Source organism: Sphingobacteriales bacterium (assembly GCA_016700115.1).
In the GTDB taxonomy this organism is placed as follows: domain Bacteria; phylum Bacteroidota; class Bacteroidia; order Chitinophagales; family UBA2359; genus UBA2359.
In genome coordinates this window covers 865071-922741 of the sequence record CP064999.1, presented here as the reverse complement: position 1 = coordinate 922741, position 57671 = coordinate 865071, and the positions used below count along the sequence as shown (strand labels likewise).

Here is a 57671-nt window from a genome sequence, read left to right as displayed (position 1 = left end):
CTGATTCCCGGTCTGAGGTGCCAATTTATACGACCTGAATAAGTAATCTTCTGCATTTTTAAAATCTCCCAAATCGGTATAATTAACACCAGCACTGTGAAGAATGTAGGCCATAGCTGAGACATCTTTGTTTTGGTCTTTTTCAACCAACTTTAAGGCCTCCAAATCAAAATATAATGCCTGATCCCATTTGCCCATACTGCCATAAGTAGTGCCAATCGCAGAAAGGGTAGTGAGTACCCATTGAGGATTGTCAATTTTTTTCCAGACTTCGAGCGCTTTCTTATAATAATCAAGCGCCTGACTATAGAGTTTTTGTTCAAAAAAAACAGAGCCAAGTCCGTAGTAAGACTTAGCTATTTCTTTTTCATCTTTAAGCGTTTCTCGGATTTCGAGAGATTTTAACTGGTAGGAAAGCGCTTGGTTATAGTCGCCCAAAGCAAGGTAGGTATCTGCAAGACCGCTGTAAATCTGCGCTTTTTTGGATTGGGGTATATTATTTCCACCCACATCGAGCGCATGGTGAAAATAGTCAAGAGATTCCTTATGCGCACTCAACAAATAGCTAATCTGCCCTAAATAGGTCAGTAAACCGAGCGTTTGTTCATAATCGTTGAGTTCAACTGCTAATTTGAGTGCTTCAGCAAAAAAACCGAAGGCATTTTCATATTCGCCGTTCCGGTAAAACTCCTTGCCTTGGTCGCTAAGTTGTAATAGTGCTTTGCGGGGAGAAACGGCAACTTTTCTAATGCTGTCAGTTGATGCTTGAATAAGAACGGTCTTACTTTCGGTTTCATTAGCAAACACAAAGCCATTTGCTGAGAAGAACAGCGAAATTAAAACAACGGTCCCGAAAAAACAAGTTTGTCGTTTTGTAGCTGACATCAGAGGGAGGTTTTCGCAGCCTAAGCTTTGGTTGTGTAAGTAAGGGGTAGGGGTAAAAGTAAGCCCCAAAGGAACATATCTGTTAAATAGATGTAACCTTTGGGGCTTGCACAACAAAAGCAGTTGAGAAACTGCAAACTCCTAATCGTCTATATCTGGTACAGGAGGAGGAGGTTTGCGTCCGTCACCACCTTTAATTACACCTAACTGCTTATCAGTTAGCACATTTAATGCCAACTTTTCCACCAAGGTGTCCACACTTTTATTGAGTGTTTTCATAATAGTAGAGGTTTGGGATTAGTAATGGACCTGAAACTTAATGATACTTGGGCAGAAGCAGTAGGTATCTCATACTTACGCCATTTGTAAATTTAACGATGCCCAATCATTTTTGCAAACTTTTTTTACTTTTTTATGACATTATTTTCGATTTATTTTTTCGCTTGTGCATAGTTTTAATGCCTTTCAGCGTTTAAAAACAAAGTTGTCATAATCAAGAATGTATGCAAGGTTTATGTTTGCAGAAATTCCATCCATTTTTCTGTTGAAGGCGGCTGATAACTGTCTAATTTTGTAAACAGCGACTGTACTTCAGTATCGGTTATAATCATATTGCGGTTAGCAGCGCTCAAAAATTTATGTTCTACCGCCAGATCCAAAAAGGCTAAAAGGTGATGATAATACCCTCCTGAGTTGAGAATCGCGAAAGGCTTATTGTGCAATCCAAGTTGTGCCCAGGTAAAAATTTCAAAGAACTCTTCCATCGTTCCAATCCCGCCCGGCAAGACGATAAATGCGTCTGAGAGTTCTGCCATCTTCTGTTTGCGCTCATGCATAGTTTGCACAATTATTTGCACATTTAATCCGGTATGTCCCACTTCTTTGCGCATCAGAAAATCAGGAATTACTCCGACAACCTGACCGTTCAACCCGAGAACAGTATCGGCAAGTATGCCCATTAACCCCACATTTCCCCCGCCATAGATTAGTTTTAGATTCCGTTGTGCGATAATTTTCCCTAACTCTTCAGTCTGCTGCTTATATTCTTTTAAAATCCCGGTATTCGAGCCGCAAAAAACACAGATGTTTTTCAACATAATTGCCACATTTAGATGGTTAACTGTTCAATCAAGCCGATACCACTCTGTTTACGAGTATCCGTGATATCTTCGGGTTAATATACGGTTTATTTTGATTTCAGAAATAATGATTGCAAAACGCAAACCGTACTGCTTTTTCAGTAAATGATTTAATTGCAAACCTATGGACGTTATTCCTTTAACTTAACATAACTTCGTGCCTGACTTTATAGGGTGTTTGTTAGGTCAAACTCAATCCATGTTTGAAGCATTCACCTTCTAAAGAGCTTCCCTTCAGGGGGATTTGTTGGTTTTTAAATTATCCGGTACAATTTATTAATGTAGCCCATGACAGACAAGAATAAGAGACAGTTAGGGTTTTTTCTGATAGCAGCGTTGGTAATTATATTTTTTCAGGTAATCATCGGAGGAGTAACACGGTTAACAGGTTCCGGATTGTCTATAACCGAATGGAAACCGGTAACAGGAACATTTCCACCACTAACTGCCGAAAGCTGGCAGTCTGAATTTGATAAATACCGCGAAACACCGCAATACCACAAACTCAACAAAGGCATGACTCTGTCCGAGTTTAAGTTTATTTATTTTTGGGAATGGCTTCACCGGCTTTGGGGGCGCATTGGATTTTTGTTCATTTTAGCCATTTTTGCAGTGATGCTGTACCGGAAACAGTTAGACCGGCCTGCCATCCGCCACTTTTTAGTGTTTCTGTTTCTTTATTTGTGTCAGGGGCTATTGGGCTGGATCATGGTCAAAAGCGGGTTGGTTGACATGCCTTGGGTAAGTCATTACCGCCTGACTGCACATTTGTTGTTGGCTGTTGCGTTGTTTTCTTATGTTTTATGGTTCATTTCGGATTTACTCATCCCTGAAGATCAAAGACCGGTCAATTCTTCTCTGAAAAAATTTACCTTTTTACTGATTACATTGCTGATCTTACAGGTTTCATACGGGGGCTTTATGTCAGGATTAAGGGCGGCAATGTATTACCCCTCATTCCCCGACATGAACGGACAGTTTGTGCCGGATACTATCTTTTCAATGAACCCATTTCTGCTCAATTTTACCGAAAATATCGCTACTATTCAGTTCGTTCACCGAAGTTTGGCCTATCTGCTTTTTATACTGATCATGATATTTTGGTGGAAAGCAAGAAAAATATCAACAGGTCAATCCGTTTTCATAACCACCGTCAACTTTCTGCCGGTTTTGCTCTTTATACAGTTTGCCTTGGGTATAACGGTATTATTGCTTTCTAAATATGGGATTCCGGTTGGTTTTGGCGTAGCACATCAGGCAGTAGGTCTGTTGTTGCTTAGCACAGTATTATTGGTTTCTTTCCAGTTAAAAAAAACAAATGGGCACCAATCAGGGTAAATCGGTAGTCGGTCAAAATTTTTTTGCCGGCTATTTTCATACACAGAATATCTTTACTTTTTTATGTTCGGATTTGTGATGTTTTTCTCACCACCTCTTTTTTTACGGCAATGCTATATAAAACATCCCGAAACGTCAGAACTATGGCAATCATATACCGAAGGGTACTTTTCTCATACTTTTCATTTCCTTTTTAATATTTGGTCGTCTTTTAAAACTGGTTGTTAAAAAAAAGTTGAAACAAATGAAATCAAGTTGTCAATTTTAACTCAAAAAACAAGTTGCAACAGAAATTAAAATTCTTTTTCCCGGGAAAATGTTAAAAAAAATCATATCTGCATCGGTTGTCTATACGATGCTTTCTTTTTTTCAACCACTCTTGTCTTTATTGTTACAGCCGATTTATCTAAATTGGTTTAGCAATGAAGATTACGCCTTATTTTCTCTGATGAACAGCTATTCCTCATTTGTTACTTTAATTAGTGCATTGGGTATAGGTGGCGGTGTTTTTACCTTTTATTACGACTATCACCACAACAAAGAAGAGCTTGACCGGTACATCGGAAACGTACTTACTTTTTGTATCTGGACTATTGGAATCTTTTCTTTACTGATTTTTCCTTTCGGTAATTTTCTTTTTTCGATTCTTTTTACCAATAACGATTCCATTTTATTTTATCCTTACGGGGCTATTGCAACTATTGGGGGTATTTCGGCAGCTATTGTTACTCCTTTTATCGTTTTTTTGCGAAATGGAAACAATCTTTTTGCCTATGTTACCCTGATTTTGATAACTGCCTTGGGTGGTTTTATAGGGCAGCTTGTCTTTATTGTTTTGTTTAAAGCGGGCATAACAGGCGCTTTATGGGGTAAAACGATAGGATCTGTATTTGGAGCTACCCTGGTTATCGTGAAAAACAGAAAGCAGCTTTTCTGGAAGCCCGATTGGAGCTATCTGAAAAATACGCTGGAATTTATGAAATTCTCAACACCTGCTTCCGTGTTTGCATGGATGTATATGTATGTGGACCGGTTTTTAATTGAAAGGATGTTGAACATGTTATTGTTGAGTGTTTACAGCTTGTTGCATGTCCTTACTTCCACGATTGAGCTGGCTTCTTATGCTGTTAAAAATGCAATAACGCCTTTTGTGTTTGCTAAACTAAAGGAATCTGAAACTGAAGGAACACCGGTTAATAACATTTCTATATATCGTTTCTATTATTTATTTATTGTGCTATTTGCTTCAACGGTTGTTGTAGTGGTAACAAACATTCATTGGTTAACATCTAACATTTATTATCACAGCATAGCCACCTATGTTTTTCTATATGCATCCGGTTATATTATCGGAAGTTTGATTGAAATTGGGAATATATATATTTATTATGAAAAAAAATCTCCTAAACTCTTGATGTATGGATTGTTTTCTATTAGTTTGAATGTAGGGCTTAATATCTTCTTGGTTCCTGTTTATCAACTTTGGGGGGTGGTTTTAGCCTCCTTTTTTGCCCGCTTTTTTACTTTTTTCGCCTATTTTATCCCACACCGAAAATTATTACGGATATTTTTTACGCGCAGAGAATTAGCCTTGTTTTTATTGGTTTTTATGGTTTTTGCCATAGCACATTGGGCAACAGTTTTTCAATTTATTTCAATCGGCAATGTCGGAATAATTCAATTTTTTATAGTTGCAATAATCATAATATCTCTGAACAGATCTATCCCTGTTCAGGTGTACAGGTTTTTAAATTCCATGATTAATTTTAGAATGCAATAACCTAAACCCTCTGTTTAGTACAACATCAAAAAAAAAACAACTCGCGATTTTGCCAAAGTCCAAAAAGGGAATTGCAATTTTTAGGAAGTTTTGCAAATACGGAAAACTTATGAATTAACGGCCCATGTGTATAAGCAAGACCGAAATATCAGAAGGAGAAACCCCGCTAATTCTGCTTGCTTGTCCTAATGTAAGCGGTTTTATTTTGCTGAGTTTTTCACGGGCTTCAGATGATAAGGCTACTAAAGTGCTGTAATCGAAATCAGAAAACAGCTTAATCGCTTCAAGCCGGCTCATTTTTTCGGCCATTTCCTGTTCTTTGTTGATATAACTTTCATATTTGGCATTGATTTCTGCCTGTTCAACTGCTTCTGCGTCATACTCATTTAACAAATCAAGCACCTTGGGAACCTTAACAAGATCAGACATTCCTATCTGAGGGCGTAACAACAGGCTCATCAATTTTACCTTGTTTTTTATAGCCGGAGTGTCTTTTTCTTCCAATATTTGATTAACTTCTTCAGGGGATATAGACGATTCTAAAAATTCTTTTATAATGGACTCAGATTGATTTTTCTTCAGTAACATTCTATCATAGCGTTCCTGACTTGCCAATCCTAATTTATAACCCAGGGGGGTCAGTCGAATATCGGCATTATCTTGTCTTAAGAGGATGCGGTATTCGGCGCGGGAGGTAAACATCCGGTACGGTTCTTCGGTGCCTTTATTGATCAGGTCGTCTATCAACACACCGATATATGCTTCAGAACGACTAAGAACAACAGGTTCAAGCTCATGCACTTTTTGGTGCGCATTGATACCGGCCATCAATCCCTGACATGCAGCTTCTTCGTAACCGGTGGTGCCATTAATTTGACCGGCAAAAAACAGGTTACTCACTAATTTTGTTTCGAGGGTATGATTTAACTGAACCGGAGGGAAATAATCGTATTCTATGGCATACCCCGGACGAAACATACGGACATTTTCAAATCCCGGAATTTTAAGCATAGCCTTATACTGCACATCTTCGGGCAATGAGGTAGAGAAGCCGTTTACATAGATTTCTATTGTTTTCCACCCTTCCGGTTCTACAAAAATTTGATGTCTTTCTCTCTCAGAAAATCTTTCAATTTTGTCTTCAATTGAAGGGCAATATCTGGGTCCGATGCCTTTAATACGACCGCTAAACATAGGGGATTGGTCGAAACCTGTATGCAGGATATTGTGAACTTCTTTGTTGGTATAGGTAATCCAGCAACACCGTTGTTCGGCGAGTTTTGGAGTTTCTGTAAATGAGAATTTTCCCGGAGGATAATCACCCTCCTGAACTTCCATTTTACTGTAATCCAAACTTCTGCCGTCCACTCTTGGCGGTGTTCCGGTTTTCATTCTGCCGGATTCGAATCCAAGGCTATTCAAACATGCCGTCAATCCGGTTGCAGAGCGCTCTCCTGCCCTTCCTCCACCAAAATTTTTTTCGCCGATATGTATCAGACCATTTAAAAAAGTCCCGTTGGTTAATACTACTGATTTAGCCGTGATTTCAATTCCTAAACTCGTTTTTACTCCTGAAACCACCTTATCTTTGACTAAGATTTCTGTAACCATATCTTGCCAGAAATCCAGGTTTGGCGTTTCTTCCAACATGTGTCTCCATTCTGCGGCAAATAACATTCTGTCGTTTTGTGCTCTTGGGCTCCACATAGCCGGACCTTTTGACAAATTCAACATTCGAAATTGAATCATCGTTTTGTCAGTAACGATTCCTGAATATCCACCAAGTGCATCTATTTCTCTGACTATTTGACCTTTAGCAACTCCTCCCATTGCCGGATTGCAAGACATTTGTCCGATTACCTGCATATTCATGGTAATCAGTAAAACGCTTGAACCCAAATTTGCAGCAGCAGCGGCAGCTTCACATCCGGCATGACCGCCTCCAACTACAATAACATCATACTCTTTAAACATTATACTATCTATTTTAACGACACAAAGTTAGCCACATTTTACACAAAATTCTACTTATCGCGGAATCCCTACTTTTTGTCAGTTTACAATTACCGTCTAAAATGTTTCACGTGAAACATTTGGCAGGCAGAATTGTGTAGGTGAAAAAGTTGTTCAAAAATTTTTCATCTGCTTTTTGGTGTACTTAGAGAAGAAGCATTTAAATGTTTCACATGAAACATCAATAAAGACAAGCATAGTCTTCCATTTCAGCTAAGGATTCGGTGATAAGTTTTGTCCAAAATGCCTGTTTGCCGGATTTAAGGCCGTGCAAGGTTTCCTGATCATACAAACTATGCGCTTTTTCCATTTCGTTGTAGAGATTGTCTATAATAGATTTTACCTGGCTTTTTGGTAAACTGCAAGGGTTCTGTAATTTAGAAAAGGTTTTTCGAAGTTTGCGGGCATATAGTTCTGTGAGGTCAAAATGCAATTGCTCGTGATGTAACAGGTTTTCGGATTTTTTGTCGGTACTCCAGGATTGTGTTTTCACAAATACAGTACGTACTGAGTAGGTAAAACGATTCCGATAATCACATCGGTGCTTTTCCTGAAGATATGTTGCTGAAATTGCACTATACCGGCTATATTTGTCTGGTTTTCCCCAAAAATCATCCCAGGAAATATAGCGTTGATGACACCATTCAATTTCGGTCGAAGTGTTTGAAGGAGCAGAAAAAACAAAAACAACGAAAAAAAATAGTATATTCAACGTGAAACGGTTCATTTACCTGCTAATTAAACGAAAATAAAACAAACGGAAAACAATATTTTCTTGAATGGTGACAGATTAAATTTCTTGCGGACTTAAAAGTAAATATAATTGCCCGAAATTTGATAAAAACAGAGAACTATAAAAGCATGACACAACAACGAAAACAGATAGGGTTGCTGTTTGGTTCTTTCAACCCTATTCATACCGGTCATCTGATTATTGCCGAAACATTGGCTTATTCAGATGGCATTGATGGAGTTTGGATCGTAGTTTCACCTCATAACCCTTTGAAAGACAAAAAAACGTTGCTTAATCAACATGACAGGTTACATTTAGCCAACCTTGCCACCGAAAACAATCCCCGAGTTAAAACGACCAATATTGAATTTTTCTTGCCCCAACCTTCCTATACCATCAATACTTTAACCTATTTGCAGGAAAAATATCCGGACTATACTTTCAGTATCATCTTAGGAGAAGACAATATGGAGCATTTTCACAAATGGCATAACTATGAGTCGATACTTAAATACTATAGCCTGATTGTTTACCCAAGGTTTAATCATCCACCCAAAACATTTCTTGACCTGCCTAATGTGAAAAGATTAAGCGTGCCGATTATCGAGATTTCATCCACACATATCAGACAGTTGCTGAAAAGCAGGAAGTCTATTCGGTATTTAGTTCCGGATCAGGTGTATGAATGTATAATGGCATCAAATTGGTGGAGAAAGTGAAAAGGCTTGTGAATATTGAAAGAACTGTGTTTATATTTAAGGGTTTTTAAGCAGTATCTTTTAGTTTGGTTTTTGAATTTTTGGATGTAGAATAGTACTCAATTAACCCTCAACAGCCGGCTTTTACTTTCAGATTATTTAATTGCTTTGAAATAACAGGAATCCCCTAACTTTTTAAACTTCAAATTATGATCACAGTTTACATTTTGATTGGTGTTGCCCTTGTTCTTGCAGTTACAGGTTTGCGAATCGCTCAGGAATATGAGCGAGCCTTAGTTTTTCGGCTTGGACGGTTTGTGGGCATCAGAGGCCCCGGACTTTTTATCATAATCCCATTTATTGAACGTTCCCAACTTGTGGATATCAGAACCCGAACAGTTGATCTGGAACAACAGGAAACGATCACCAAAGACAGTGTTACGATAAAAGTAAATGCCGTGTTATGGTTTAGAGTCGTTGATCCCAAACAGGCAATTTTGCATGTAGCCAACTATACACAAGCGGTTTATCAGTTTTCGGTAACAACTCTGCGAAACATTATTGGGCAGCACCAATTGGATGAAGTACTGAAAGAGCGGGAAGAAATCAATGCCTTACTTCAAAAAATTGTTGATGATACCACCGAGCTCTGGGGGATAAAAATAGAAATGGTGGAGATGAAAGATGTAGAGATACCGGTATCTATGCAAAGGGCAATGGCCCGCGAAGCAGAAGCAGTCAGAGAAAAACGCGCAAGAATTATTAAAGCCGAAGCCGAACTGGAATCCTCGCTCAAACTGACTCAAGGTGCAAAACACATGAGCGAAACCCCGATTGCTTTAGAGCTTAGACGACTGCAAATGATTTCGGAAATTGGGATAGACAATAATACAGCGACTATCATTATGTTGCCTTCCGAGTTTGTCAATGCAGCTAAGGGGTTGGCAGATTTGGCAAACAAGCAAAGCTAAACTAAGATTTAGCGGATTAGAGCGATTCAGATTTTATTTTTAACCCCTAACTCTCATTTTATTTTACGGAATACATATTAAGTTTGGTTAGCATTTTTTTAGTTTGCTTTAGAATTGGTTCCTCCACCCAATTATCTCCTAAAAAGACTTTGCGATGCTCTTTGAGTTCTGTAACGAAATGGGCGACCGAATACTTTGACAATAACTCATGTTCTACGAGTAGTGCATAGATGATGTAGTACCATTGTAAGGCAATATGATTAACAAACATCCATCCATTGAGGGTATCTTCATTTTGCATAAAACTCACGTCGGCTTTGAGTACCGTTTTCACACCGTCAAACATGACCTCTATGGCGTTTCTGCTTTTGTATTTGGCATACAATTGTGGTGGTGATATGTCTTTAAGGTTGGAGAGTAGGGCAAAAGTGCCAAAGCGTGGTAGTCGGTCATTGAATTTTTCTCTTGTATAGCCATCTGTGTTGGCATCTATGCGTTGGAGATAGTCTTTTTGCTCCTGTGTTTTTAGGCGGTCGTCTTTGAACAGTCTTACCCTGAATCCATCTTTCTCATATTCGTTAGTCCAAATGATCCGGTCTTCATACTTGAAGTAATCGTTGGACGACTCACTAAGTTTGGAATAGTCAATCAAGGTGTTGTCGCGTTTAAGTGGTAGGATGTAGTGCAGTCCATTTTGGTCTAATAAATCCATGTTGGCTTTGCTGAAAAACCCCTTGTCGGCTATAATGATCGCGTCTTTGAGCCCACTTTCAAGCAGGGTGTTCTTAAATCCGACCACTTCCCGACTGTTGCCACTAAGGATTTTGTAAAACAGTGGTTGGTGGCTTGAAGGAGAATAAATATACATCAGGTTCACTTGCGCATCAAATACCATTTCGCTGTTGTAGCCTTGCTTGGTATAGTACATGGTGGTAGAACTGTTGAACATATTGGTCATATCAATCAGCAAATGTTCGCCTGCTTTGATGAAACTCTGCATATATGCCACACAGGTTGCCCTGTCCTGTCCAATCTCGGCGAGTGTCGTGCTTAACTTTTGGGGGTATATTTTTTCTTTCTCGCCCACACTTAACATGGATTTACTTATCAGCAACGGCATTCGGTTGATGGGGCTGTTGTGTACAAAACGGGCATAAGCCATGTAAATAATCAGTTTGTGGTGTTTGGGGAAAAACTCCTTAAGTTTTTGCTCAATTTCCTTTCCATAGACCTCTAAGAAGTTGGTAAACCCACATTCCTTAATGGCAATCTTGCTAAAGTCAATTCCTTTGGCAGCAATTGTTTCCACTTTGGCTGCTCGTGAGGCGACAAAGCCGTTATTTTCGGTGATTTTGCCTAACAAGACACCGGTTTTCTTGCGCCCTTTTTTTACGCACAGGGTCATAAAAAGAACTTACTGCATATAGGTAGTAATGACCATTGATAAACCTAAGCTCTGTTCCGGGCTTGCGATGCGAGATGACCCAATCGGGATAGTTGTGTTTCATAAGTATTACGTATCTTACGTAATACAAAGAAACGACGAAAACCCCATAAAACAAAGAACTTTTAAGCCTATTCCGTAAAAATTTTAAGAGTTAGGGTTTAACAGCCTAATCGGGTTCTTCTTCTTTTTCAATAGCCGAAGCTCGTTTTAGCCGATCATTGATGGCGCGTCCTAAGTTTTGGTCCGGAACGGGTTCGGTCAGAATAGTTGTTACCGGCAAACTATCTAAAAAACGCAACCCGTCAAACAGATTTCTGGCTGCTTCTTTTAGGTTGCCGTCAGGGGATAGGATTACCTGATAAGGGTAATTGTAGTTTTTGCAAAAAGACAATACTCCGGTTGTTTCGGGCGGATACTGCTGAATAAGCGTTTCGAGATTGCCAAGAATCACGGTCTTATTAGGGGCATAATGGCTTTTCAACATTCCTGCCGATTTTGGATTGGATGAAGAGTGCAACTGCACATTTACTTTACCAATAACAGTTTCTATTTGTTCAATACTTGTTCCGCCTAACCGGTAAACAGTAGGCAGGTCAGTATCAAACCCTACGATGGTCGATTCGATGCCAATTTCGCAAGGTCCTCCATCTAAGATATAAGGTATTTTGTCGCCCAATTGTGCTTCGACATGTTGCGCCGTAGTGGGGCTGACATATCCAAATGGATTAGCGCTTGGTGCTGCTAACGGAAAATCAAGACAGTTAAGCAGTTCTAATGACGTGGAATGAGAAGGCATTCTAATTGCCACATAGGGCAATCCGCTGGTAACCAAATCGGATATAAGATGATTTTTCGGCAGAAGCAGGGTTAATGGACCGGGCATAAATGTAGTAGCCAGAAGTTTAGCTTTTGAAGGAAAACTTATTACATATTTTTTAATTTCTTCAATAGTTCTGAAATGGACGATTAAAGGGTCAAAAGTGGGGCGGTTTTTAGTGATAAATATTTTTAATATAGCATCATCATTTAATGCGTTTGCGGCTAATCCATAGACAGTTTCGGTTGGAATTGCGACCAATTCGTTGTTTTTCAACAGTTTTGCAGCATATTGAATATCTGTTCCTATCATTTCGGGAAAAGAGATTTGGGGTTAATAGCCGAGGTCAGACAAATTCCATGTTTTTTCCCAAACGGGTTTGCCGTGTTTATTACAAATAAAAACCGTACAACGGCGATTGCCGGCAGTTCCGGAAATCGTGAATTTGGCAAAATTGGCTCTTTTCAAACGTGTTTTTGGCACAGCAAGTTGAGTGCCCTTGCTCGTACTTAATAAGATTCCGGTAGTCAGGCTGCTAAGCGGGGAGGTTGTAACTTCATAGAGGTCGTAACTTTCGGGGCGGGGGAGGCGGTAAAGCTCTGAAAAATGCCGGTCGCCACTGATTAGAATCACGCCTTTAATATCGTTTTGTTGCAGCAAATCCAAAAATGCGGTGCGCTCTGCCGGAAATTCTTTTAACCCTTCTGCCGGGGAATTTTCGATGAGCATTTGAACCCCGCAAACCACAAACTTAAATGTAGCCTTTGATTGAAGCAGTTTTTGCTTCAGCCAATCCCACTGATAACTTCCCAAGAGAGTCCCGTCATCGCCCTGATTGTTCTGCAGGCGTTTATAATACCGGTCATCGAGTAGAAAAAACTCGGCATCCTGATACTCAAAGGAGAAAAACACTCCGGGATGATTGGGATGACCATAAGCCGGATTTGCCCAAAAAAGCTTAAACAACTGCAAAGCCCAGTCTTTGGAAGGGATGGAACTATTGGCATTGTCGTAACCAAAATCATGATCATCCCATATTGCATATTGCGGCATGGATTCGAGCAGAAAATTGAGGGGTGGGAGGGAGCGCATTTTAACATAACGAGCAAACATGGACTCATAACTTTTCCAGTCTCCGTTTCTGAAATACAGGTTATCTCCCAGCCAAATCATAAAATCAGCACCGGTTTTGGCGGCGCTTAAATAGGTTTTTGCCGTTACTCCGGGTTGCACATCTTCCAATGCCGTTTCGGGTAAAAGTGCGCAAGAACCGGCCACAAAACTAAAATCAGAGGTACCGGGAGGCTTTAAGGTTCTTATTTGACCGGTTTTTACCTCTTTTCTGTTCAAAAACAGGCGATACCAATAGGTTGTATTTGCCGTCAGATGTTTGAAATGAAATTGGGCAGGGAAGTAACCAAATCTGACTTTTGAAGTATCTGAAGCAAGGGTTTGTTGAGCGACCGCTTCACTGTCTTTTTGTTGGTGGAGAGAAATGCCAACAGTTTCCGCATGTTGTGTTAGTATCCAAATCAATATTTCAGAATCAGTGGTATGCCCCTGCATCGGCCCGCTAATAATTTTTGGCAGGGTTTGTGCTTTCAGTAAGATGTTGTGAAACACCAACGGCAGCAAAAGATACCATAAAAGCATATATACCATCTTGTTCATAGAAACAGGGCTATTTTTTACTTTTAAGAACCGGCAAAGGTAAGGAATGTATGGGGCAATTGGCTTTTATCTGTTTAAACTTGCACCGACCTGCTTTTTACGACTCTTGTTGTATCAAAATAAAGCATATAAATAGAATTAACCCCTTTAAGGTGTCCGGTTTTTGCCTCTTACTCGATAAAAAGAACCTGAGGAAGGGGCATATTTGAGGTTGATTTTGCATTTTTGCCCCTTCACAAAGCCCTTAAGCCACCCTGCAAAGGTTTATTGCACCTTTGCAATGACTTAAAGTGCCTGTGTTTTAACTTAATGTACCCCTGCAAAGGCTTAAAGTCTCCCTGCAAAGGGTTATTGCACCTTCGCTAAGGATTAATGTGCCTGTGCATTAATGTAAAGTCCCCCTGCAAAGGCTTAATGCAACCCTGCAAAGACTTAATGTACCTGTGCAAAAGCCTATTGCGCCTCTGCAATGACTTAAAGTACCCCTGCAAAGGCTTAATGTGCCTGCGCAATGGTCTTATGTGCCCCTTTTTTGAGACACAAAATCCTGTTTTTTTATAATAGATGGCGAGTGGGTGAAAGTTGCTTTTTAAAGTGAGGCGGGTGTTTTTTGTTCTTTGGCAGTCTAATTTTCGAAGAAAGGTTGGCAGTTTTGAGAGGTAAGGCGGGCGATCTCTCATGCAAATACGTGCTTGAGGGGCAGATTAATTTATTGAGTTTAATTAGTATAAGTACTCTAAACAAACCAACAAAGGATGCCGTAAATCAGGTATACTTAAGTAGCTGGTTTTGGTAAATCTCTCAAAAGTTACAGAAGACCCAAAAAGATTTTTTATCAATCATTGCTTTTTTGATATAAAAACAATACCTTTGAATAATGTTATAATTTTTTCTACTAAAAAATCGTGATTTTATGAAAAAACTACTAACTTTGATGAGTCCGACACACCGACACACCGACACACCGACACACCGACACACCGACACACCGACACACCGACACACCTAAAGTATTTGATACAAAGAAGTTGCGGTCAAAATTTAGTTTTTTAACTGAATTTGTGCCGCATAAACGGTTAAGTAGCTTATTATTTGCAATTTTAGTAATTTGCTCAACCTTTAAATCACATCCTGTTTTTGCAAAACCGCCTGTAGTAACCTTTCAATTATTTATTGATGCCGATCCTGCTGATGCCAGTGTATTTCATTTGTATGTGCAGCCTCAAACCGGTGCATCCTTACACAATGGTTGCGTTGTAAATATTGATGTCGTATTCACTTTTTTAGATGAAAGCAACAATGCCATAGAAACCCAAGAACTAAACATGTCATTTTTTGGTACAGATGCCTTCCCTGCTTTTTCTGTGATGATGCCAACCAATATGATGCAATACTATGCCACCAGCTCTTGCAGCAATGCAGTTTCTGTAGATATACTTACAGATTTTTATTATACAAATGGAGCGTCTTGTGGTGATGATCCAAGTGTCTATAACCTAACTCTTTACATAAACGGACAAAATATGTTAGATGAGAGTGCTTCATATCAATTTACAAACATACCCGGTTCATATACTTTCTATGGAAATCTTTCTATTACAAATCCTACATTTGAGCTACCGCTAAATGTTAATTTATATTCAAGCACCTATGTGTGTGATGCCGGTCAACTGTTATATGCAACACCTTACGGAGGATGCCCCCCTTATAATATGTCTTGGGAAGACCCCTCAGAAAATCCTGTTGATTGGTTTGACGCTCCAGAAGACTTGTGGAATTCTGGATTAGAAACAACCCCTCCATTTGAAGATATTATTGAGTCAGTCATTGCTGCCAACCAATTAGGTTTATATACTGTTACAATAACCGATGCCAACAGCAACACATTAATTGCCGGTTATGAAATTTTAGAATTGCAGGAAGAAAGTAGCTTTCAATATGATATTCAGTATAATAATTGTGGTGCGATTCTTACCATAAGCCCAACGCCCGATGTAGAACAAATTACAGGATCTTCTCTAAGAGTTAGTAAAGATAATTCTTTTGACATAATTCTACCAAGTTGTACATGGCCCTGTACGCTAACCAAAACGCTTACCCAACCAGGCATATATTATATTACTCTGATTAAGAATAATAGTAGAGAAATATATTGCTTCCAATCGGTTAGTGTTAACATAGATTTACTCCAAATCAATTTTGCCGAACCTATACAGACTGTTTGTGCAGAAGAACTACCTATTAACTCACAATCCATAGTTGCCGGCGGAACAGAACCTTATACCTACACTTGGGAAAACGGTATTCAACCCGAATTGATTACCACCTCCGGTACTTACTCTGTAACTGTTACCGATACAAACGATTGCACTGCTACTAACAGCATTACAGTAATTATAAATCCGCTACCTACTGCACCCAACATTACAGGTAATATAGTTATATGCGAAGGTGAATCCACTACCCTCACCGCTTCTAGCGGTAGTAGCTATTTATGGCAAACCGGACAAATATCATCATCAATTACTGTTAACCCTACAGCCAATACCACTTACTCGGTAACCGTTACAGATAACAACGGTTGCTCTGCTGCTAACAGCACTACAGTAACGGTAAATCCGTTGCCTACTATCAGTATTACAGGCGATTTAATTTTATGTGAAGGCGAATCTACCACCCTTACTGCTTCCGGCGGAGGTAGCTACCAATGGAGTAGTGGTGAAACAACTCAATCAATTAATGTTAGCCCAACATCCAATACCTCTTACACCGTTAACGTTACTGATACCAACGGTTGCGCTGCTGCTACCAGCATTATAGTAACTGTAAATCCATTCCCTACTCCCAGCATTACAGATAATTTATTTTTATGTGAAGGCGAATCTACTTACCTCACTGCTTCTGGAGGAAGTAGTTACTTATGGAGTAGTGGCGAAACATCTGAAACAGTTACCGTTAGCCCATCTGCAACTACCACCTACTCAGTAACCATTACCGACATCGGTTGCTCTGCTTCTGCTTCTGTCACTGTATCTGTTTTAAGCAATCCGCAAGTTAACATTGTAATTGACGAAGGAAACGATTACTGCACCGCTATACTAACAGCCAATGTCACAGGTGGCGGACCCTTTACTTATACATGGTTGCATTCTGGAGAAACGACTCCTATAATCACCGTTAATGCCCTTGGTACCTATTCAGTTGAAGTTTCCGATTTCGGCAGCTGTACAGCCTCAGCAGAGCAAATCGTCACACCTGCAGATTTAGAAAATATTTTTGACTTTGAAGGAGCGTATTTAGTAGGCACTACCCCGCCATTGACCGACGATGACGGAGATGATTTAAACAACATTGAATTGTGGGAAAACAAAACCTTTAGAATTGCAGGCACAATTACAATACCCTCCGGAAAAACCCTAACCATTGATAACACAAATTTGTATATGGCAGGAAAAAACACCAAATTTGATGTAAAAAAAGGCGGCATCCTTCGAATTGTTAACAGTGCTTCCTTACAAGGCGACAATTGTGCTGAAAACTATTGGCATGGCATTCGGGTTGAAGCCGATGCAGCCGTTAACCACCCGAGCACGGAAAACATCGAAACCGTCGGCAGCCCCGATCATGGTGTGGTGTATGTATCGGGCAGTACCATAAAAGATGCCTTGATAGCTATTGAAGACGACGACCCCGTACATCCCCCAAACGAATTATATCAAATCAAAGGCGGCGGGGTTATTATTATTGAAAACAACTGTGTTTTTGAAAATAACCTGACGAGTGTAAAAATGAACCTGTATCGCCCTGTTTTAGGTTTAGAGAGATACCGGCAACGGAGCCGAATTGTAAACAGCAATTTTAGAAATTTACAACCCTTTGTCGGCACAGCCATTCTCGACTACAAATCTCAAATTGATATTAATTCAGTAAACAATGTGCCCATAGGAAATAACTTATTCTATGCCAATTCAGCCATTTTGAGCTTTGAAGCTAAAGGTACCGGTATCAGAACAACTAACAGCGGTATTAACATTGGCACTATTATTATAAATGGAGAAATCTCAGCTGCGCCTAATATCTTTGAATACCTTTACCAAGGGATTGATGTCTATAACACCCTGACCGCCGTTTCGGTAACCAATATTGAAAACAATATTTTCCACGAAGTGACCAAATCTCTCACTCTTAACTCTGTGCCATTTGCAGTCGTGCGAAACAATACTTTTTTGGTGCCAACCGGCAGTTCTGGTGACCACGACTCTTACGCCATTTACACCCTCAATTCCTTTGGCTTCAAAATGACCAATAACTCAATTAACACCTTTTCTGCTGCAAACAGTGATACCCACGCAGCAGTTGTTGACAATGCCTATTTTTCCGACCCTGCCATTGCCAATATCAGACAGAACACGTTTACCGGCGGCTTTACGGATGCCACACATTTTAAAAATGACTGCCGAAGCCTCCAACTCAACTGCAACGTCTATCAAAACGAACCCCAATGCGACTGGTACATCAAAGAAGGTGCCGAACTGGATGCTCAAGGAAAATGCGTAGGACCAAACCCCGAACTCTCCTTCCACCAACACTGGCACACCGGGATGCCAGGTAATACGGGATACCATGTGTACAACGCCAACGACGACTTCACCCTCATACTAAACCACGACGACTATCAATATTCGGTGCCGACAGAAAATGGCGGTGATGGTTCGGTTGTAAATAATGAATGTTTTACAGGTACAGATCCGGTTTTAAATTTAGCCTGCATTGTTCCTGTTCCACCATACGGTGAAGGCAATGAAGGTTGTGAGTATAGCGGGGAAGAACTGAGTCTGAAAATACAGGATTGGCAAATAGCCGGCGAGGGCGACAGCATCATTGCCCTGTTGCATTGTGTAGCCGCAGATTGGGCATACAAAATATTGGTAGGCACCTATATAGACCGCCGCATGTATCCCGAAGCCCTTGCCATTTTAGACAGCATACCCGATACGCCGCAGAGCAATGCCGACTTCAAAGCCATCTATTACGCCTACATACAACTACTCACAGGCGGCAGCGGTAAAAATTCGGATGCTGCTTTTGTCTTGCACCAAGCCGAACAAAACAGATTTGATGCCCGACAGACCTTGGCCGAGAGTATGCTTGCGATGCTGCAAGGCAACAGCTACGTACGCAGCGTGGAGGATAATTCAAGCAATCGGCCTAACAAAGCAAAGAAACATAAACACTTTGCACTTTTCCCTAATCCTGCCAATCATTTAGTAACCGTTCAGTTCTACCAACCCCCGGCCGCCGGCGAATACCTGTATCTGTACGATATGACGGGACGGTTGTTCAAAAACATGGCTGCCGGCGGAACGGAAAAGGTACAATTCGACACCGGTAATCTGCATAACGGCATTTACTATCTGCGTTTGGGCACAAGTACGCAAGTAGAGAAATTGGTCGTCATCCATTAATTGTTTACCCCAAGCCGGAAATGCGTTTTCGCTGTTTCCGGCTTTTTAAATTTCCCAACCATAACATGAGGAATATAACATTCTTTTTCATATTTGCTTCCATGTTTTTATCTGCCCAGACAACCAACTTCACCTACTTTAACAAAGTATATGAGGCAGATACGATGAACATGCTGTCGCAGGCAGTACGCCCTGTTGAAGACGGGTATTTGGTTTTGGGGGTGTACAGCAGTTATGCCGGCCGTGCCTTGTACTTACTGAAAATAGACTTGGCGGGTAACCCGGAATGGTTTAAGCATATTGATGACGATCCCGAAGTAAAAGGCATAGAAGACGGAAAATTCGTATTACAGGTTGATAGCAACTCTTATATTGTTGTATATGCAAGAGAAAAACCCGACGGATGGAACGAAACCCATTTGGTAAAATTCACTTCTATTGGAGAGATACTGTGGCATAAAGTTCATACCACAACCAACGGTTCTCAAACTATGCGCCACATAGTAAGTACTTCGGATGGCGGAATCGTAATGGCCGGCGCACAATATATTGAAGGAGACACAACCCGCTACTATGTTCTGAAAACCGATGCTGCCGGCAACTTCGAATGGGACAAGACCTATATGTTGGATAACAGTTCGGTAGCCTTTTCCGTTCAGGAAACCCCCTGGGACGGCGGGTTTATCATTGGCGGGTATGCCGTAAATGCCGCAAGCGGCACCCTAAACTACGATGCATGGGTCATCAAAACCGACCACCTCGGCGATACCCTTTGGACACGCACCTACGGAGGGGAAGGTAACGACTGTGCCGCTTATGTCATTCCGCTTACTACACATCAAGAGTACTTTTTTGAGGGCAAACCCATAGAATATCTGCTGACCGGCTGTACTACCGTAAGCGGTGTAAACCATCTGTATCTTGCTAAAACAGACGAATCGGGAGATATTATTTGGGAAAAGAAATACAACAGCTTAGGCGGTGTTAACCCTGAGCTTATCTTAACTTACCCGATTATCATTCGCAGCAGCAACCCTCTGGAAAACAGGAATATCATCGGAGTTTGTCCGCCTAATTTATACGGCACTAAAAGCGGGTCTATGATAACCAAGTTTTACTTTAACGGCAATATTGCCTGGTATAAAAAAATAACGTGCAATCCTGAAGCAGATGTGTATATTCAAGACATGCAGCCCACTTCCGACGGAGGCTATGTGCTGGCAGGCTATCAATATACGCCACCCCAAAAAGGTTGGGTGCTCAAAATAGATGCCCAAGGCAATACCTGTTTTCCGGTAGGCTGCGACAGCACGATGGTAGTTTCGGCGGCTGAGTTACCCGTCAAAACTCCCGTGTCGTTGGTACAGATATATCCCAACCCCGTGCAGAATGGCGGCATGCTTACCCTTTCCCACAGTCTTCCTGCAGAGTTTCCGGTAGCGCGGTTTACCCTCTACAACCAAATTGGCAAGATTGTTTGGAAGGAGGAGTTTAATACATGGAATAGAACAAAAATCTTGCAGTTGCCGCCCGGTTTGCCTGCGGGTTTGTATCTTTGGCAAGTGTCTTATATGGGCGATGTTGCGGGGAGCGGGAAGATTTTTATAAGTGAAAAGTGAAAAACTAAAAGTGAAAAGTGGTTTGCCTTTTTCAACCCTGTTGGCGTTGTCAACGCCAACAGGGTTTGCAGTTATCGTCGAATATTACCTATCTTTCGGTTGGAAAAATGATAAATCGAGTTAATCCCAAAATCCCGTAAATCATGGTTCAGACAATATTGCCTGCTTTTGCGTTGACGGGGCCAAATCCTGCCAAACTGCTGGCCGCTACCTACGAAAGCGAGATGAAAACAGACAGTGCATGGATATATCTGCAACAAATACCGGACGATAATGCCGAAAACTCGGCATTTAAAGAACTTTACACCCAGCTTTTGCAAGGCATTCAGCCCCCGCAGGCAGCGGTAAAGCCATGAGCGCACAAGAATTATATCTGCATCAAACTGCTTTGCAGGAACAGACGACTTATGCGCCAATTGCCCAAACCATTAATGCGGGCTACTTCGGAGAGGTGTATTACAAAAACGTGAAACCGGCAGCTACAAGGCAGATAATTAATGCTTTTGAGGAACAACCCTTGTTGTCGGTGTATCCAAATCCTGCCAAGAATTATGTACACTTTGTAATGCCCGCAGATGAAAAGCAATACCGCATAATCATAACAAACATGTATGGCAAACAAGTAGCGGTTCATCTGTTAGTAAACGGCAAGTTAGCTTGGAATACTGATAACATAAGTTCGGGTATGTACTTCTGTGCATTGGTAAAACAAAACGGCGAAGTAGCGGAAACCCATAAGTTAGTTATTGCCCATTAATTTCTCAACACCAAAAGCGCGTACTACTCCAAGTGAATAGTATGCGCTTTTTAAGTTAAATAATTACAAAATGAAAACCATACTTTTCTTTTGTTGTTGTTGCTTTGTTTCAACATTTGCCCAAAATCAATCCTTTGTTTTTAATAAATACTGTTTGCCCGATACCAGCATTAAAACTTCAATGGCAGTAAAATCAATTGTAGGGGGCTACCTTATGGTAGGGGATATTGATGCCGCCAACGGGTATTCAGGAACCTATCTGGATAAATTTGATTTGAAGGGAGACTTGGTGAGTTCTCATATATTGTTTGGAGAGACATGTTACAGCGCCATCTATTTTGGTGCGAGCTTACAAGAAACATCGGACGGCAATTATGTAGTTATATTTAACAAAGGAACTCAATATGCCGATATGAATTTTGTGTTGGTAAAGTTTCAGGAAGATGGTGAAGTCATTTGGACAAAAGAATACATTAGACCTGATAAACAAAATGGGGCAAATTTGGTAAAATGCTCAGACGGAGGCTATCTGATAACGGGCACAAGCCAACATTACTTCACACCTACCAGCGTAGGTCCGGCACGGTTACATGTTATTAAAACCGACAGTCATGGCGAAGAAGAATGGGAATACATTTATCCGGCCAACAATGTAGGTCCGCTTTACGCCTCGCAAACCCAAGATGGCGGTTTCATCATATCGGGCTACCAATACAACAGCGCGACCGGCTACGACATGTATGTGCTTAAAATAGATTCGCAGGGCGGCATGGAGTGGGAGAAAACTTACGGAACTCCTGTTGACGACGGGGGTTGTTGGGTAAAAAGCTACCCGTTGGGCGGATACTACCTGGTGGGTTTAAAATGGGGGGGCGGGGTTACAAAACAAATCTATAATGCTTGGTTAGACGATGCCGGCAATGTACTTTATGCTAAATCATTAAGTAAAAATGAGACGTATGTTGTTGATAGTGCTCCAATTTTTACGGCCGATGGCGGCTATAAAGCGGTTACATTCAGTTACGGACCTCCTCCAATATGGGAGGTGGCGTTTACCTCCTTCAACAACACGGGCGACATGGTATCGGAAATTCCCATCAGCAGCGGCTTGCCGGGCGAAGATTACATACGCGACCTCGAACCTGCCCCCGACGGCGGGTATATCATGGTAGGGTTTAATTTCACCGCACCACAAAGCAGTTGGGTGGTCAAGTTGGGTCCGAACGGGGAATATTGCGGCACAGCCCCTTGTCTTGATAGTTTGTTTGTTACCAATGTTTCTTCTCCCGTTTCCGGCGGGCAAGGTAGCAATCCGGTTGTTCAAGCACAGGTATATCCCAACCCCGCCAAAGGCAGCACAACAATCACCTATTCCCTCCCCCCGCAGTTGCCCTTTGGCGTGGTAGAATTGTATAATTTACAAGGGCAAAAGGTGTGGTATCAGGTGTTGCCGGCGGGTGGCTCACCTTTTACACAGACACTCGATTTATCGGGGCTGCCTTCGGGCATGTATGTATGGCGGTTGGCATTTCCGGGCGGGTATGAGCGGTATGAGGTGGGTGGGAAGATTTTGGTAAGTGAAAAGTGAAAAACTAAAAGTGAAAAGCTGAAAGTGAAAAACTAAAAGTGAAAAGTGGCTGGCTTTAACCGATAGAAACTGCCTTGTTTTCAACCTTGTTGGCGTTGGCAACGTCAACAGGGTTTGCTGTTAATGTAAAATATTACTTATCTTGTGGTTGGAAAAGTGAAAACCGAGTTCATCTTTAAATACTATAAATCATGTTTCGGACGATTTTGCTTGCTAATGTGGGGATATTTTTGTAAATATTTATGCACGCTGTTCAATAAGCAGCTTCTCACATAAGCAATCTCTTTGTAAACTTAGTTAGACGTATTTTTAAAGATTTTATCTGCGGGAATCTGAGTAATCTGCGGGAAAAAATTCAGCTTCTAACATAAGCAAACTCTTTGTAAACTTAGTTAGACCTGTTTTTAAAGATTTTATCTGCGGGGATCTGAGTAATCTGCGGGAAAAAATTCAGCTTCTCACATAAGCAAACTCTTTGTAAACTTAGTTAGACCTGTTTTTAAAGATTTTATCTGCGGGGATCTGAGTAATCTGCGGGGAAAATTCAGCTTATAACATAAGCAAACTCTTTGTAAACTTCGCTAGACGTATTTTTAAAGATTTTATCTGCGGGAATCTGAGTAATCTGCGGGAAAATAATGATTGACAAGTGCTGACAGGAATTTCCGTATTATTGCTACTTAATCAGAAACTAACAAGATAGCTCGCCCATCATGCTCATCAACCAACAACAAAGCCGTACAATATGGCTGAATCCGTACAATCAACAGGAAGTTCAGATAATTGACCAACGCTTTTTACCGCATATCGTGTCAATAAAAACGCTTACCTGTTGGCAGGAATGTGCGGTTGCCATCAAAGACATGTGGGTAAGAGGAGCACCGTTAATTGGGGTAACTGCTGCTTATGGTTTGTATTTGGCGGCATTACAAATGCCGGAAGCTGAGGATTTGGGTCGAGCTTTTTTAAGAGAGGCTGCCGAAGGTTTGCTCAAAACACGTCCTACTGCGGTCAACCTTTGTTGGGCGGTTGAAAAACAATTGTCGGCAATGGGTGCGATATACGGCAAGGCAGATAAAGTGGCAATTGCTCTGAAAACTGCCGTTTCGATAGCCGAGGAAGATGTAGAGACCTGCCGGTTAATAGGTGAACATGGGTTATCTTTGCTAAAGGCTATTGCTCAGAGTAAGCAAGCAAATAGTCCGGTAAACATTATGACCCATTGCAATGCCGGTTGGCTGGCAACAGTAGATTGGGGAACAGCCACTTCACCCATTTATCAGGCTGCCATGTCGGGGGTGCCGGTACATGTTTGGGTGAGCGAAACCCGTCCCCGAAATCAGGGGGCTAACCTGACCGCTTGGGAATTGTCGGAAAACAAGATTCCCCATACCGTAGTGGTGGACAACTGCTGCGGTCATCTGCTTCAAAAAGGTTTGGTGGACATTTGTATTGTCGGAACTGACCGAACTGCCCGGAATGGTGATGTTGCCAACAAAACAGGCACCTATCTCAAAGCTCTTGCGGCTTATGACAATCAGGTTCCGTTTTATGTGGCACTGCCCTCCAGTACCATTGATTGGAATATGGCGGATGGGATAGCTGAAATGCCGATTGAACAACGTTCACAAGACGAGGTCAGGTATGTTTCGGGGTGGTGTGAAGGCAAAATAAAAGAGGTGCTAATTACGCCACAAAACAGCAAAGCGGAAAATTATGCTTTTGATGTTACACCTGCACGATTGATTACCGGGTTAATTACCGAAAGAGGGATATGTCTGCCATCAGAACAGGGATTATTGGGGTTGTTTTCTGAAAAAAAGGTTGGTTGAGGGTTATCTGGAGCAGTTGTGGACAGAAACGGTCGCAAGTGTAACGATTCGACTTAAACCAATCGGTAAGAACTTCAAAACACAGAAAACAGCAATTAAAAAGGTTTTTTTCAAGGAGATGTCAAGTAATGTTATCAATCCAAAAATAATGCTGATATTTCATGCTCAAAAGACTGGATTAACATTATTTAATCTCAACACAATCAAACTATGAAATGGAAAGACCTTAACCGCACCAAACCAATTAACCGGGTTTTGGAGGAATATCATGCCGGATTAGGAGATGCTGTTGACGGGCAGGGTGTAATGAAACGGCACTTAACGCTGCGCGACCTCACTGCCTTTGGCATTGCAGCCATTATTGGTGCCGGGATTTTTGCAGGAGTTGGGAAGGCCTCTTTTAATGGAGGGCCGGCTGTTTCGTTGCTCTATATTTTTACTGCGCTTGCCTGTGCTTTTTCGGCTTTATCTTATGCTGAGTTTGCTTCCCGCGTGCCGGTAGCAGGAAGTGCCTATACGTATGCCTATACTTCATTTGGTGAACTGGTTGCCTGGATCATAGGCTGGGATTTGTTGTTGGAGTATGGCATTGGAAATATAGCGGTTGCCATATCGTGGTCTGACTACTTTACCACCCTGATGAAAGGTTTTAACCTGCATATTCCCGAGTATCTGACGTTGGATGCACTATCAGCCTGGCGGGCTTTTACGGCCGGAGATACAGCTTCGGAAGCCTACACGGCCTGGGTAAACGCCCCAAGAGTAGCCGGTATTCCGATTATTGCCGATTTGCCGGCTTTGATGATTGTATTCTTAATCACCATCCTTTGCTATATAGGCATTCGGGAGTCGAGAACAGCCAGCAACCTCATGGTAGTACTTAAACTTGGGGTAATTATAATGGTGATTGCCATCGGCTTGTTTTATGTAAACCCCGCCAATTGGTCACCTTTTGCGCCAAACGGATTTAGTGGGGTGATGAAAGGCGTGGCAGCCGTGTTTTTTGCCTATATCGGCTTTGATGCTATTTCTACCACCGCCGAAGAATGTAAAGACCCGCAACGAGACCTTCCTAAGAGCATGATATATTCCCTCATTATTTGCACGGTCTTATACGTCCTCATCGCTTTTGTGTTAACCGGTATGGTAAGCTATACTGAGTTGAATGTCGGTGACCCGTTGGCACATGTTTTTTCAAAATTGGGTATGGACTGGATTAGCGGCATTATTGCTTTTAGTGCCATTATTGCTACGGCAAGCGTATTGTTAGTGTTTCAGCTTGGTCAGCCCCGAATTTGGATGAACATGAGCAGGGACGGACTTCTTCCGCCGGTTTTCTCACGCATTCATCCACGCTTCGGCACGCCGTCTTTTTCAACCATCGTTACCGGTTTTTTGGTGGCCATTCCCGCCCTGTTCATGAACCTGACAGAGGTAACCGACCTGACAAGTATTGGTACTTTATTCGCATTTGTTTTGGTTAACGGTGGAGTGTTGGTGTTGCAGGGTAAAGGGTATCATTACGGCAAGTTTAAAGTGCCATTCATAAACGGCAAATACATTCTGCCTGCCATTACCGCATCGCTGTTTTTGGGTTTGGGTTTCTTTTTCCCTCAGGTGGTCAAGGGTCTGATTACCGATTCTTTATCCGGTTGGGAAAAACTTAAACATCTGCTGCCTTATTGGTTGTTTGTGGTGGTCGCCATTGCTTTAGCGATACAAGCCTATCGTCATAATTTGTCGTTATTGCCTTCTTTGGGGCTGCTTACCTGTTTTTATCTCATGACCGAATTGGGATGGACCAATTGGATGCGCTTTATTATTTGGCTCTGCATTGGATTGGTCATTTATTTCGGGTATAGTTATAGAAACAGCAAACTGCAAAAGCAAGCGTAGTTTTTCCGAACGCAAAACGATTTTAACAAGGGTTAAGGCTTGTTTTATTCGCTATGATGACTTGATGACTTTGTGTCAAATGGTGAAAAAACACATGCCTTCTCATTTGGCTGTCTTAGCCGATGTGTTCTGAGGCTTCAGCCTTGAACTATCCGGGATAAGAGGGAAGAATAAGCCTCGGCAGCATTGTCGCCAAAAGCAATCAACCCTTCGGGATGTCCTGCCATGACCACAACCTTAATTTCGGGTAGATTGGTTTGCCGGAATAGCCTTAATAGTTCTTTTGCCATATCGGGAGTTCCGTAGGGTATTTGCACTTTAGTGGTGGGGAGTTTGTGAAGCCAATATTCCCATGTCGGGAGATGATGAACATGGATAACCGCATGGCATCCGGCATCTGCTTCGTAAATAGCAGCATGTGTAAGTGCTTCGGAAGAGGCTTTCACCTCTCCAAAGCAATAAACATGGTTTCCGGAAATGTTGTAATTTGTAACTGTAGCGTAATGGTGGGCTGTCAGTACAGGATGCTGCCCTGTCTGAGTGCCGCTAATGATAAACTTGCAGTTTGCAACCGGTTTTTCAGGCTTTGTACTGATATTGCCATACCCTGTTCTGTTGCTATCAACTCCGATGAGTTGCAATTGCCAAAGTTCGCTTCTAATGTCGTTGATTTCTGCAATTAGCTCCTTATCGGGCGGTAAACCGTGCAAATGGAAACATTGATACTTGATATACCCTTCGTCGGATAAGTGGAGCATATTGTCTTATATTAATACCATTACATCGTCAAAAACACCCCACCCAATTTAAAGACTTTAACCGGTCATGCGTGGTGCAAAATTGAAACATAGTTGGTATATGGTAAATTCGGGGAACACAATTACCCTGTTGTTGCTTCAATTCAAACTTAATGGGGTATCAGTTAATTATTTCTGAACTTAAAAGGCTTCGAAGCACCCAAATATTTAGAACGAAGGCGAAACATAAAACTTGATGCCGAACTTCGTGATGTCGGAGTAATCCCTTTGGGTTAACCGCCACATAAAATAGACCCTGAACATCTTGAAGATGTTTTCCACACCGGTACCTACTTCGACATAAGCCCCATTGAGTTCCCGAAGCCCTCCTGCATAGTTGAGGTAGTATTCATTATCTGCGCTCAACCTTCCGGCAACTGCTTTGGCAAATACCATGTTTCGGAGTTTCATTTTTCGCAACAGCGGGATGGCATTAAAAAACAAACCTTCGAAATTGTGGGTCAGCCAAACCGATACCCATTCGTCGTTGACAAACTCAAAATCGTTCATCAGGTTGTAAGAATGTCGCCGGTACAAAAAGGTGGAGTTTCCGCCATGAACTTTCAACAAGGGATGCGGAACTTTACCGAAGATTTTTCCCGCATTGATACGATACTCAGTTCGACCTATTCCGGTAGTTACCCGTTGAGTGAGGTTAATGCCAAGCGTGTGGTATTCATAATCGCTGCCCAGTACGTTTTTAGGAGCAAATGTATAATTGACATCTAAAACAGGGGCTGCAAAAGAAACGGCAGTACGTTCAAAACTGCTGACAAAAAAGCGTTGACCGATACCCCATTGGGTATTCAGGCTTAACTCGATGGTTTCAAAATGATCTTCTGCACCCTCAAAAGGTTGTTGGTTGGACAAATCAAAATTTGACCCCTCCCAAGAATAAATGGACTTATGCGTGATAGACAATTTGTTGGTAAATCCCTGGAACCACTCTTTCTCATAAAACGCATTGCCCTGCCGAATTAAAAACAGGTTTGTTTGTGGGTTTTTTCGCAGCAATGAAATTACCATATTGTCGTGCGAAAGATGGGAGCGGGTAAAGTTAAAATCCGACCAGTCGAATCCGTAAGAAAGCCCTGCCATGTGCCAGCGGTTGTTGGTGCGGGGCAAGTGCATTTTGAATGTGCCGTTGTATTTAAACAGCTTGTCTTTATCACCATAAGCCAGATAGCCTTCGAGGTAAAACTTGTCGCGATATTTCTTTTGGTTGTTTCGTAGTGCCAGTCTGAACCGGTTTCCTTCTAATCCATTGAAACTATACATCTGCATCACCTTGCCCACTTCCACTTCGCCGAAACGCATATAGCCGGTTGCACCGATGTTGCCAAACCAGAGCAATGTTTTGTAGGTTCGGGTATTTTGTATCCGGTCAACCATTTCATACACCCTGCTTTCGGTTTTTGTCAGTTGGGTATGTCGCGAGGTGTCCCAGTATTCAATCGGCCGTTTATAGGCTTCGGGTTGAATTTGAAGCGGATCGCCGCTTAGCAGGTTTTCGTCAATAGGTTGGTTAATCACAATGTCCTGACGGCTGATGGTGCGAACCATCCGCATACTGAGTTTTCGGCGGTTTTGGGTCAAATTGAGGTTGACTTTCAGCTTTTCGGTGTCTTTAAACCAGTATTTCCCTTCAATTTGTGAAAAACCCTGCTCGATAATAAAGTCTGCAATATAGTTGAGGTTGGTTTGGTCTAACAGGTAGAGTTTGACCGATTTGACCGCAGCGGTAGTATCGTGAATCCACGCATAACCCGTAAAACAAAGGTCTTGTTTCCGGCGGGGGGTAAACTCCAATTTTTTGCACCATTGATTGTCAATAAAAGCACTGTCGGTCAGAAAATATTTATAGCTCACAGGTGCTAATTTTGCAAAGGGACTAATAAAGGCTTTGTCACCAATGCGAATAATTCCCTGATAAACATCTACTTCGGTAATCACCCCATCCACCATGCCCGAAGCGTTCATGTTTTCAAATCCCGAAAACTGATCGGCTTTCAACACCTCTTTGCGCTTGTTGGGAGATTTTCGATAATACACCTCACTCAGGCGTTCTTTGATAAGTGCCGGTAAATAGGCAACTTTTTGCTCGGTGGTGTCCATGTTTTCAAAAACGAACCGGAAGGGTTTGAAAATCCTGCGCTTAATGAATTTCTCTTTCAGATTGTAAATATCGAACTCCGTTTTATTGTACTCCTCAAAACGGTAATAATCGTATTGTTCGGGGCTGTTCTGAGGCTTAGAATCGATGACCCGCTTGTATAGTGCAACGGCAGCCGTATCTTTTTTGACTTTTCTGCTCGACTTTATCAATACCTCCTGAAGTTGCGCTTCATTGTTGTTGAGCGAAACAATCAGGTCTTGAGGAACGCCCTGTTTTACAGATACCGTTTTGGGTTTATAACTGAGATGCGATATGGTAATGCTTTTTACCGAAACCCCCTCTCCGGACGAAAGGTTAAATCTGCCGTCTATATCGGTGGTGGTTCCGATAGCAGTTCCGGTAAACACAACGGTTGCAAAGGGAACACCTTCGTTGTTGTCAGAATCAATAACAGATCCGTGAATGGATGTGGATGTTTGCGACCAAAGACTCATGGAAACAAACAGAAGCAACAGGGTTAGTGTGGTGCGCATAAATGCGGGTTATAGTGGAAGGTTTGTTGTGTGAAGGAGAAAATTAATAACAACGGGGTAATAGACTATTAACGGTAATACCCGTTTAATCGTTGATGGTTAAAATGTCAGGACGATTTTACAGATAAATCATTCAGAAATCGGAAGGAATAAATCGGGATATACCAAGAACTTTTTATAAACAACTCAAATCCCTAATAACAAGAAACTACCATGTTTTGTTTGATGAATGATGGTAAAAATCCCTTTAAGCTGAATAAAACAACAAACCGACTTATCTTACACAATTCTTTTTTTAGGCGTAAGGCAATTCGCAATAAGCAATAGGCAATAGGCAATAGGCAATAGGCAATTGACAAATGGCAATAGGCAATAGGCAATAGGCAATAGGCAATAATCATAAACAATGCCCGTACATCAATAAATAAATGTTTCATGCAAAGACTTTAAGACGCAAAGTTTTTTATTCCCTTGCTCTTCACCATTCACAATTGACAATTCACCATTCACAAAAAACACCATTAATAAACCCATGTTCCATTTAAAACCCCCTCTCCCGTTTCTCGCAATATTGTTGTTGTTTACCATCGCTGCTTGTAAGGACGACAACCCCGATGCAAGTTGCGATGTCCTCACCTTAGAAGCAGACCCGCCCGGACAATGGTTTTTAGGCGATTTTCATGTCCATGCATCCGGAGCAAGCAATGATACCGGAGGGGATTCGTCTCCCGAAGCCATTCAGCAGCGTGCCGTTGAAATGGGGTTGCATTTTTTGGTGCTGACCGACCATAGCAACAGCACCGGCAGTGATGTTACTACCACTGACGAAGATCCATTGCTGTTTAATCAGGGGCCCGAATTTCCTTATTGGGATCTTGCAGCACAACTCACGATACCCGGTCAATTTTTAATGATTGACGGAAACGAAATCAGCCCTGTTTCTGAATCCAACTCACAACCGACCGGGCATATCGGATGTATTCCCGAAGACCTGAACACCTTTAACCATTCCGGCGCATTTACCGATCGCCCCAAAGGAACCGTTACCGGAGGCAATGCCCTGCAACAGGCTAATGACCGTGGTTGTTTTACCATCATCAACCACCCATACGCCATTACTCCCTGGATTGTGTATGACTGGACAAGCTACAACTACGATGCCATAGAAATATGGAACGGCACTATAGGTTATGACCCATGGGATATTAGAGGAAGAGATATTTGGCGATGCGACCTGCTCAACGGAAAAACCACAATAGCCGTTGGCGGAAGCGATAACCATCGCATTTTTACCGACCCTCCCGGAAGTGGGTTAGACCCCGCTCTTGGATATCCCACCACCGCTGTTTTTGCCTCCCAACTCACTTGGCCAAGTATTATGGAAGGACTGAAAGCCGGAAAAACAGCCATTTTTGAAGGCGACAGCCGCTTGTTTATTGACGGTTATAATGACAAAGGTTGTAGGGAAGAAAACAACAATACCCGCATTATCCGACTCAGAGGAACCGTTGACAGCCATTTGGACTCTACTCAAGTCTTACTAACTCGTGCTTCAGGCTGTAACGACCCCCGTCCCGACCATCTCATCATCCCCCAAATATTGGAAGATACCCTTCTCTTTCAAACCGTTTATGGTGGAGATGATTTTGACTTAAAAGTAAATATCAACGGGCAATCCGGCGTATATAGTGCGGTCTTGCTTCCTAACGAACAGGCACATTATGCCGCTTTGACACGGGCAATTGTGATACAGTAATTTTTTGTTCGTTTGCTGCCGTTTGTAAACTGAATAGAGTTTGAGTTGTAGGCAATTTCAAATATTAGTCAATCCTTTTTTAAAAAAGTGTGCCGGATGTAGCCTCCAACTGCAAATACTATTTGTCAAACCTCATAGTTTTGCCGAAACTATGAGGTTTTTAAACACCCTACCGCTACCTTCCCGTGTACACCACAACTCCTCTGGCAAATGTGCTATTTCACTCAATTCCGTAGGTTTCACATACGGCTATTCATATTTAAACCTTTCAGGTTTTTTCACTTTTAGTTTCTCACTTTTCACTTACCTAACCACCGCCACCTTCCCCCTTGCCACCACCAGACCGCCTTGCTCTGCGGCGTAGAGATAGATGCCCGGTGGGAGGGGTGGAGTTTGGATAGGGGTAAAGATGTCGTATGGCGGAAGGGTTTGGGTGGTGACGTGCCTGCCGTGCACATCGTACAAACGAATGGTGGCGACGGGGGTGGCGGGAAGGTTGTAAAACACTGCCATCTCCCCATAGCCCAACCAACTTACTTTTACGGGAGAAATCGCAACGCCGCTACCTGCCTGCGGCGGCGGGGTATCCATGCCCGTAACCACCGAGTGGACGATGGCGGTATCTGTACAGCCGCCCTCGCCAAAACAGCCCATAGCGTTTACTTTCAGCAATACCGCCTGCCCTTTCCAAAAGCCGGTTTCGGGATCGGGGCGGTTGGCGTAGCCGGTGGCTATTATGTCGCCGTGGGGGTCTTCGGTAAGGGCGTATAGCAGCATGAACTGCGCCAGTGACTCCCAATATACGTACTCGCGCATCCAAATTAGCTCGCCTTCAGGCGATAAGCGGAATATCCAACAAGTGGGATTGCCGGTAATGTCAAAATTGCCGGTATAGCCGCAGCCTATGATATCGCCGTTGGCGCATACGTATAGGTCTTGTATGTTGCGACCATAGCCAATGGCTTCAAAGGTGTATTGCCAAATTATATCACCTGCGGGGTTGTAGCGTCTTACAAAACAAGAACCTCTATTTTCTGTCAGTCCACCTAATAAAGCAATCCAAGATACTACAAAATCACCATCTTGCAATCTTGCCAAATGGATAGGGGCTGTACTTGTAGCCACATCATTTAGCGGTTGCTCCCATAAGGTGTTTCCAATGGTATCTGTTTTTCGGAGGTAGCCGTAGATTTTGTCGGGTTCGTTTTGTGCGCCTATGCCTAAAATGTATTCTTGGGTGGGGAGGAGGAGGAGGGCAACCGAACCGTTTCTCGGATAGCCTGCAACGTTTTGCAAGGTGTCGATTCGCAACACAACCCCCGCTGTATCCATGGTCAACAATAGCGTATGATTGTACAGCTCCAACCCGACACCAGGAGGGGTAATGCTTGTGTAAGAAACGACAAGGTTGTTCCGCAGGACGCTGTACGGCGCGCGATTGTCCATCGTGTCGCCATGGATGATATGCCTGTATATTTCACCTTCGTCGGTCACAAAAGTAAAAAGGTCTTGATAAAGCATCCCTGTTTCAATTACCGCCCCACTTATCAGGTAGTTTCCGTCGGGTAGTTGAAGAAGTCCCGTCACGCCGGGTTCGTAAGGAGCAAAACTGAAATTATTTTGCCATATTTCCTCCCCGTCAGTGTCAACCTTAAAATAGCCGGTCCCACCCATCGAAGCACACAGCACGACATATCCTTCTTCGTCCGCCAAAATATCCATGCCGTTATCCGATTCGGTGCTGTCAACATCAAAGGTTTTTATGTAGTACTCTTGGGCTTTCAAGCCCCAAAAAGATAAAAGCAGCGCGATAATAAACACATTGTTTTTCATGCGAAATCATTTTAAAATAAAGTAAAAAATACAGTTGCCGCAACTTTGGGTTGCCGCAACCATATTTTTTCACGAAAAACTAATGCAGTACACTTAGTTTGGCTTGTGCCAAACGCGCATCACCACTTTGTAAAGACAGTATGTACAGACCGTTTGCCCATTTTTCGGTATTGAGTATTATACTTGTTTGTCCTTGGTCAAATTCTATATTTTGTAACAACTTGCCGCCTGTATCAAATACTTGCAAAAAAGCATTTGTTTCAAACAAATAAAACGGTATGTTTACCGTTACCTGCTCTTTTGCAGGATTGGGGTGTATCCATAGTCGGTTGGCGGATTTTAGCTCTGTCAGAGATGCTTTGGGATATGGAGGTGTAGCGGATTTACCGTCGCTGGCATTTTCGGGTATCTGCCACTCGTACTGTTCACCTTCAAGCAAGTTTAGCAGGACCTGAGCGGCGGGGGACTGGGTTTGGTAGCAGTCCGCTATCGCGCGCAGGGTCTCGTACTGGGTTTCGGAGAGGCTGAACGGCTCGGTAGCCGACTGAAATTGCAGGTTTATTTGCTGCACAGTTTTGTAGTCCTGTTCGGCGGGCGTGCCGTCAGGTATGCCGTTTAGCAGGGTTTGGGCTTCGGCCATATCTCCATGTCTCATTAGGCTGCCAAATAAGCAATGTTTGGCGTAAGTGCTGTTTTCGGCAATCAGAAAAGCGTGCAGGCTGTCGGGGTGGTCAAAGTATCGGGTATAGAGTTCGTTAAAGAGTGTTTCCTTTTTGCGTACTTCTGTGCCGATACGCATATCCAATTGGTCGCGGTCGGAAATGACGAGGTAGTATTTCAAGGCATACAGCATTTGATAAACGGTTGTGCTTACATGCTGATAAGCGGTGTTCATCATATCGTTGCTTAGGGGGGCATTGGCCAGCAGGATATTGGCTTTTCTGATAGAGCTGAGCAGGGCATTTTCGGCTGCCTCAGTCAGTACCTCGTCTGTGAGGTAGGGGCTGGCATCAAGATACTTTTGGTAGGTTTCCAATGCTTCGGGGCTGTTGAAGAGGTCGTTTAAAAGTTCTTCTTTATTGCCGCCGTCTTTTTGATTTTCTAAACCCGCAATCAGGAGCTTGAGTTCTTCGTAACATTCACGGGTTTTGCAATCTTCATCGGGAGGCAACATGCCCGGATTGCCATCGCCATCTAAATCGAGGCAGCCGGAGTATAAAAACTCGCTTGGCACGGCAGTTTCTATTCCAAAGTAATTGTAAGTAGCTCCACATCCTGGGAAAGGTGGTGTTTCTACTGTGAAGCAGTGTGGCACGAGGCGGTCGTTGGCATCGGACGTAAAGATGTTTGGGTCGGTATGGTAATAGTAAAAGAAAGGGGAGGTGGTTCCGGTAGTGGTAATGCGGGTGGTGGGGTTGGTAAGGGTAAAGAAGTTGAAATAGGGGAGGAAACTGTTCTCTACAGGATCCCAAGTACCTTGGTTAGGCAGGATGCCGAAGTTATCGAGTTGCACATCGGCATTCTGGGTAGTGAAATCGTTGTTTTGAAAGCGTAAGCCGATGTTGTTGCTATTGGCATATACACCTGTTCCGCAGTTTTGGAAGGTGTTGCATTCTATCAGGTTGTTGCCGGGTGTTAGGAGGCTGGTGAAGAAGGCGGCCACGGCTGCAGTGCCATTGACAAAGGTATTTTCAGAAATTCTGTACCCACAGTTGCCCGATAAAGTGATGTGCTGTGCATTTATGGCGGTAACGGAGAAGGTATTACCTCGGGCGATCATTTCTCTGGTCTGGAAGTTTTGAATTCCAAGGCGACAGTTGGTAAAAACGTTATCGGTAATGATTGCATCGCCAAGTCCTTCGTTGGTAGCCTGTAGAATAATTCCTTTTATTACATTGTTAAATTGGCAGTCGTTAATGATTTGCAGTCTTTCGGCATCGTGAGTGGTGATGGCGGTGCAGTTGTTGTAGATGGCGGGGTTGTTGTTTTCAAAAGTACAGTGGTCAATTACTATACCGGTGCAATCCCAAACGGTAATGCCTTCAAAAGCTATGTTATGGCTGGTATTGGCGGTGATTTGGCAGTTTTTGAACCGGCTATAATTGAATGGTTTGTACTGCATGAATTCCGTTGCTTTGCGGTTGTTTGTAAAAAAGGCACTGTGGGCATATACTATTCCGCCGTAGTAGTCAGGAAAATAGCCGCCTCTTCGCTGTGTAGAAATGGCGGTGCGTCCGTTTTCTATTTTAGCACCATTGTATAGTATAACCATGCCCGGGTCATTGGTGTTGATGGGCAGGTTGATGTAGTCGGCAGGGATGAGTGTGTTCGGGTCAGCGAGTCCAAACAGGGTTTCGTGATCTATAGAGGTGTTGCCCCATACATCAACACCGCCGTGCCTGTCGCCGCATCCATTGGTCAGTAGCCCATTGTTTCCGTTGGGGTTGTTATCGCCTTCTATCACCAATTTTGCCCCTCTTTGAACAATAATCCTTTTATCTTGGGCTAAGTTGAGTTTGCCTTTTAAAGTAAGTGTTGCACCGGGCATAATTTCTATATCGGTACTGCTGTTGGTCACGGTGTTTGCCTCCCAAGTAGTATTTTGGGTGATTTGCCAGTTTTCTGTAAGTGGTGCTAAGGGGGACTCCCAAATGCCTCGCCCAAATGTGCCTATGTGCAGGAGTTGCTTGCAATAATCTATTTCAATTCCCATAACCACACAAACAGGAAGTCCGTTGTTGTAACATTCCCAAATTTGGGTATCAGGGTTGTATCGGTACACCCCTACGTCTGTGGCGGCATAAATGACATCGTTCGAGCCAACGTGATAGACTAATTTGTTTACGGGCAGTTGGGGTAACCCTGTACCAAATCCGCTCCAATTTATTCCCCCGTTAGAGGAATACGCAACGCGCGAACCATCAAAGCCGCCCAACGAAATCCACACTTTTTCGGGGTCGTCAGGATGAAAAATGATGTCGGTAATTGAGAACCATTCTGTTACTGTACCGATATTTGAGCCTGACATAGTAGCAACATCTGTAAAAGCAGTTCCATTATTTGTAGATTTAAATAACTTCTTAGAAGTTCCACCCCATGCAGCGGCGACAAAAATGTTATTGGGGTCTGAAGGAGATACACCCAGCGCATTTATAGAAGTAAAATCCGACGAAGTAAAAGTATATGTTGCAGGTAGTGGAGGAGGTTGGGTAGGAAAAGGATTGGTTTGTAATTTGTAAAAATTTCGCCCTTTGGCATAATAGACTATATCGGGGTCGAGCGGGTCTTGCAACATTTTTGGATCTAGGAATTCCATATCTGCTATTCCCGGGTCAGGTACTATCCATGATGTGAAGCTACTACCTCCATTTATTGATTTGCCCAATGACTCGTTAAATCTGCTAAATATCACCATTGGATTTGCCCAACTGATAATAGTTTGTCCTCCATCGCCTCCTATACCTACACTTGGAGGAGATGCGGTGCTACAATTTCCAGAAACAAGGCAAATAAGCTGACCGTTATCGTATTTAAAAAAACTATTGTCTTGAGTTCCGCCGGCAACAAGTCCGGGTCTTAATGAGGAGTTGGCTATGTCGTAATACTGTGTGATATTAAGGCTGCTGCCGTTTGGGTTGTATTCTCCATTCATGTTTTGAAAAACAGTTCCTCCATTAGTACTAAAGCTTACACCACCGTCGTTGCCCATTAATAGTTGGACTTCATTTGCAACAGGTGTAGTTTCCGGATTATAAATTTGCAGTCCTCTCACATCACAATGCCATGAATTGGTACCGGTGCCATTAACAACACCACTAATAAGAGCACTAAAATTTTGTCCTCCATTGGTTGAACGGTAGAAGTTGACTTTACCGAAGTACATTAATTGATCATCGTAAGGGTGAACTTTAAAGGTTACAAGGGCATTGTTTATTCCTTGACTCACAAGACCAGTCGGATTGTTGTCTATCCACGAATCACCCGAGTCACTGCTTCGGCTCATTGTAAGTGTAATACCACCTGCTTGATACATTGTGATAATATTGTTTTCGGAAGTTTCTAAAAGAATTTGTTGTTTCGAACTGGTTGGATTGGGTGTTATAATTGTCCATATTGCTATTTGAGTTATGGGGTCAATATTGTCTATGCGATATAACTTGGCATCACCAGCATCACCTCTATCTTTTGTGCTTAAAATGATTATGTCTGGATCGTCGGATAAAAATTCCATATCCGAAAAATGTAGTCCATCAGGTACAACGTCCGGCAAATTTTGTATGAAAATCCAAGTTTGCCCCCTGTCGCTGCTTTTCCAAAGGCTTTCTGTTCCTAAACACCAAATGGTATTAGGGTCCGTAGGATCTTTCATCAGTTTTACGCTTACTTGACCGTACCAGGACGGCCATCCAAGGATTTCTTCCCAACTGTTGCCGCCATCACAAGTTTTTAGTATGCCTATTCCGTAGTGGGAGTCCACCTGCGAAGTAAGTCCTGAAGCTATTAAAATTTCTTCGGAACAAGATGGGTCATCATCCAAAACTAAAATAGAGCTTACACCTAATCCCGGCATACGAATATTATCAGTGATGCAGTTCCAAGTATTGCCGGCATCAGAAGTTTTCCACAAGCCGCTGCAATTAGTTCCTGCATATATAACCTGCGGTGTGCAACTTGGTGTAGAGCATGGCGGGGCATATACGCTTACTACAATACCTCTTGCCTGTTTGTTAGGGCATAATTGAGCTGTAAGAGGCTGCCAGTCGCCATTTTCAGTACAAACGGGTTCGTTTGCCCATTCTTGCATGGCTTGTTTTGCTTCCCAAATATTACCATCAACACCTACTCTATTTGACCAAAAGTTGCGCCATCGGGCATAACGTTTCGCAAAACGGCCAGCCTCCGGATTGCTTTGAAGGTAGCTTCCTGCCATGTTGCAAATAGCAGCAAATGAGGTGTCGGAAGCCGACATCATGTAAAGCAGATTGTAAGCCTCGTCGTCCATTTCGTCAAATGTTGATTCCTGTGCTTTTATATACACATTACCCCCCCCCCCATATATAAAGGGAAAGCGATACAACCAAAACCAAAACTCTGCTGAAAAGGATCTCCTTAAAATTGTCATGTTTCTGCATGATTTTAATTTTAAAAATGAATAAATGGATAGTTTTTAGATGAAAATTGTCCCCATTTTTTAATTCCCTTATTGCATGTGGCAATGTACAAAATAGTTTCTTTACTTGTAATGAAATAATTAGAAATAAAAATTGATTTCTGAATATTTCAGAGGTTTTCAGTTACTTAGTTGATGGGTTTGGTGTGAAACTGTATTGATTTTCAGGGGGTTACATTAGCTCTCTGTCCATTGAGGAGTGTGGTTTGCGAACATTATTTTTTTATTGCCATACTGAACCCGTTCTGCCAGTGTCTGATAAAGGGGTATTTGTTTCCAGTTACTCTCAAAATATGGGTTGATAAGCCTATCTAGTCGAATGACAAAGCCCGCTTATCAAAAAGATACTTTCAATGTATAAATATCTTCTCAACATTGGAAAGGGTCTTTGCAATATTGAAATCGGTTACATACAACAGATGGAAATCCCTTCGCAAGGTTGAAATGAGGCAAAGTCTATTGTCTTCCATCTAAAATCTTTTTCAAAAAATATTCCAAACTGCGGTTACGAAATTTCATCCCGATGTACCAACCTACGAAAACCGAAAGAAAGCCAACAAAAAACCAAACCAAAAACAAAATCAAAACATCAAATTTTTAAAAAACAAAAAACCAAACCAAAACACCATGAAAAAGTTAATGAATTTCGCAGCAGTCGCTATCGCCGTTATCGGCAGTTTTTTTGCAACCAACCATGCTAATGCACAAACCATCCTTGCATCTCCGAGCCTTACTCCCGCACAAGTGGTAAACTATGTGGTTCAAAACTACACCGTTGTTCACTTTACCATCGCCTCCAACGAAACAGCCGACAACAAAATCATGCCGGTAAGCACCTGGGCAACAGGCAGTATGGCAAAAACCAACGCCGCTTGCAAATCGCTCAAAAGCGCAGCAACGAACCGCTACCACACGCAAGCCAACTACACCGATGATTTGTTCGACCAACAAGATCAGGTAGAACTGACCCTTAAAGGAACAGGATGTGCAGGTGAAGCCACGTTGAAAAGAGGAGCCACCGTGTTTAACATTGAGATTATGGGTGTCATCAAAGGCACTCCCGGAGCAAACGGAAAAGACACCTATCTGCTCTACGGCACTTATGGAAACGGCAGAAGCTTTATCACGATCAGTTTGTGGAACTACGTACCGGTAGGATAATCAACCCCCGCTAACCAAAATACCAACAGCCCCTGACAGATTATGTCGGGGGCTGTTTTTGTTTTAACTTAACATTACCGGTATTTCTGAGGTATCGGTAATGTTAGTAAGCTAAGTTATTTTCTTTTTTATTTTAGCAAAACCACACCATTTATAAAAGTCTTACAAATCGTCTATCTTTGGTATTAAATAAGTACTTTTGAGTAAAATGGGAATAATCAGGAAGGTTGGAAGTTTGTGGTAAAATAACATTCCTTATGAAAAGAGTTTTCATTTGTTTGTTTGCTTTCTGTTTGATTTCAAACATCCGGGCACAGAGTTTTAATCCTTTGATGGCAACAATGCTGCAAGATACACTAAGCTCCTACTTTCTGCAGGTTGGTAATATAAAGGGCATGTCGGCCGCTGTTTACATACCCGGTCAGGGAATTTGGACAGGAGTAATGGGAAATTCTTATGATGGACAGCCAATTACACAAGATATGCTTATGGGGATTGCCAGCAATACTAAATTGTTTGTAGCCACGGTAATCCTGATGCTTGCCGAAGAAAATGTGCTAAGTTTAGACGACCAGTTGAGTGATTGGATACCTGAGTATGCAAATATTAACCCCAACATTACTATCAGACAACTGCTCAACCACACCAGCGGTGTACCCGACCCATTTTCTGTTTCTCCCTGGATGGATACGATAAACGCCAACCCAACACGCGTATTTACGCCAGACGAAGTATTAGGATGGTTAGGGCCGCCTCTTTTTGCAGCAGGAACGAGTTGGGGCTATTCCAATACCAACTATGTACTGGCAGATATGGTGGTTACAAGCGCAACCGGATTTCCTGTTTACCATCATATACGCAACCGCATTCTTACACCATTAAACATGGACAGTACCTTTTATGATGTACAAGAGCCGGAAACCGGAACTCTTGCTCACAGGTGGTGGAATCTGATAGATTATAACGATACTTCAAGAGTAGGGCTAAACACTGCCGCGGGTTGTGCCGGTGCTGTATTTTCAACTGCATCCGAAATGGTTCAATGGTATAATGCCTTGTTTAGCTGGCAATTGATCAATGAAGAATCTTTTGACCAAATGTCAACGTTTGTTTCTACGGGTAACCCTACTTATGAGTACGGATTAGGGTTAGCACGCCAAACGGTTCAGGAAAAAACATTTTGGGGGCACGGGGGTTCTACCTGGGGATACAGGAGCAAAATGATTCAAGATACCTGTCTTGGTGTTACGGTTTGTGGGTTAACCAATTCGTTTCCCTCGGGTGTGGAGGCGGTTACTTTTTTACTTTATCGAGCGGTCATAAATCATATTCCAGGCTGTAGTAGTGCAATAAGCGGGCTTAATATGGTTTGTACAGGTACCAATGGTGTCATCTATTCAGTTCCACCCATTCCCAATGCCACTTCTTATAGCTGGACACTACCTTTAGGTGCAACCGGAACCAGCACTACCAATACCATTATGGTTAATTTTGGTGCAGGAGCAGTTTCGGGAAATATTATTGTGCGGGGAGTTAATGATTATGGCACCGGTGGTTTTGCTCAGTTACCGATAACTGTAAATCCAACTCCTGTTCCTGTTATAGCACAAAATGGGGTGGTTGGTTCTTCTGCCAATGTTTGTGCAAACCAACTCTATACGTACAGTACCCCCGTCATAGATGGAAGCACCTATTTCTGGACAGTTTCCGGCGGAAACATTGTAAGCGGACAAGGTACCAACCAAATTACCGTGGAATGGGATAATGGTACAGAGGGAACGGTGAGCGTAGAGCAGGAAATACCTTAACTTAGGGCAAGTTGGGGGTAAGTTGTATTTTTTAAACAGGAAATGCTTTCGTTCCTCATGTTTACAGGGTATAGAATTTACTACCGGTAAAAAAAATTCTTTTTTATCCTTTTTGAATCAGATTGCGTTATTGCGTTTCCTGATTTTGCAATGCTTTTTTGGATGAAACCAACCGGTCTATTGCGGTATAATTCGTTAAGATTGCCAACGCAAAAAGAGGCCAAACAAAAATGGAGATGTTTTCGAACAACGGAAAACCGGAATTAGGGAAAGTAAATTTAAAGGTGCCGGTAAACTGCGAAATTGCGCTACACAAAATAGCAGAAATACTGATGGTTAAAATCCGTTCGGGACGCTGCATCAAACCGTCACTGCAGGCTATTCCTAACCCTTCGGCACGGGCGCGCACATAACTTACCATAATAGAGCCAATCATAGCAATAAAAGCAAAGAGCGAGCTGAGAAAATAGCTTTGTGCAACCAGATAATAAGTGATACCCAAAAACATGACCAGTTCGCTGTAACGGTCTAACACAGAATCGTAAAGCGCGCCAAATTTTGAGGTGCGGTTGCTGAGGCGGGCAAGGCGGCCATCAATCATATCAAACAAGCCGGCAAACAATATCATAGTGCCTCCCCAACCCAGATAACTCAGGTTGGTGCGCTCTGCTCCGGCACCGACAACAAAAATTACGGCAACCCCAATATTGAGCAAAAAGCCGATAGTGGTTATGGTATTGGGGGAAACATTTAACCTGACCAACAGCATAATAAGTGGATTTAACAAGCGGTAAACCAAGGGTTGCCCGTATTGTTTAAGTGTATTGGTTGACATACTCCGTCAGTTTTGCATGGTAAAACTAATTTCTTTAAAAAGGTATAATGACCTTCTTTACCTTGTAGCAAAGGTAAAGCCCTGAATCAGAAAATTTGCATATAAACCGGCCAATAAATCATCGGCCATTACTCCCCATCCGTTTCCGATAGATTCGGCACGTTTTATACCAAAGGGTTTTACGATATCGAAAAAGCGAAACAGAACAAACCCGGCTAATAAATATTGCCAATTCCAGCTACAACCCAATATGGCAACCCAAACTCCGGCCATTTCGTCAATTACAATTTGCTTCGGGTCTTTACCCCATTCGAGTTCCAAGGCTTTTGCCGCTTTAGCGCCAATTACGGTAAACAAAATTATAAGCGCCAGCAAAACAGCATTTCGCCAAACAAAGGATGATTGGACAAACAGAAAAATCGGTAAAACCGCGGCAGCGGCGGCCCATGTGCCGGGAGCCAAGGGCAGCCAACCGATACCAAAGCCACTACTTGTCCAGATGTAGAAACGTCTCATATTCCTTAATCAGTTCTTCATAGTAATCCAAACCAAGGTGTGTAATGAGTTCTTCGCCCATTATAAATCGAAGAGTGTTTTCTAATTTACTGAGTTGTTTAAAAATATCGTGTTGCGGGGGCAGACCGGGAGCCGTTTGAGGAGCTTTAAAATAGAAAGACAGCCATTCCTGAATGCCATACATTCCTGCCCGCTGTGCCAAATCCATAAACAAGGCTAAATCGAGCACGATGGGGGCGGCTAAAATAGAATCCCGGCAAAGGAAGTTGATTTTTATTTGCATGGGGTAGCCCAACCAACCGAAAATGTCAATATTATCCCAGCTTTCTTTGTTGTCGCCATGAGGCGGGTAATAGTTGATGCGTATTTTGTGGTAAATATTCCCATAAAGTTCGGGTTGAGTTTCAGGGTTTAAAATGCCATCCAACACATTGCCTTTCGATACCTCTTTTGTTTTAAAATTTTCAGGCGCATCTAACACTTCTCCGTCCCGATTACCCAAAATATTGCTCGAAAACCAACCTCTTACACCCAAAGCACGGGCATGTAAACCCGGAGCGACTATGGTTTTCATCAGCGTTTGCCCGGTTTTGAAATCTTTTCCGCCAATCGGCACTTTTGTTTGGTGGGACAGTTCTACCAAAGCTGGGATGTCGCAGGTTAGATTTGGCGCCCCATTGGCAAAAGGAACTCCGTTTTTAAGGGCTGCATAAGCGTAAATCATGCTTGGTGCTATCCGGGCATCATTGGCAAGCAAACCCGATTCAAAAGCTTCTAAGGTTTGGTGTACTTCGCTGACTTCGGTATAAGCTTCAGTAGAAGCACACCAAACCATCACCAACCGATCGCAGTTATTTTCCTTTTTGAACCGTTGTATATCATCCATCAACTGGATTGCCAAATCCATTTTAGTAGCACCGGTTTTTACGTTTTTCCCGTCTAAATTGCGCACATACGATTTGTCAAACACGGCGGTCATTGGTTTAATTTGCTGCAACTCGTCCTTGAGCAATGTTACGAGGTTGAGGTCGAGCACCTTTGCTTCTAATGCTGCGGTATAAACATCGTCGGCAAACACATCCCATCCGCCAAAGACGATATCATTCATATTGGCAAGTGGTACAAAATCTTTAATGAGCGGGGTTCGGGCTTCGGTTCGCTTGCCTAAACGAATAACTCCCATTTGTGTTAACGAGCCGATAGGCAGGGCAATTCCTTTTCGAGCAGCTATTACTCCGGCAATAAAGGTAGTAGCTACGGCACCCATACCGGGAGTGAGTACGCCCAATTTACCAACCGGACTCTTAATATTGGGTTTTGTCTGATTCATTAACAACTTTTTTTTGTGTGAGAATGTCTAAAAAGATTTCAGACATTATTTAAGTTTTGTGACTGCAAAAGTACAGTTTAAATTGTGCAGTTTTAACACTTGACGATATAGTTAATTTTGAAGCTAATTACATGCCTTAGTTTTGGCTTGTTCTACAGGAACTAAACCGAGACCGGCAAATTTGACATGGAGAAAAACTGCAAGCCTGCGCTACCGGGGTTGGACAGGAAAGCAATGTAGAAAAAAAATGCTAAAATAATATTTATTATTCATCATTGATTACCTTTGAGAAATTAACCCCCTGTTAAATCTATGAATATGACACATCATTTGCTAAAGATTAAATGGTTATTTTTTTTATTTTTTGGGCTGCCTCTTTTCCTTTTTGCCCAAAAAGCACCCGAAAAATTTGGTAAAATTGATATTCAGGACTTAAAGACAACAGTGTGTCCGATAGATTCGAATGCACATGCTTATTACATTTTTGATTTTGGGTTTATAACTTTTGAATATGAAGACACCAAGGTTTCGCTTTTTGGTTCGGGAGGGTCAAACAAGGGCTTCCGCTTAGTTTTCGAACGACACTATAGAATTAAAATTCTTGATAAAATAGGGGCAGAACATGCCGATTTCGAAATCCCGCTCTATATGGATGGGAAAGCAGAGGAAGAATTAGCCGATATAAGAGCGAATACTTACAATGATTCAAACAATGCTGTGGAATCATTTAAGTTGGAGAAAAACAAAATCATTAAGGAGAAGACAACGAAAAACCTGATGACGGTTAAATTTCCGATGCCAAATGTAAAAGAAGGCTCGGTCATCGAAGTGTCTTACACCATTAAGTCGGATTTTTTATATAATCTGCAGGATTGGTATTTCCAACATGAAATTCCGGTACTGTACAGCGAGTATTATGTCAGGATTCCCGAATTTTTCAGATACAATCAACACCTAACCGGATATGTAGATGTAAACATGAAAAAAAGCGAAAGAACAGAATCCATAACGCTTGATTTTTATGACCAGATAGGCGGGTACGGTTTACAACAACGTGCAGGTACACAAACCATTAAATATCTGGAACAAGTGTATCAATTTACCGCCAAAGATATTCCGGCTTTTGTGAGTGAAAAATATTTGCGAACCCCCAAAAACCATATCTCAACGCTAAAATTTGAATTGCAAAGCGTTAAAATGCCGGGTTCCGACGAACGGAGTTATACAACCACCTGGGAGAAAATCAGGGATAAACTGTTGGAACATGAGTTTTTTGGTTTGGAACTGAAAAAAACAGGCTTTTTAAAAGAAGAAATCACCCCAATTCTAAAACTAAATGCCAATGGTGTCCAGTTAATCAGGGAAGCTCAAAACTTTCTAAGAAGTAAAATGAGCTGGAACGACCTCAACTCGCTTTATGTGCAGAAATCATTGAAAGACGCATTTAAAAGCGGAAGTGGAACAACTACTGAAATCAACCTTTGTTTGGTCATGATTTTGCGTGAATTGGGTTTAAATGCAGATCCGCTAATTTTAAGTACACAGAGCAATGGAAGAATTAACCGCATTCACCCTACTATCAGCGACTTTAACTGCGTGGTGGCAATTGTAGAACTTGAGGGTAAAAAGCTGCTGGTAGATGCTTCTGACCCCTTTTCTGATATCAACCTGCTGCCTGTCAGATGTATCAACGATTTTGGGTTGGTGGTTGCTCCTAATCAAATTGCCTGGATAGATCTGGAACGGTTAAGCAGTTACAAAGCACAAAGTGTTTATAAGTTGGAGTTAAACCCTGCTGATTTGACTTTTACTGGAACGTTGGACTATAATACAGGTGAATATGCGGCCTATTCCCGCCGTCAGAAATTGGGAATATCCGGAACCAAGGAAAAACAAACAGAAAACCTACAGGCGCAATATAAAGGCATGCAAATTAAAAACTCTGAAATTACAAATTTTAACAACCTCGACGAAAAACTGAAGGAGCACTATGACATCAGTATTAACAATTATCCGGAAGTAGCAGGCGATTTAATCTATTTTTCTCCTATGTTTTACGAAACCGATTCTGAAAACCCCTTTAAATTAGAAAAAAGGGACTACCCCGTAGAGTTCGACTTCCCTTTAGTCATTGCTAAAACTGTAATTATTCAAATTCCTTCAGATTTTACCATTGATGCCATCCCCCAATCAATCATAATTTCTTTAAACAATAAGGCCGCCAAGTTCACCTATACTGTAGAAAAGATAGAGAATAGCATTCAGGTTTCCAGCCAGTTCAACCTAAATCAAACTCAATTTTTACCGGAAGAATATCCGGACCTGAAAGAATTTTATGGACAGGTAATTGCAAAACAGAACGAAAAGATTGTCTTAAAAAGAAATTAACAGCCGGACCAACCATGAAGACACTCCGCTACTTTCTGCTGCTGATATCTATGTCAAACAGCCTTTTTGCATTACAAGCAAACGATTTGAATGTAACGCTGATTCCCGATTCTTTACTACAAAATGCCAATGCTGTTTACAGGTTTTACAACACAGTTTATCAGCGAATCTCACTTGCTAAGTTGTCAAAAAAGGTACATTTTGCGGTTACCATTCTGAATAAAGAAGGAGAAAAACACAACGCACTTGCTATATATTACGACAAACTCTCTTCGGTAACAGACATCACCGGTAAAATGTACCGGGCAGACGGCAGTAAGATAAGACAGTTCGGAAAATCGGACATTAAAGACGAGCCGGCTTATGCTTCTTACACCCTGTTTAGCGACAGCAGAATAAAATATATATCACCCGACTATGCCGGATACCCATATACGGTAGAGTATTCTTACGAATTGGTTTATAACGGTGTTGTCGGTATTGATACCTGGTATCCTGTCAGTAATTTTGGTGTTTCGGTTCAACAGTCTTTGTTGTCATACAACACACCTTCGGACATTACGGTAAAATTTAAATCAGTTAACGGGGGTATTCAATTTAAGCAAACTAACGAAAAAAACATAAACAGCTATGAATGGCGTGTCCAAAATCTGAAGGCTTACATCAAAGAGCCTTATATGCCGCCTTTTAGTGATTTTGCCCCTATGGTTTTGCTTTCTCCCGATGAGTTCGAATATGATAAAACCAAAGGAAACTTCAATACATGGAAAACGTATGGAAAATGGACATATTCTTTGCTGGACGGCAGGGATAAACTACCCGAAACCGCGATAGCTGATATAGAACACCTGATTGAAGGAGTAACAGATAAACGGGAAAAAGCCCGACGCATTTACCGGTACATGCAGGGTAAAACAAGGTATGTGAATATCGCTTTAGGAATTGGCGGATTTCAACCCAAAGAAGCTCAGGAGGTACACAAATACGGATATGGCGATTGTAAAGCCCTGAGTAATTATACCAGAAGTTTGTTAAAAGTGGCAGGAATCGAAGCCCATTATACCGAAATAGGCACAGATGATGACCTACAAATCAGTCAAACTGATTTTGCAAGTGCAAACCAAACTAATCATGTTATATTGTGTTTGCCTTTAGAACAAGATACGGTTTGGTTAGAGTGTACCAGCCAACATGCACCTTTTGGATTTATCGGACCTTACAATTCCAACCGGTATGCTTTGACCATTACCCCCGATGGCGGCAAATTGGTGAAAACGCCTTCGTTCAGGGCTTCAGATAATCGCCAAATCCTGAAATCGGACCTTACCATCCAAACAAACGGAGACATTGCCTTTTCTGCTTCCCGGTTGCTGACTAACTTAGCCTATTCGGAGGCTTTAAACTTAATGATGTCTTCGCCTAAAGAGCAAAAAGAAAGCATCACTAAAACATTGCCCCTTAACAACCTCAGCCTTTCAGAGTTAACCATTACTGATAAAAGCACCCCCAATTTAGTTGTTGCTAAAATTGATTTTTCAGGAACTGCGGCCAAATATGGTTCTACGGCAGGAAACCGGTTGTTTGTTCCTGTTAGCCCGTTCAACAGAACCACGCTGCCTTTTTATAGTCAGGAAAACAGAATTTCCGATATTTATATAGGCTACGGAATTACTCAAACAGACACATTAACCTACCTCATTCCTGCGGAGTATGAAATTGAATTTATACCCCAGGAATTTAACCTGACATCCGAAATTGGCTCTTATGCGGTCAGGTTTCAACAAGTTGAAAACCGAATTTTGCATATCAGAACCATGGTGTTAAATAAAGGAACATTTCCATCAAGCAGCTATTCCGGTATTTATCATTTTTTTAGCACAGTGAGCAGCCACGACGACAAAAAAATCATTCTGAAAAAAAAGCAATAAGCCCATACCTTTTTCAAAATAAAGGGTTAAACCGATCAGGCCGGCTAAATTTTACTCAATTTGTCCTTCAGGATTTGTAAAAACGTTTTAGAGATACTGCCGGAATCTTGGGTTTCTGTTTCAACGGAGTCGCTCCATTGTTTGACCGGGACTTCTATAGAAATATTTGGAAAAGCCGAGAAATGAACCACTTTGTTATCAAAAGCCAATGCAGAAGCTGTTCCTTTTGGGGCAGTATAGCGATAATCTACACCTAAACCAACCGGTTTAAATTCGTTTTCGGATGCAGTTTCGGTGAAGTGGGTAATAAAATGCTTAATAGTCAGGACTGCTTGTTCTGCTTCCGGCAGGCTTCTTTCTTTTCCTTGAACCTTTTCAACCAATGCTTCGATTGCATAGCTGCTAATTAGTTTATTGTGCAGGGAGGTATAGGCTTGAGGGCTTGAAACAAAGTCGAACCCGGCTATACTACCGCCTAAAATCACCACAAGACCGCATTGACCTGACTGAACAGGTATGTTTTGCAAGTACCCGTCAATTTTAGTTTGTTGTTCATAAAAAATATCCCGCATTGCACGACTTTTTGAAGAAGAATTGAAGGTATCATGATAGCCTTCAATATCGTTCCATACTTCGTTTTGCTGGGCATTGTAACCTGCACCCCTTTCAAGGTTGGATTTTACCCGTTCGCTTTTGTTATACCGGGCTTTTGAAGACATGATTACTCCCGAATCGCCAAAAAAGCGGGAGTTGTAGTCCCACCTCCCCCTCTCGGTACAACTGACCGGAATCACGGTTTTGGTCTTTGACGGCAAGAGCAGGCTGGTATTGACAATGCGGTTTTGTTTGGCTCCGATGAGTTCTTCGCCATCCAGCAAAAGCAAAGGCAGGTCGGCATTGTTTGTAACCATTAAATTTGGAACTGAGCCGCTTTCGGACACCTCTGAAACTTCAACAAGTTTTTGATCCAAGCCTTCCTTTAAGGAGATATAATCAGTCCATTTCAGATTTTCGGGCAGAAAAACCGGTACCACCATTAAATTTAAATGCCCGACAGGGGTGCCAAAAATAAGTTGTGCGAGGGTATTGGAAATATTTTTGTTCATCTTACATCATCTTTTTTAGTGAAGAATATATTCTGATTACTAAATGTTAAAGGATGTAAAAAAATTCCATTCACGGAACTTTTTTTCGGTTTAGTCCCAAATTTAGGTCACGCGCATTATGGAGATTTTAAAAATCAAAAGATGCAACATCATTTGATGTGAAAAGGCGGGCAGATGAAAGATGCAGTAAATCAAAACCCTTATTTGATGGATGTAATATAAACAGATAATGTGGCAGCTAACAGGCATAAGGGAACTGCCAGGTTGACTTTGCCAATTTGCTATCGGGATATCGAAAAGATTTTGACTTTTTTCAAGCTCAATATATCGGATTTTATTACTTTTGAATCGGTTGTTCAAAAAAATAAGTCAAGCGAAAGAAGAAGAAATTAGATATTTAACTAAGAAGAATGGCAAGAAGTAATGGAGTTACAATTTGACAGCTTAAAATATCAAGACGTTGACAAAATTAAAACATCTATTGTCGAATATGAACCCGACTTTGGATTGATGTTGAAATGCAAGAGTATGAAAACAGGAAGCGAAAGCGAATATTATTTTGTAATTGAGACCAAAGGAACAAACGACATAAACGATAAAAGATAGTTGACCGAAAGAGTAGGTTACCGCATTAAATGTGCAATGAAATTTTTAGAAGCCCTTGCCTTGGAAGTGTATTACATAGCACCGGTAAAGGAATACAGCTACTTTAAAACGGAAGCTGCCAAAACCACTAACTCAATAATTGAACTATGACAGAAAACGAAATATCATATATCATTCGGGGAGCAATTTACGAAGTATATAACATATTAGGACCAGGTTTATTAGAATCAGTTTACGTGGCTGCGCTTGAATTGGAATTAATAGAAAAAGGACTGAGTGTAAAAAGGGAAGTTCCTTTACCGGTCCACTATAAAACAGAAAAAATAGACCTGGGATTTAGGATAGATCTTTTGGTTAATGATGTAGTCATCATAGAAGTTAAATCAGTAGAAAATTTAGCTGAAGTTCACCACAAACAAGTATTGACCTACTTAAAAATCACCGGATTAAAATTAGCTATTCTTGTCAATTTTAATGTCTCGCAAATATATAAAGGAATTTATAGAAAGGTAAACGGATTATAGTCTCCCGCGAAGTACTCAAATTTTCGCATAGTCAATCTGCGAAAATCAGCGAAATCTGCGGGTGATTTATTTGTTCTGCGGATAGCGTAAATCAAAGCAGAAACAATTTGTGGGCGATTTTTTTCTCCCGCAGATAACGCAAATTAACGCAGAAATAATCAGCGAAATCAGCGGGTGATTTATTTGTTCTGAGGATAGCGTAAATCAAAGCAGAAACAATTTATGGGCGATTTTTTTTCTCCCGCAGATAACGCAAATTAACGCAGAAACAATCATCGGATATCAGCGAAATTTGTGGGTGATTTATTTGCTCTGCGGATACCGTAAATCAAAGCAGAAACAATTTGTGGGCGATTTTTTTCTCCCGCAGATGGCGCAAATGAACACAGAAACAATCTGCGGATATCAGCGAAATCTGCGGGCAATTTATATTGCCTTGGGGATAGCGTAATTCAAAGCAAAAACAATTTGTAGGTGATTTTTTTCTCCCGCAGATGGCTCAAATTAACGCAGAAAAAATCTGCGGGTGATTTATTTGCTCTGCGGATACAGTAAATCAAAGCAGAAACAATTTGTGGGCGATTTTTTTCTCCCGCAGATGGCGCAAATTAACGCAGATACAATCAGCTAAAGATGCGGGCGAATTATTTTCTCCAGCAGATAACACAAATGAATGCAGAAAAAATCTGCGGATATCAGCGAAATCTGCGGGTGATTTTTTTATTCTGAGGATAGCGTAAATCAAAGCAGAATCAATCTGTGGGTGATTTATTAAATATGGAACTAAAAAAAAAGCCCGCCCACTACTATTGTAAGATGGGCAGGCTTGTTTGAACTCCAACCAAAATGCAAACATTTACTCCCTTAACTCTAAGGCATTGCTGCACAAATTGTAACAGGATAAATTTCCGAGAGGAAAATTAAGACTGTTACGAGTTAGCGAAAATTCGCTGGAAATAAATCCAATGCAAAGATAAACCGGTTTTTTTAATTTTGCAAGCGAAATTTCGCTAAACGCAAAAAAAATTTTTGTTTATTTGCTGAAGGGTTTAAATTTTAGACATTCGCATAGTTACTTTGCGCAAAAATCGGCGCAACAAAGGCCATTTCCTACAATGTTACACCGTAAAAAAAGGTCAACTGCATGTTAATCGAACAAAAGGTGCGCATGATTTTTGGGTTAAAGCTCAGACAGCTTCGGCAAAAGGGAGGCTGGTCGCTCAAAGGGTTGGCTGAAAACTGTGGAATTTCGGTGTCTTACCTCAACGAAATTGAAAAAGGCAAGAAATTTCCCAAAACCGAAAAAATAGTAGCCTTGTCGCAAGCTCTTGGGGTCAGCTATGAAGAAATGGTATCACTCAAGGTAACCAAAAATTTAACTCCGGTTGCCGAATTGCTCAATTCGGACTTTTTAAAAGAACTTCCTTTAGAGGTATTCGGTATCGGCATTGAGAGTTTGGTCGAAATTATTTCCAATGCACCGGTCAAGGTAAGCGCATTTATCAGTACCATCATCAGCATTACCCGCAACTACGAAATGCCTGCCGAATTATTTTTATTAGCGACATTGCGTTCCTATCAGGAACTCCACGACAACTATTTTGAAGACCTGGAAGAGGCGGCCGAAAGGTTTGTTGCTGAGTTTGACCTGCCTCCTACCCTGCCGGTTAGTGCCGGACATCTACAAACCTTGCTTGCAGAACAGTATAATTACCGGATTGAAGAAAATCACTTAGGCAAATTTCCCGAACTGCAGGGAATTCGTTCGGTTTTTGTGGAACATAAAGACGGGAACAAACTGCTGTTAAACAACAATCTAAACCCCGCACAAACAGCTTTTCAGTTAGCTAAAGAATTAGGGTATAACTATTTGCAGCTTTCGGGCAGAAACAATACCCAATCCTGGGTAAGAATTAAATCCTTTGAACAAGCACTCAACAATTTTAAGGCTTCCTATTTTGCCGGAGCTTTGTTTTTAAACCGTCATGCAGTGGTTCGGGATGTTGAACGTTTTTTGGCATCCGAAACCTTTGACGGGGAGCAACTATTGCAAATTATCAACAGCTACAATGTTTCGTCCGATACTTTTTTTCACCGTCTGACGAGTATAGCCCCTACTTTTTTGGGGTTGAATGAATTGTTTTTTGCCCGGGTCAGTCATGTAAAAGGCTCGAACCATTTTGACATCACCAAAGAGCTGCACCTGCCTAATCTGCACAATCTTCATGGAAATGAGCTGAACGAGCATTATTGCCGCCGGTGGGTAGGAATTTCGGTGTTATCTGAACTTGAACAGCAACAAAACAACGGCAAAATCCCGCCAGAAGCATTGGTTAAAGTTCAAAGAGCATTATCCCTGACTTCCGGCAATGAATATTTTTGTATTTCAGTTGCCCGAACCGCCTACCCTACTCCAAATACAAACAGCAGCGTTTCCATCGGGTTTTTAATCAACAAGAAGTTTATGAACAAAGTCAGGTTCTGGAATGACATTAATGTTCCGGTGGTTTTGGTCAGTACCACTTGTGAGCGTTGTAAGCTAAACGATTGTACCGAAAGAGCAGCCGAACCCTCGGTGCTGAAAAAGCAAGTTTTCCATAACAAGTTGGAGTCCAAGATAAAAGAAGCCATTTCGGGAGCTTTGGAACACAAGTTGCCGTCAGAACCATAACAGTGCCGGTTTTTTGTGTTAAATTGTGAAAGTTTTTGCTTCCTGCCGAAATAATATAGTCAACCGTTTATATCCTATTGGTTGTTTAACCCTGATAGCGCTGTTAAAACGATTTTAAATATGGACTGCAGACCAACCATTTTTGTGTTATTGACCTTCTTTTTTTTGGGCTCTAATGCGTTTGTTTTTGCCGATAACCCTTCCGGCAATATCAGTTTATCGCAGTCAAATCCGGCGCTTAACCTTTTCGATTATATGCAGGGGGTAAAATTTGCAGAACTGGTAACAAGCCCTGAAGTTCAAAAAAAAATAGACACCGATGGAAGTGTGTTGCTCGATCATTTTGCCAAATACCTGAAAAGCCTTGGTTTTAAAACAGTGGCCATTACCTCCGAAGACAAAAAAACTTTGTACGAATCCGCCCCCTCCTATTGCGATATTGTGCGGGTAAAAGTGCAGATGGAGGTGGTTAAAAAACAGTTGTTTACCAATCATGTCATGGAGTTTAACGCTTGTACCGGCGACTATTTTCAGTTTATTACCACCGATACTTTATACAACGACCCCTATTTACTGGACAAACTGTATTCTATTTGGCGCTCGTTTTACGACACCACCCTGGTTTATGAAAAAGCGAAACGCCTCAAACTTCCGCGCAACCAAACCGGTTGGAACGAAGAAAGTCTTAAAAAATATTTTACCGGCAACAAACCCGACAATAATTTAGAAGGTATTTACGAAAAATTTATCATTGGCGTTCCCAACAAATCCAAATACCGGATTGCAGTGGTCAAAAATCCCGATTCCGGCAACTTCGATGCGATTTACCTCAACGGCGCTTCCAATTACGAAGACTGGCAGGTTGGAGAGGTGGCCGGGTATATTTACCCCACCGGCACCCTGAACTTTTACAATGTGCATTGGTACTCCGAAAACAAGCAAATGGAAGAAGATGTCTATTTGTCGGTGGATCAGTCGAACATGTTGTATCTGACCTTTGCAAACGAAGAGGAGACGGTGTATAAATACTACAAACAGTTTCCGCGTCAGGGACAACAGCGAAGATTAGTAGCTACCGGAAGCGGCATAGCCGTTTCCTCCAACGGCTATATTGTTACCAACAACCATGTTATTCAGGGAGGCAACCTGATAGAAGTTCAAACGATGAGCAACGGTAAAAAAGTGGTCTATCAGGCTGTAGTCATGGTCAACGATGAAATCAACGACCTGGCGGTCATAAAAATCGAAGACTGGAATTTTTCGTCCCTGCCCGAAATACCCTATACCATCAAAACCAACCTGTCTGAAGTGGGTGAAAAGGTTTATACCATGGGGTTTCCCCTATCGGCGACTATGGGCGAATCTCTAAAACTGACGGATGGGGTCATCAGTTCTCCAAAAGGATTTAAAGGCGATGTGTCCACCTATCAGCTAACCGTTCCGGTACATCCGGGAAACAGCGGAGGGCCCCTTTACGATTATCAGGGAAACCTCATTGGCATCATTAAAGCCAAACATTCGCAGGCAGAAAGCGCAACCTATGCCATCAAAACAAGAAACGTCCTCAACCTGATTGAACTGCTGCCCGAAAAAGTGGTGTTGCCCGAAACCAACCTTCTGACCGGAAAAGAACTGAAAGAACAGGTTAAACTGCTGGAAGAGTTTGTGTTTTTTATCAAGGTGCTGGAGTAATGGCAACCTGTTGCCCCTTTATAATCTTATTGATATACTAATTTACTGAGGTAATATGGTTTTGCTTTATTCGTAACACCTTATTCTGTTTGCATAATTATATTAGTCGAAAATAATTGGGTTAATTTTATGGTCAAGGGGTTTATACTTGCGGGATAAATCAAAGAATTACAAGAATATTCAGGCAGGGAAACGGGATGCATTGCCTCTATACATTTAACGGACTATTTTAAAAATTGCAATCAGCATGATGTCCTTGTACAAAATATTACTGCTTAGTTTATTAGCTACTTTTTGTTCCTGTACCGGAAAAGTTCATACTAACCTGCCGGATGAGGCGGTTGCCTCCAAAGCAAGTCCGGAAGTAATAAGAAACTACAAGGCGGTCGAAATATATCCTGATTACGATACTACTTTAGTCAGTCAGTATGTCAGAAGCATTTTTCAGGACTCGAAAGGGAATCTGTGGTTTGGAACCCTTGGCGAAGGAGTAGTAAGATATGATCATGCTACTTTGCAATATTTCGGCAAACCGGAAGGGCTAACCGCCAATAGCATACAGGCGATTGCCGAAGACAAGCAAGGGAATCTGTGGTTTGGAACAGACCTTGGCGCTTTTAAATATGACTGAAAAAATTTTAGAAGCTATACCGGAGAGAATGGGCTGAATAAAAGTTGGGTTGGCCGGAAATGTATTTTGTCTGATAGTGCAGGCAGGCTTTGGATAGGCACAGAAGGCGGAGTTTTTCAATACAATCCGGCTGCCGATAGCATAGGGGGCAAATGTTTTTGGTCGTTTAATTTGCTTGACTCTATAAATGTTACAGACATCATCGAAGACAAATCGGGAAACATTTGGTTTGCTTCTCATAGCAATGGGGTGTTTCGGTATGATGGAAAAACGATAATAAATCTTACAGAGAAAGAAGGCTTGGGAGATAATTATGCCGGTGGTATCATACAGGATCGGGCAGGTAATTTTTGGTTTACCATGAAAGAGGGTATTTGCCGCTATGATGGCAAAAGCTTTACAAGCGTAACAGCCAAAGACGGATTGGGAGGTAGTGAAATATGGGGAATATATATTGAAAAATCGGGAATTATATGGATTACTGCCAGAGGCAGCACGACAAGATTTGACCCTTCTGCCGGAATTTCAAATCCCCAAGCATTTACTGTGTTTACCCCCAAAGACGGGATTAACTGCTGCGTTCAAAGCATGTATCAGGACAAAGACGGAAACATGTGGTGGGGTGCCGGACAAGGACTCTATCGTTTTGACGGCAAACGCTTTTATCAGGTGAAGCAAAAAGTACCCTGGTAGTTATCGCATGTCGGATAGACATACGATGTCTGAATGTCTGATTCTAATTACTGCTTTTTCGTACTTTTTTTATCTATTATTCACGTTAACTCCTGAATTTTCCAAATGGATTTAGCGTGTTTGGCCAGGTCTTTTTGGCGTGCAGCGAGTTTTGATTCGTTCCATGAATCAAAATTTTCGGGAATGGATTTGGTCAACTCGCTGTTTGATTGCAAATAAACAGATTTTTTTTCGGTATATGGTTTTTGGTCTGCTTCTCTGTTCAGTTTTTTTTCAAGAAGGGTCAAATTCCCTATTCTGTAAATAGAACGATTGATTTCTTCAAAAGTAAATTCTCCCCAGGTATCATCGGCATTTTCCGGGAGAATATGTTCAATAGTAAATAAATCGCTTTCGGGGTCAATTTCGTTTTTGTATTGATAAATTTCGATTTTTGACAGGATGTATTTTACGATTTTATGGTTTCGCGTCGTGTTTTTAAATTCTTTGGTCAAAAAATCATTTTCAAACTTCGAATCGCTTACATATATATTTTGAAAGTCAGCAGCGGCAAAGTTTTTGTTGGCGGCAATATTTAAAGCGGCAGTATTATAAACATCTTCTTGTGCGTTGGGATTTAGCCCTCCAATGATATTGTAGCGAAAAGAAACAATGGAACAAATCCGGGCTAATTTTTAAATTTATCGGCATCTAAATTTTTTAACGCAGACAAGAACAGTGAATATGTTTGCCGGATTTGAAACAATTTTAATTCTTTTAATGATTTGCGGATATCAGGCTTATCTTTCCATAAATCATCTTCCGGGTTTTGGATGGCTAAATAGATATCAGCAGTATCGTTCAAGCTTCTGATTAAATCAAATACTTGCGCTTTTGATTTAATGCTGCTTTTAATAGTTTTGAACAGGTTTTTCTTGCCAACCGATTT

At 41.8% G+C, this 57671-nt stretch carries 36 protein-coding genes and 2 pseudogenes (2 of these 38 cut by a window edge); 21 read left to right on the top strand and 17 right to left on the bottom strand.

Annotation, left to right across the window (positions count from 1 at the left end):
• The 3 genes from IPM47_03105 to IPM47_03095 form a co-directional block, all read right to left on the bottom strand.
• A protein-coding gene (locus IPM47_03105; GenBank protein QQS29958.1) for a tetratricopeptide repeat protein crosses the window boundary here: on the bottom strand, positions 1-885 show its 5' end (the start). Its footprint begins 1251 nt before the window's first position; only the first 885 of its 2136 coding nucleotides appear in the window; it begins with the start codon at positions 883-885; its stop codon lies off the left edge, out of view.
• 141 nt (positions 886-1026) lie between these two features.
• Positions 1027-1164, bottom strand: coding sequence for a hypothetical protein (locus IPM47_03100; GenBank protein ID QQS29957.1), 138 nt, complete (start codon positions 1162-1164; stop codon positions 1027-1029).
• 233 nt (positions 1165-1397) lie between these two features.
• The gene (locus IPM47_03095; protein QQS31367.1) at positions 1398-1979 is read right to left on the bottom strand and encodes a TIGR00730 family Rossman fold protein; all 582 of its coding nucleotides are present in this window, start codon (positions 1977-1979) and stop codon (positions 1398-1400) included.
• A 333-nt stretch (positions 1980-2312) separates the two neighbouring features.
• Between IPM47_03095 and IPM47_03090 the strand changes: the two genes are divergently transcribed.
• Together IPM47_03090 and IPM47_03085 are read left to right on the top strand one after the other, a co-directional pair.
• Entirely contained in the window at positions 2313-3362 is a 1050-nt protein-coding gene (locus tag IPM47_03090) for a COX15/CtaA family protein (GenBank protein ID QQS29956.1), read from the top strand.
• Positions 3363-3678: 316 nt separating this feature from the next.
• Positions 3679-5142: an oligosaccharide flippase family protein gene (locus IPM47_03085; GenBank protein QQS29955.1), complete on the top strand. Its 1464-nt coding sequence runs from the start codon at positions 3679-3681 to the stop codon at positions 5140-5142.
• A 114-nt stretch (positions 5143-5256) separates the two neighbouring features.
• On the opposite strand, the gene mnmG is transcribed toward IPM47_03085, so the two are convergent.
• Both mnmG and IPM47_03075 read right to left on the bottom strand, forming a co-directional pair.
• A complete protein-coding gene (mnmG, locus tag IPM47_03080) occupies positions 5257-7116 on the bottom strand; it encodes a tRNA uridine-5-carboxymethylaminomethyl(34) synthesis enzyme MnmG (protein ID QQS29954.1) in 1860 nt (619 codons plus the stop codon).
• Positions 7117-7336: 220 nt separating this feature from the next.
• A complete protein-coding gene (locus IPM47_03075; protein ID QQS29953.1) occupies positions 7337-7867 on the bottom strand; it encodes a DUF922 domain-containing protein in 531 nt (176 codons plus the stop codon).
• 149 nt (positions 7868-8016) lie between these two features.
• On the opposite strand from IPM47_03075, the gene IPM47_03070 reads away from it, so the two are divergent.
• Positions 8017-8607, top strand: a complete 591-nt coding sequence (locus IPM47_03070) for a nicotinate-nucleotide adenylyltransferase (protein ID QQS29952.1) — start codon at positions 8017-8019, stop codon at positions 8605-8607.
• A 188-nt stretch (positions 8608-8795) separates the two neighbouring features.
• Positions 8796-9557, top strand: coding sequence for a slipin family protein (locus IPM47_03065; protein QQS29951.1), 762 nt, complete (start codon positions 8796-8798; stop codon positions 9555-9557).
• Between the two features lie 58 nt (positions 9558-9615).
• Here IPM47_03065 and IPM47_03060 read toward each other — a convergent pair whose 3' ends face one another.
• From IPM47_03060 to IPM47_03050, 3 genes are all read right to left on the bottom strand, one after another.
• Complete coding sequence (locus tag IPM47_03060; protein ID QQS29950.1) at positions 9616-10962, bottom strand: transposase; 1347 nt, start codon at positions 10960-10962, stop codon at positions 9616-9618.
• 208 nt (positions 10963-11170) lie between these two features.
• Positions 11171-12133, bottom strand: coding sequence for a threonylcarbamoyl-AMP synthase (locus IPM47_03055; protein ID QQS29949.1), 963 nt, complete (start codon positions 12131-12133; stop codon positions 11171-11173).
• A gap of 21 nt (positions 12134-12154) precedes the next feature.
• Positions 12155-13492 carry an alkaline phosphatase family protein gene (locus IPM47_03050; GenBank protein ID QQS29948.1) on the bottom strand — a complete coding sequence of 446 codons (1338 nt, stop codon included), beginning with the start codon at positions 13490-13492 and terminating at the stop codon, positions 12155-12157.
• A 1061-nt stretch (positions 13493-14553) separates the two neighbouring features.
• On the opposite strand from IPM47_03050, the gene IPM47_03045 reads away from it, so the two are divergent.
• The 7 genes from IPM47_03045 (at position 14554) to IPM47_03015 (ending at position 26649) form a co-directional block, all read left to right on the top strand.
• Positions 14554-18957: a T9SS type A sorting domain-containing protein gene (locus IPM47_03045; GenBank protein QQS29947.1), complete on the top strand. Its 4404-nt coding sequence runs from the start codon at positions 14554-14556 to the stop codon at positions 18955-18957.
• A gap of 65 nt (positions 18958-19022) precedes the next feature.
• Positions 19023-20576 (top strand): T9SS type A sorting domain-containing protein, encoded by a 1554-nt coding sequence (locus IPM47_03040; GenBank protein ID QQS29946.1) that lies wholly within the window; start codon positions 19023-19025, stop codon positions 20574-20576.
• 143 nt (positions 20577-20719) lie between these two features.
• Positions 20720-20932, top strand: coding sequence for a hypothetical protein (locus IPM47_03035; GenBank protein QQS29945.1), 213 nt, complete (start codon positions 20720-20722; stop codon positions 20930-20932).
• Positions 20929-21333, top strand: a complete 405-nt coding sequence (locus IPM47_03030) for a T9SS type A sorting domain-containing protein (protein QQS29944.1) — start codon at positions 20929-20931, stop codon at positions 21331-21333. Before IPM47_03035 ends, IPM47_03030 begins: the two co-directional genes overlap by 4 nt.
• Positions 21334-21514: 181 nt before the next feature.
• A complete protein-coding gene (locus IPM47_03025) occupies positions 21515-22921 on the top strand; it encodes a T9SS type A sorting domain-containing protein (protein ID QQS29943.1) in 1407 nt (468 codons plus the stop codon).
• A gap of 713 nt (positions 22922-23634) precedes the next feature.
• Positions 23635-24753 carry an S-methyl-5-thioribose-1-phosphate isomerase gene (gene mtnA, locus IPM47_03020; protein QQS29942.1) on the top strand — a complete coding sequence of 373 codons (1119 nt, stop codon included), beginning with the start codon at positions 23635-23637 and terminating at the stop codon, positions 24751-24753.
• 210 nt (positions 24754-24963) lie between these two features.
• Positions 24964-26649, top strand: coding sequence for an amino acid permease (locus IPM47_03015; protein ID QQS29941.1), 1686 nt, complete (start codon positions 24964-24966; stop codon positions 26647-26649).
• A 137-nt stretch (positions 26650-26786) separates the two neighbouring features.
• Here IPM47_03015 and IPM47_03010 read toward each other — a convergent pair whose 3' ends face one another.
• Positions 26787-27407, bottom strand: coding sequence for a class II aldolase/adducin family protein (locus IPM47_03010; GenBank protein QQS29940.1), 621 nt, complete (start codon positions 27405-27407; stop codon positions 26787-26789).
• A 207-nt stretch (positions 27408-27614) separates the two neighbouring features.
• A complete protein-coding gene (locus IPM47_03005) occupies positions 27615-30095 on the bottom strand; it encodes a carboxypeptidase-like regulatory domain-containing protein (protein QQS29939.1) in 2481 nt (826 codons plus the stop codon).
• 532 nt (positions 30096-30627) lie between these two features.
• Between IPM47_03005 and IPM47_03000 the strand changes: the two genes are divergently transcribed.
• Positions 30628-31851, top strand: a complete 1224-nt coding sequence (locus IPM47_03000) for a CehA/McbA family metallohydrolase (GenBank protein QQS29938.1) — start codon at positions 30628-30630, stop codon at positions 31849-31851.
• Positions 31852-32154: 303 nt separating this feature from the next.
• Here the strand turns inward: IPM47_03000 and IPM47_02995 are convergent, their stop codons facing one another.
• Complete coding sequence (locus IPM47_02995; protein QQS29937.1) at positions 32155-33684, bottom strand: hypothetical protein; 1530 nt, start codon at positions 33682-33684, stop codon at positions 32155-32157.
• A gap of 79 nt (positions 33685-33763) precedes the next feature.
• Positions 33764-38806 carry a T9SS type A sorting domain-containing protein gene (locus IPM47_02990; GenBank protein ID QQS29936.1) on the bottom strand — a complete coding sequence of 1681 codons (5043 nt, stop codon included), beginning with the start codon at positions 38804-38806 and terminating at the stop codon, positions 33764-33766.
• Between the two features lie 675 nt (positions 38807-39481).
• On the opposite strand from IPM47_02990, the gene IPM47_02985 reads away from it, so the two are divergent.
• Together IPM47_02985 and IPM47_02980 are read left to right on the top strand one after the other, a co-directional pair.
• Entirely contained in the window at positions 39482-40015 is a 534-nt protein-coding gene (locus tag IPM47_02985; protein ID QQS29935.1) for a hypothetical protein, read from the top strand.
• Positions 40016-40272: 257 nt separating this feature from the next.
• Positions 40273-41823, top strand: a complete 1551-nt coding sequence (locus IPM47_02980) for a beta-lactamase family protein (GenBank protein ID QQS29934.1) — start codon at positions 40273-40275, stop codon at positions 41821-41823.
• A gap of 127 nt (positions 41824-41950) precedes the next feature.
• On the opposite strand, the gene IPM47_02975 is transcribed toward IPM47_02980, so the two are convergent.
• From IPM47_02975 to IPM47_02965, 3 genes are read right to left on the bottom strand one after another with little or no spacing between them, the layout of a single operon-like run.
• Complete coding sequence (locus IPM47_02975) at positions 41951-42658, bottom strand: CDP-alcohol phosphatidyltransferase family protein (protein ID QQS29933.1); 708 nt, start codon at positions 42656-42658, stop codon at positions 41951-41953.
• A 57-nt stretch (positions 42659-42715) separates the two neighbouring features.
• Positions 42716-43174: a phosphatidylglycerophosphatase A gene (locus IPM47_02970; protein QQS29932.1), complete on the bottom strand. Its 459-nt coding sequence runs from the start codon at positions 43172-43174 to the stop codon at positions 42716-42718.
• Positions 43146-44504: an inositol-3-phosphate synthase gene (locus IPM47_02965; protein QQS29931.1), complete on the bottom strand. Its 1359-nt coding sequence runs from the start codon at positions 44502-44504 to the stop codon at positions 43146-43148. Before IPM47_02965 ends, IPM47_02970 begins: the two co-directional genes overlap by 29 nt.
• A gap of 318 nt (positions 44505-44822) precedes the next feature.
• On the opposite strand from IPM47_02965, the gene IPM47_02960 reads away from it, so the two are divergent.
• Both IPM47_02960 and IPM47_02955 read left to right on the top strand, forming a co-directional pair.
• Positions 44823-46892 (top strand): DUF3857 domain-containing protein, encoded by a 2070-nt coding sequence (locus tag IPM47_02960; protein QQS29930.1) that lies wholly within the window; start codon positions 44823-44825, stop codon positions 46890-46892.
• 14 nt (positions 46893-46906) lie between these two features.
• Positions 46907-48820 carry a DUF3857 domain-containing protein gene (locus IPM47_02955; GenBank protein ID QQS29929.1) on the top strand — a complete coding sequence of 638 codons (1914 nt, stop codon included), beginning with the start codon at positions 46907-46909 and terminating at the stop codon, positions 48818-48820.
• Positions 48821-48864: 44 nt separating this feature from the next.
• Here the strand turns inward: IPM47_02955 and IPM47_02950 are convergent, their stop codons facing one another.
• Positions 48865-49926 (bottom strand): hypothetical protein, encoded by a 1062-nt coding sequence (locus IPM47_02950; GenBank protein ID QQS29928.1) that lies wholly within the window; start codon positions 49924-49926, stop codon positions 48865-48867.
• 423 nt (positions 49927-50349) lie between these two features.
• Here IPM47_02950 and IPM47_02945 point away from each other — a divergent pair, with 423 nt between their 5' ends.
• The 5 genes and pseudogenes from IPM47_02945 (at position 50350) to IPM47_02925 (ending at position 56743) form a co-directional block, all read left to right on the top strand.
• Positions 50350-50532: a hypothetical protein gene (locus IPM47_02945; protein QQS29927.1), complete on the top strand. Its 183-nt coding sequence runs from the start codon at positions 50350-50352 to the stop codon at positions 50530-50532.
• A 146-nt stretch (positions 50533-50678) separates the two neighbouring features.
• Entirely contained in the window at positions 50679-51056 is a 378-nt protein-coding gene (locus tag IPM47_02940; GenBank protein QQS29926.1) for a GxxExxY protein, read from the top strand.
• 1144 nt (positions 51057-52200) lie between these two features.
• Positions 52201-53727, top strand: coding sequence for a helix-turn-helix domain-containing protein (locus IPM47_02935; protein QQS29925.1), 1527 nt, complete (start codon positions 52201-52203; stop codon positions 53725-53727).
• Between the two features lie 120 nt (positions 53728-53847).
• Positions 53848-55419, top strand: coding sequence for a serine protease (locus tag IPM47_02930; GenBank protein ID QQS29924.1), 1572 nt, complete (start codon positions 53848-53850; stop codon positions 55417-55419).
• Between the two features lie 250 nt (positions 55420-55669).
• Positions 55670-56743, top strand: a pseudogene (locus IPM47_02925) (regulator).
• 80 nt (positions 56744-56823) lie between these two features.
• On the opposite strand, the pseudogene IPM47_02920 reads toward IPM47_02925, so the two are convergent.
• Positions 56824-57671: pseudogene (locus IPM47_02920) on the bottom strand (DUF262 domain-containing protein) (it continues 836 nt past the right edge of the window).

Excerpts from the sequence above, each read along its gene's own strand:
- IPM47_03100 (QQS29957.1), bottom strand. The coding sequence starts at position 1,164 with ATGAAAACACTCAATAAAAGTGTGGACACCTTGGTGGAAAAGTTGGCA.
- IPM47_03090 (QQS29956.1), top strand. The coding sequence starts at position 2,313 with ATGACAGACAAGAATAAGAGACAGTTAGGGTTTTTTCTGATAGCAGCG.
- IPM47_03085 (QQS29955.1), top strand. The coding sequence starts at position 3,679 with ATGTTAAAAAAAATCATATCTGCATCGGTTGTCTATACGATGCTTTCT.
- mnmG (QQS29954.1), bottom strand. The coding sequence starts at position 7,116 with ATGTTTAAAGAGTATGATGTTATTGTAGTTGGAGGCGGTCATGCCGGA.
- IPM47_03070 (QQS29952.1), top strand. The coding sequence starts at position 8,017 with ATGACACAACAACGAAAACAGATAGGGTTGCTGTTTGGTTCTTTCAAC.
- IPM47_03065 (QQS29951.1), top strand. The coding sequence starts at position 8,796 with ATGATCACAGTTTACATTTTGATTGGTGTTGCCCTTGTTCTTGCAGTT.
- IPM47_03060 (QQS29950.1), bottom strand. The coding sequence starts at position 10,962 with ATGACCCTGTGCGTAAAAAAAGGGCGCAAGAAAACCGGTGTCTTGTTA.
- IPM47_03055 (QQS29949.1), bottom strand. The coding sequence starts at position 12,133 with ATGATAGGAACAGATATTCAATATGCTGCAAAACTGTTGAAAAACAAC.
- IPM47_03050 (QQS29948.1), bottom strand. The coding sequence starts at position 13,492 with ATGAACAAGATGGTATATATGCTTTTATGGTATCTTTTGCTGCCGTTG.
- IPM47_03040 (QQS29946.1), top strand. The coding sequence starts at position 19,023 with ATGAGGAATATAACATTCTTTTTCATATTTGCTTCCATGTTTTTATCT.
- IPM47_03035 (QQS29945.1), top strand. The coding sequence starts at position 20,720 with ATGGTTCAGACAATATTGCCTGCTTTTGCGTTGACGGGGCCAAATCCT.
- IPM47_03030 (QQS29944.1), top strand. The coding sequence starts at position 20,929 with ATGAGCGCACAAGAATTATATCTGCATCAAACTGCTTTGCAGGAACAG.
- IPM47_03025 (QQS29943.1), top strand. The coding sequence starts at position 21,515 with ATGGCAGTAAAATCAATTGTAGGGGGCTACCTTATGGTAGGGGATATT.
- mtnA (QQS29942.1), top strand. The coding sequence starts at position 23,635 with ATGCTCATCAACCAACAACAAAGCCGTACAATATGGCTGAATCCGTAC.
- IPM47_03015 (QQS29941.1), top strand. The coding sequence starts at position 24,964 with ATGAAATGGAAAGACCTTAACCGCACCAAACCAATTAACCGGGTTTTG.
- IPM47_03010 (QQS29940.1), bottom strand. The coding sequence starts at position 27,407 with ATGCTCCACTTATCCGACGAAGGGTATATCAAGTATCAATGTTTCCAT.
- IPM47_03005 (QQS29939.1), bottom strand. The coding sequence starts at position 30,095 with ATGCGCACCACACTAACCCTGTTGCTTCTGTTTGTTTCCATGAGTCTT.
- IPM47_03000 (QQS29938.1), top strand. The coding sequence starts at position 30,628 with ATGTTCCATTTAAAACCCCCTCTCCCGTTTCTCGCAATATTGTTGTTG.
- IPM47_02995 (QQS29937.1), bottom strand. The coding sequence starts at position 33,684 with ATGAAAAACAATGTGTTTATTATCGCGCTGCTTTTATCTTTTTGGGGC.
- IPM47_02990 (QQS29936.1), bottom strand. The coding sequence starts at position 38,806 with ATGACAATTTTAAGGAGATCCTTTTCAGCAGAGTTTTGGTTTTGGTTG.
- IPM47_02985 (QQS29935.1), top strand. The coding sequence starts at position 39,482 with ATGAAAAAGTTAATGAATTTCGCAGCAGTCGCTATCGCCGTTATCGGC.
- IPM47_02980 (QQS29934.1), top strand. The coding sequence starts at position 40,273 with ATGAAAAGAGTTTTCATTTGTTTGTTTGCTTTCTGTTTGATTTCAAAC.
- IPM47_02975 (QQS29933.1), bottom strand. The coding sequence starts at position 42,658 with ATGTCAACCAATACACTTAAACAATACGGGCAACCCTTGGTTTACCGC.
- IPM47_02970 (QQS29932.1), bottom strand. The coding sequence starts at position 43,174 with ATGAGACGTTTCTACATCTGGACAAGTAGTGGCTTTGGTATCGGTTGG.
- IPM47_02965 (QQS29931.1), bottom strand. The coding sequence starts at position 44,504 with ATGAATCAGACAAAACCCAATATTAAGAGTCCGGTTGGTAAATTGGGC.
- IPM47_02960 (QQS29930.1), top strand. The coding sequence starts at position 44,823 with ATGACACATCATTTGCTAAAGATTAAATGGTTATTTTTTTTATTTTTT.
- IPM47_02955 (QQS29929.1), top strand. The coding sequence starts at position 46,907 with ATGAAGACACTCCGCTACTTTCTGCTGCTGATATCTATGTCAAACAGC.
- IPM47_02950 (QQS29928.1), bottom strand. The coding sequence starts at position 49,926 with ATGAACAAAAATATTTCCAATACCCTCGCACAACTTATTTTTGGCACC.
- IPM47_02945 (QQS29927.1), top strand. The coding sequence starts at position 50,350 with ATGGAGTTACAATTTGACAGCTTAAAATATCAAGACGTTGACAAAATT.
- IPM47_02940 (QQS29926.1), top strand. The coding sequence starts at position 50,679 with ATGACAGAAAACGAAATATCATATATCATTCGGGGAGCAATTTACGAA.
- IPM47_02935 (QQS29925.1), top strand. The coding sequence starts at position 52,201 with ATGTTAATCGAACAAAAGGTGCGCATGATTTTTGGGTTAAAGCTCAGA.
- IPM47_02930 (QQS29924.1), top strand. The coding sequence starts at position 53,848 with ATGGACTGCAGACCAACCATTTTTGTGTTATTGACCTTCTTTTTTTTG.